Source organism: Mergibacter septicus (assembly GCF_003265225.1).
GTDB lineage: Bacteria > Pseudomonadota > Gammaproteobacteria > Enterobacterales > Pasteurellaceae > Mergibacter > Mergibacter septicus.
In genome coordinates, this window is record NZ_CP022013.1 from 1 (window position 1) to 57,671 (window position 57,671).

The 57,671-nt window shown below is 34.7% G+C and carries 54 protein-coding genes, 10 tRNA genes and 1 pseudogene (1 of these 65 running past the window's edge); 48 read left to right on the top strand and 17 right to left on the bottom strand.

From position 1 onward, the window contains the following. From dnaA to recF, 3 genes are read left to right on the top strand one after another with little or no spacing between them, the layout of a single operon-like run. A complete protein-coding gene (gene dnaA, locus CEP47_RS00005) occupies positions 1-1,359 on the top strand; it encodes a chromosomal replication initiator protein DnaA (RefSeq protein ID WP_261919989.1) in 1,359 nt (452 codons plus the stop codon). A gap of 26 nt (positions 1,360-1,385) precedes the next feature. Next, positions 1,386-2,486, top strand: coding sequence for a DNA polymerase III subunit beta (gene dnaN, locus CEP47_RS00010; RefSeq protein ID WP_261919988.1), 1,101 nt, complete (start codon positions 1,386-1,388; stop codon positions 2,484-2,486). A gap of 17 nt (positions 2,487-2,503) precedes the next feature. Continuing rightward, positions 2,504-3,583 carry a DNA replication/repair protein RecF gene (gene recF / locus CEP47_RS00015; RefSeq protein ID WP_261919987.1) on the top strand — a complete coding sequence of 360 codons (1,080 nt, stop codon included), beginning with the start codon at positions 2,504-2,506 and terminating at the stop codon, positions 3,581-3,583. 142 nt (positions 3,584-3,725) lie between these two features. Here recF and ychF read toward each other — a convergent pair whose 3' ends face one another. The 7 genes from ychF to CEP47_RS00050 form a co-directional block, all read right to left on the bottom strand. Beyond that, a complete protein-coding gene (gene ychF, locus CEP47_RS00020; RefSeq protein ID WP_261919986.1) occupies positions 3,726-4,817 on the bottom strand; it encodes a redox-regulated ATPase YchF in 1,092 nt (363 codons plus the stop codon). A 15-nt stretch (positions 4,818-4,832) separates the two neighbouring features. After that, positions 4,833-5,417, bottom strand: a complete 585-nt coding sequence (pth, locus tag CEP47_RS00025; protein ID WP_261919985.1) for an aminoacyl-tRNA hydrolase — start codon at positions 5,415-5,417, stop codon at positions 4,833-4,835. 223 nt (positions 5,418-5,640) lie between these two features. Continuing rightward, positions 5,641-6,825 (bottom strand): elongation factor Tu, encoded by a 1,185-nt coding sequence (gene tuf / locus CEP47_RS00030; RefSeq protein WP_261919790.1) that lies wholly within the window; start codon positions 6,823-6,825, stop codon positions 5,641-5,643. Positions 6,826-6,937: 112 nt separating this feature from the next. Further along, positions 6,938-7,013: transfer RNA gene (locus tag CEP47_RS00035), tRNA-Thr, on the bottom strand. A 3-nt stretch (positions 7,014-7,016) separates the two neighbouring features. After that, positions 7,017-7,091 (bottom strand) — tRNA-Gly (locus tag CEP47_RS00040). A 31-nt stretch (positions 7,092-7,122) separates the two neighbouring features. Beyond that, positions 7,123-7,207: transfer RNA gene (locus CEP47_RS00045), tRNA-Tyr, on the bottom strand. Between the two features lie 20 nt (positions 7,208-7,227). Then, positions 7,228-7,303, bottom strand: a tRNA-Thr gene (locus CEP47_RS00050). Between the two features lie 255 nt (positions 7,304-7,558). Between CEP47_RS00050 and coaA the strand changes: the two genes are divergently transcribed. The 5 genes from coaA (at position 7,559) to proS (ending at position 15,141) form a co-directional block, all read left to right on the top strand. Then, positions 7,559-8,500 carry a type I pantothenate kinase gene (coaA, locus tag CEP47_RS00055; RefSeq protein WP_261921030.1) on the top strand — a complete coding sequence of 314 codons (942 nt, stop codon included), beginning with the start codon at positions 7,559-7,561 and terminating at the stop codon, positions 8,498-8,500. 232 nt (positions 8,501-8,732) lie between these two features. After that, complete coding sequence (gene pyrG / locus CEP47_RS00060; RefSeq protein WP_261919984.1) at positions 8,733-10,370, top strand: glutamine hydrolyzing CTP synthase; 1,638 nt, start codon at positions 8,733-8,735, stop codon at positions 10,368-10,370. Between the two features lie 320 nt (positions 10,371-10,690). Beyond that, the gene (gene glpT / locus CEP47_RS00065) at positions 10,691-12,142 is read left to right on the top strand and encodes a glycerol-3-phosphate transporter (protein WP_265482653.1); all 1,452 of its coding nucleotides are present in this window, start codon (positions 10,691-10,693) and stop codon (positions 12,140-12,142) included. A 71-nt stretch (positions 12,143-12,213) separates the two neighbouring features. Continuing rightward, entirely contained in the window at positions 12,214-13,305 is a 1,092-nt protein-coding gene (glpQ, locus tag CEP47_RS00070; protein ID WP_261919983.1) for a glycerophosphodiester phosphodiesterase, read from the top strand. Positions 13,306-13,419: 114 nt separating this feature from the next. Beyond that, on the top strand, positions 13,420-15,141 hold the full coding sequence (gene proS / locus CEP47_RS00075) for a proline--tRNA ligase (RefSeq protein ID WP_261919982.1): 1,722 nt from the start codon (positions 13,420-13,422) through the stop codon (positions 15,139-15,141). Between the two features lie 84 nt (positions 15,142-15,225). Here the strand turns inward: proS and CEP47_RS00080 are convergent, their stop codons facing one another. Then, the gene (locus CEP47_RS00080; RefSeq protein ID WP_261919981.1) at positions 15,226-16,266 is read right to left on the bottom strand and encodes a glycosyltransferase family 9 protein; all 1,041 of its coding nucleotides are present in this window, start codon (positions 16,264-16,266) and stop codon (positions 15,226-15,228) included. A gap of 77 nt (positions 16,267-16,343) precedes the next feature. On the opposite strand from CEP47_RS00080, the gene CEP47_RS00085 reads away from it, so the two are divergent. Then, entirely contained in the window at positions 16,344-17,051 is a 708-nt protein-coding gene (locus CEP47_RS00085) for a 3-deoxy-D-manno-octulosonic acid kinase (RefSeq protein ID WP_261919980.1), read from the top strand. 2 nt (positions 17,052-17,053) lie between these two features. Here the strand turns inward: CEP47_RS00085 and coaD are convergent, their stop codons facing one another. The 4 genes from coaD to efp all read right to left on the bottom strand — a co-directional run bounded on the left by coaD (position 17,054) and on the right by efp (position 21,095). After that, on the bottom strand, positions 17,054-17,548 hold the full coding sequence (gene coaD / locus CEP47_RS00090; RefSeq protein ID WP_261919979.1) for a pantetheine-phosphate adenylyltransferase: 495 nt from the start codon (positions 17,546-17,548) through the stop codon (positions 17,054-17,056). Further along, positions 17,545-18,870: a lipid IV(A) 3-deoxy-D-manno-octulosonic acid transferase gene (waaA, locus tag CEP47_RS00095; RefSeq protein ID WP_261919978.1), complete on the bottom strand. Its 1,326-nt coding sequence runs from the start codon at positions 18,868-18,870 to the stop codon at positions 17,545-17,547. The genes coaD and waaA overlap by 4 nt, the downstream gene beginning before the upstream one ends. Before the next feature lie 7 nt (positions 18,871-18,877). Then, on the bottom strand, positions 18,878-20,449 hold the full coding sequence (locus CEP47_RS00100; RefSeq protein ID WP_261919977.1) for a glycosyltransferase family 2 protein: 1,572 nt from the start codon (positions 20,447-20,449) through the stop codon (positions 18,878-18,880). A gap of 79 nt (positions 20,450-20,528) precedes the next feature. After that, on the bottom strand, positions 20,529-21,095 hold the full coding sequence (efp, locus tag CEP47_RS00105; protein WP_261919976.1) for an elongation factor P: 567 nt from the start codon (positions 21,093-21,095) through the stop codon (positions 20,529-20,531). A gap of 69 nt (positions 21,096-21,164) precedes the next feature. On the opposite strand from efp, the gene epmB reads away from it, so the two are divergent. Continuing rightward, a complete protein-coding gene (gene epmB, locus CEP47_RS00110) occupies positions 21,165-22,175 on the top strand; it encodes an EF-P beta-lysylation protein EpmB (protein ID WP_373463114.1) in 1,011 nt (336 codons plus the stop codon). Between the two features lie 32 nt (positions 22,176-22,207). Here epmB and CEP47_RS00115 read toward each other — a convergent pair whose 3' ends face one another. Together CEP47_RS00115 and CEP47_RS00120 are read right to left on the bottom strand one after the other, a co-directional pair. Next, positions 22,208-23,236, bottom strand: coding sequence for a glycosyltransferase family 2 protein (locus CEP47_RS00115; RefSeq protein WP_261919975.1), 1,029 nt, complete (start codon positions 23,234-23,236; stop codon positions 22,208-22,210). 74 nt (positions 23,237-23,310) lie between these two features. Next, positions 23,311-23,451: a hypothetical protein gene (locus tag CEP47_RS00120; RefSeq protein ID WP_261919974.1), complete on the bottom strand. Its 141-nt coding sequence runs from the start codon at positions 23,449-23,451 to the stop codon at positions 23,311-23,313. A gap of 325 nt (positions 23,452-23,776) precedes the next feature. Between CEP47_RS00120 and CEP47_RS00125 the strand changes: the two genes are divergently transcribed. The 24 genes from CEP47_RS00125 (at position 23,777) to CEP47_RS00240 (ending at position 41,851) form a co-directional block, all read left to right on the top strand. After that, positions 23,777-23,852: transfer RNA gene (locus tag CEP47_RS00125), tRNA-Gly, on the top strand. 1 nt (position 23,853) lies between these two features. Continuing rightward, positions 23,854-23,940, top strand: a tRNA-Leu gene (locus CEP47_RS00130). A gap of 20 nt (positions 23,941-23,960) precedes the next feature. Continuing rightward, positions 23,961-24,036: transfer RNA gene (locus CEP47_RS00135), tRNA-Gly, on the top strand. A 1-nt stretch (position 24,037) separates the two neighbouring features. Then, positions 24,038-24,125 (top strand) — tRNA-Leu (locus tag CEP47_RS00140). 9 nt (positions 24,126-24,134) lie between these two features. Continuing rightward, positions 24,135-24,210: transfer RNA gene (locus tag CEP47_RS00145), tRNA-Gly, on the top strand. Between the two features lie 23 nt (positions 24,211-24,233). Further along, positions 24,234-24,307 (top strand) — tRNA-Cys (locus CEP47_RS00150). Between the two features lie 58 nt (positions 24,308-24,365). Then, positions 24,366-25,199 (top strand): ParA family protein, encoded by an 834-nt coding sequence (locus tag CEP47_RS00155; protein WP_261919973.1) that lies wholly within the window; start codon positions 24,366-24,368, stop codon positions 25,197-25,199. A 17-nt stretch (positions 25,200-25,216) separates the two neighbouring features. Next, positions 25,217-26,593 (top strand): replicative DNA helicase, encoded by a 1,377-nt coding sequence (dnaB, locus tag CEP47_RS00160; RefSeq protein WP_261919972.1) that lies wholly within the window; start codon positions 25,217-25,219, stop codon positions 26,591-26,593. Further along, positions 26,590-28,248, top strand: a complete 1,659-nt coding sequence (locus CEP47_RS00165; protein WP_261919971.1) for a ParB family protein — start codon at positions 26,590-26,592, stop codon at positions 28,246-28,248. Before dnaB ends, CEP47_RS00165 begins: the two co-directional genes overlap by 4 nt. Positions 28,249-28,266: 18 nt before the next feature. Next, positions 28,267-28,827, top strand: coding sequence for a DUF2857 domain-containing protein (locus tag CEP47_RS00170; protein ID WP_265482654.1), 561 nt, complete (start codon positions 28,267-28,269; stop codon positions 28,825-28,827). Continuing rightward, a complete protein-coding gene (locus tag CEP47_RS00175; RefSeq protein ID WP_261919969.1) occupies positions 28,820-29,929 on the top strand; it encodes an STY4528 family pathogenicity island replication protein in 1,110 nt (369 codons plus the stop codon). The genes CEP47_RS00170 and CEP47_RS00175 overlap by 8 nt, the downstream gene beginning before the upstream one ends. Before the next feature lie 101 nt (positions 29,930-30,030). Continuing rightward, on the top strand, positions 30,031-30,732 hold the full coding sequence (locus CEP47_RS00180; protein WP_261919968.1) for a PFL_4669 family integrating conjugative element protein: 702 nt from the start codon (positions 30,031-30,033) through the stop codon (positions 30,730-30,732). Positions 30,733-30,738: 6 nt separating this feature from the next. Next, a complete protein-coding gene (locus CEP47_RS00185) occupies positions 30,739-31,233 on the top strand; it encodes a DUF3158 family protein (RefSeq protein ID WP_261919967.1) in 495 nt (164 codons plus the stop codon). Between the two features lie 356 nt (positions 31,234-31,589). Further along, positions 31,590-31,994 carry a single-stranded DNA-binding protein gene (gene ssb, locus CEP47_RS00190; RefSeq protein ID WP_261919966.1) on the top strand — a complete coding sequence of 135 codons (405 nt, stop codon included), beginning with the start codon at positions 31,590-31,592 and terminating at the stop codon, positions 31,992-31,994. Between the two features lie 135 nt (positions 31,995-32,129). Beyond that, positions 32,130-34,190: a DNA topoisomerase III gene (locus CEP47_RS00195; RefSeq protein ID WP_261919965.1), complete on the top strand. Its 2,061-nt coding sequence runs from the start codon at positions 32,130-32,132 to the stop codon at positions 34,188-34,190. A 753-nt stretch (positions 34,191-34,943) separates the two neighbouring features. After that, on the top strand, positions 34,944-35,438 hold the full coding sequence (locus tag CEP47_RS00200) for an STY4534 family ICE replication protein (protein ID WP_261919964.1): 495 nt from the start codon (positions 34,944-34,946) through the stop codon (positions 35,436-35,438). Between the two features lie 144 nt (positions 35,439-35,582). Beyond that, positions 35,583-35,957, top strand: coding sequence for a hypothetical protein (locus tag CEP47_RS00205; RefSeq protein WP_261919963.1), 375 nt, complete (start codon positions 35,583-35,585; stop codon positions 35,955-35,957). A gap of 121 nt (positions 35,958-36,078) precedes the next feature. Beyond that, positions 36,079-36,459, top strand: coding sequence for a hypothetical protein (locus CEP47_RS00210; protein WP_261919962.1), 381 nt, complete (start codon positions 36,079-36,081; stop codon positions 36,457-36,459). 148 nt (positions 36,460-36,607) lie between these two features. Then, the gene (pilL2, locus tag CEP47_RS00215; RefSeq protein ID WP_261919961.1) at positions 36,608-37,138 is read left to right on the top strand and encodes a PFGI-1 class ICE element type IV pilus protein PilL2; all 531 of its coding nucleotides are present in this window, start codon (positions 36,608-36,610) and stop codon (positions 37,136-37,138) included. 9 nt (positions 37,139-37,147) lie between these two features. Next, a complete protein-coding gene (locus CEP47_RS00220) occupies positions 37,148-37,819 on the top strand; it encodes a TIGR03759 family integrating conjugative element protein (RefSeq protein WP_265482655.1) in 672 nt (223 codons plus the stop codon). Further along, a complete protein-coding gene (locus CEP47_RS00225; protein ID WP_261919958.1) occupies positions 37,801-38,445 on the top strand; it encodes a lysozyme family protein in 645 nt (214 codons plus the stop codon). Before CEP47_RS00220 ends, CEP47_RS00225 begins: the two co-directional genes overlap by 19 nt. A gap of 10 nt (positions 38,446-38,455) precedes the next feature. Continuing rightward, complete coding sequence (locus CEP47_RS00230; protein WP_261921028.1) at positions 38,456-38,968, top strand: integrating conjugative element protein; 513 nt, start codon at positions 38,456-38,458, stop codon at positions 38,966-38,968. Then, positions 38,965-41,151 (top strand): type IV conjugative transfer system coupling protein TraD, encoded by a 2,187-nt coding sequence (gene traD / locus CEP47_RS00235; RefSeq protein WP_261919957.1) that lies wholly within the window; start codon positions 38,965-38,967, stop codon positions 41,149-41,151. Before CEP47_RS00230 ends, traD begins: the two co-directional genes overlap by 4 nt. Then, positions 41,144-41,851 carry a TIGR03747 family integrating conjugative element membrane protein gene (locus CEP47_RS00240; RefSeq protein ID WP_261919956.1) on the top strand — a complete coding sequence of 236 codons (708 nt, stop codon included), beginning with the start codon at positions 41,144-41,146 and terminating at the stop codon, positions 41,849-41,851. Before traD ends, CEP47_RS00240 begins: the two co-directional genes overlap by 8 nt. Before the next feature lie 87 nt (positions 41,852-41,938). On the opposite strand, the gene CEP47_RS00245 is transcribed toward CEP47_RS00240, so the two are convergent. Continuing rightward, a complete protein-coding gene (locus CEP47_RS00245; protein WP_261919955.1) occupies positions 41,939-42,094 on the bottom strand; it encodes a hypothetical protein in 156 nt (51 codons plus the stop codon). 172 nt (positions 42,095-42,266) lie between these two features. On the opposite strand from CEP47_RS00245, the gene CEP47_RS00250 reads away from it, so the two are divergent. The 10 genes from CEP47_RS00250 (at position 42,267) to CEP47_RS00290 (ending at position 51,653) form a co-directional block, all read left to right on the top strand. Next, positions 42,267-42,569 carry an integrative conjugative element protein, RAQPRD family gene (locus tag CEP47_RS00250; RefSeq protein ID WP_261919954.1) on the top strand — a complete coding sequence of 101 codons (303 nt, stop codon included), beginning with the start codon at positions 42,267-42,269 and terminating at the stop codon, positions 42,567-42,569. A gap of 3 nt (positions 42,570-42,572) precedes the next feature. Then, the gene (locus tag CEP47_RS08885) at positions 42,573-42,806 is read left to right on the top strand and encodes a TIGR03758 family integrating conjugative element protein (protein WP_373463115.1); all 234 of its coding nucleotides are present in this window, start codon (positions 42,573-42,575) and stop codon (positions 42,804-42,806) included. A gap of 10 nt (positions 42,807-42,816) precedes the next feature. Continuing rightward, a complete protein-coding gene (locus CEP47_RS00255) occupies positions 42,817-43,182 on the top strand; it encodes a TIGR03745 family integrating conjugative element membrane protein (protein WP_261919953.1) in 366 nt (121 codons plus the stop codon). 18 nt (positions 43,183-43,200) lie between these two features. Beyond that, complete coding sequence (locus CEP47_RS00260; protein WP_261919952.1) at positions 43,201-43,560, top strand: TIGR03750 family conjugal transfer protein; 360 nt, start codon at positions 43,201-43,203, stop codon at positions 43,558-43,560. 8 nt (positions 43,561-43,568) lie between these two features. Further along, on the top strand, positions 43,569-44,216 hold the full coding sequence (locus CEP47_RS00265) for a PFL_4703 family integrating conjugative element protein (RefSeq protein ID WP_261919951.1): 648 nt from the start codon (positions 43,569-43,571) through the stop codon (positions 44,214-44,216). Between the two features lie 10 nt (positions 44,217-44,226). Further along, positions 44,227-45,045, top strand: a complete 819-nt coding sequence (locus CEP47_RS00270; RefSeq protein WP_261919950.1) for a TIGR03749 family integrating conjugative element protein — start codon at positions 44,227-44,229, stop codon at positions 45,043-45,045. Between the two features lie 11 nt (positions 45,046-45,056). Then, positions 45,057-46,505, top strand: coding sequence for a TIGR03752 family integrating conjugative element protein (locus tag CEP47_RS00275; protein WP_261919949.1), 1,449 nt, complete (start codon positions 45,057-45,059; stop codon positions 46,503-46,505). 7 nt (positions 46,506-46,512) lie between these two features. Beyond that, positions 46,513-46,917, top strand: coding sequence for a TIGR03751 family conjugal transfer lipoprotein (locus CEP47_RS00280; protein WP_261919948.1), 405 nt, complete (start codon positions 46,513-46,515; stop codon positions 46,915-46,917). A 13-nt stretch (positions 46,918-46,930) separates the two neighbouring features. Beyond that, complete coding sequence (locus tag CEP47_RS00285; protein ID WP_261919947.1) at positions 46,931-49,711, top strand: conjugative transfer ATPase; 2,781 nt, start codon at positions 46,931-46,933, stop codon at positions 49,709-49,711. Positions 49,712-50,102: 391 nt separating this feature from the next. Beyond that, positions 50,103-51,653 (top strand): conjugal transfer protein TraG N-terminal domain-containing protein, encoded by a 1,551-nt coding sequence (locus CEP47_RS00290; RefSeq protein ID WP_261919946.1) that lies wholly within the window; start codon positions 50,103-50,105, stop codon positions 51,651-51,653. A 129-nt stretch (positions 51,654-51,782) separates the two neighbouring features. Here CEP47_RS00290 and CEP47_RS00295 read toward each other — a convergent pair whose 3' ends face one another. Beyond that, on the bottom strand, positions 51,783-52,088 hold the full coding sequence (locus CEP47_RS00295) for a hypothetical protein (RefSeq protein WP_261919945.1): 306 nt from the start codon (positions 52,086-52,088) through the stop codon (positions 51,783-51,785). A 216-nt stretch (positions 52,089-52,304) separates the two neighbouring features. Between CEP47_RS00295 and CEP47_RS00300 the strand changes: the two genes are divergently transcribed. The 4 genes from CEP47_RS00300 to CEP47_RS00315 all read left to right on the top strand — a co-directional run bounded on the left by CEP47_RS00300 (position 52,305) and on the right by CEP47_RS00315 (position 57,018). Beyond that, positions 52,305-52,451, top strand: a complete 147-nt coding sequence (locus CEP47_RS00300; protein ID WP_261919944.1) for a hypothetical protein — start codon at positions 52,305-52,307, stop codon at positions 52,449-52,451. A gap of 265 nt (positions 52,452-52,716) precedes the next feature. Next, entirely contained in the window at positions 52,717-52,998 is a 282-nt protein-coding gene (locus CEP47_RS00305; RefSeq protein WP_261919943.1) for a hypothetical protein, read from the top strand. A 528-nt stretch (positions 52,999-53,526) separates the two neighbouring features. Then, positions 53,527-56,190, top strand: a complete 2,664-nt coding sequence (locus CEP47_RS00310) for a S1 RNA-binding domain-containing protein (protein WP_261919942.1) — start codon at positions 53,527-53,529, stop codon at positions 56,188-56,190. 189 nt (positions 56,191-56,379) lie between these two features. Then, positions 56,380-57,018, top strand: coding sequence for a YadA C-terminal domain-containing protein (locus tag CEP47_RS00315; RefSeq protein ID WP_261919941.1), 639 nt, complete (start codon positions 56,380-56,382; stop codon positions 57,016-57,018). A 146-nt stretch (positions 57,019-57,164) separates the two neighbouring features. On the opposite strand, the pseudogene CEP47_RS00320 reads toward CEP47_RS00315, so the two are convergent. Continuing rightward, positions 57,165-57,671, bottom strand: a pseudogene (locus CEP47_RS00320) (IS5 family transposase) (it continues 206 nt past the right edge of the window).

Sequence of the window (57,671 nt, forward strand, 5' to 3'; positions counted from 1 at the left end):
ATGGAACAACAGCATAATGTGTCTTTATTATGGCAAGATTGCCTAACATATTTTCAGGATAAAATCTCCGATGAAACCATTCGGATTTATCTGCGTGCGTTACAAGTCTCTTTAGAAAATAATGTGTTAATTCTTTATGCTGCAAATCAATTTACAATTAACCTGCTACAAGGGAATTATTTGTATGAAATTGAAGAAACAGTACGCCATTTTTCAGGTAATAATGAGCTGACAGTGCAATTTAAGCTCGGGTTAAAACCACAAGTTACTCAACCATCGGTTAATTCTACTGTATCTACGGAGCAGCTAGCCGCAACTCAGCCAAAGACAAAATATCATTCTAATTTATTACCACAGTATGTCTTTGAGAATTTTGTAAAGGGTAATTCTAATAAATTAGCTTTAGACATTGCTCAACAAGCAGCAAGTAAGCCCGGGGATAAAAACTCTAATCCATTGGTCATTTATGGTAGCTCAGGCTTAGGAAAAACGCATTTATTACACGCAATTGGTAATGAATTGGTTAGAAATAATCCTCATGCTCGGGTGGTCTATGTTTATGCGGAAGATTTTGTAAATAAATATATTACTTCCCTTCGCTCGGGTAAAATTGAGGAGTTTAAGAGGTTTTATCGTTCAGCTGATGCACTTTTAATTGATGATATTCAATTTTTTGGACGGAGTGAGGGAACGCAGGAAGAATTTTTCCATACCTTTAATCGTTTATTTGAAAATGGGCGTCAAATTGTTTTAGCCTCAGATCGTTACCCTAAAGAAATTGAGAAGCTAGAAGAGCGTTTAAAATCTCGTTTAGGTTGGGGATTAAATATCAGTATTAAATCTCCTAATTTAGAGACTCGGGTAGCGATTTTGATGAAAAAAGCGGAAGAACATAACTTCCATTTACCAGAAGATGTCGCTTTCTTTATTGGTAAACGTCTGAAAACTAATGTGCGAGAATTAGAAGGGGCGTTAAATAATGTGATTGCTTATGGTAATTTGACAGGGAAAGAGGTAACTATTGATTTTGTACGTGATGTCTTAAAAGATATGTTAGCATCACAGGATAAATTAGTGACTATTGAAAATATTCAAAAAACAGTTGCTGAGTATTATAAGATTCGAGTATCGGATTTGAAATCGAAAAGTCGAGCAAGATCTATTACTCGTCCACGTCAAATTGCAATGGCATTAGCAAAAGAATTAACTAACCGTAGTTTGCCTGAAATTGGTAAAGAGTTTGGCGATCGAGATCATACGACTGTGTTACATGCTTGTCGCACCATTGAGAGTTTATGTAAAGAAAATAATCAAATTCAAGAAGATTTTTCTAACTTAATTAGAACGTTATCACCTTAATTAAATTTGAGTAAAAAGGTATTTATATGCAATTTATTGTCGCTAGAGAAAACCTAGTAAAGCCACTACAACAAGTTTGTGGTGTATTAAGTTCTCGTCCAAATATTCCTGTATTAAATAACCTATTAGTTGAAGTAAAAGGTGAAAAGTTAAGCTTAACTGGAACTGATATGGAAGTAGAGCTTTCTACTCAAGTACAACTTGAATCAAGCTCAAGTGATGGTACTTTTACTATTCCAGCGAAAAAGTTTTTAGATATTTGTCGGACATTGCCCGATGATGCTCAAATCAAAGTTGATTATGATGAACAGCGGGTATTAGTAACCTCTGGTCGTAGTAAATTTAATCTAGCAACCTTACCAGCCAAAGATTATCCTATTTTGTTAGATTGGCAATCTCAAGTTGATTTTGTCCTTGAACAAACAACGCTACGCAGTCTGATTGAAGCAACACAATTTTCAATGGCGAATCAAGATGCACGTTATTTTCTCAATGGTATGAAGTTTGAAACTGAAGGTAATTTAGTACGTACTGTTGCAACTGATGGTCATCGTTTAGCTGTTTGTACGCTTGCATTAGAACAAGAGATGTTATCGCATGCGGTTATTGTGCCACGTAAAGGGGTATTGGAGTTACTTCGTTTACTTGATAACAATAGTGAAGCAGCGCATTTACACATAGGAACTAATCATATTCGTGTCCAATTTGGGAGCATTATTTTTACTTCAAAATTGATTGATGGACGTTTTCCTGATTATCGTAGAGTGTTACCTCGGAATGCGGATCGTATTTTAGAAGCTGATTGGGAAACATTAAAACAAGCTTGTGTACGTGCCGCAATTTTGTCAAATGAACGTTTTCGTGGAGTTCGTTTAACCCTCAATTCAAACCAATTAACGATTACAGCCAATAATCCTGAACAAGAAGAAGCTGAAGAGATCATTGATGTTGCCTATACAGGAGAAGCAATGGAAGTTGGCTTTAACGTCAGTTATATTTTAGATGTTTTAAATGCGTTAAAATGTAAGCAAGTGCGTATTCGCTTAACAGATTCGAGTTCTAGTTGTCTGATTGAAGATTGTGATGATGCTAGTGCTGAATATGTTATTATGCCTATGCGTTTATAATCTATTTAGCTGATTAGATGGCACTTTCTCGTTTAACTATCCAACATTTTCGTAATTTAGAAGCCGTAGATTTAGAATTGAATCTAGGCTTTAATTTTTTGGTTGGAAATAATGGCAGTGGTAAGACAAGCATTCTTGAAACGATTTTTTATTTAGGCCATGGGCGTTCATTTAAAAGTAATTTAGTGAATCGAATTATTAGCTATGATCAAACTGCCTTTACACTTTATGGACGTTTACAAGAGGCACAGCATAGTTGGTCGATTGGATTGCAAAAAAACCGTCAAGGAGAAACAACGGTTAAAATTAATGGTGAAGAGGGAAATAAAATCTCAGATCTTGCGCATTTATTACCAATGCAAATTATTAGCCCTGAAGGTTTAACCTTACTAAATGGTGGACCGAGTTACCGTCGAGCTTTTTTAGATTGGGGATTGTTCCATCATCAACCTACTTTTTATTCTGTGTGGGCAAATTTGCGTCGTTTGCTTAAGCAACGGAATGCAGCTCTACAACAAGCCCGTACTTACACAGATCTTATGATTTGGGATCAGGAGTTAGTCAAATTGGCTAACCAAGTGAGTGAATGGCGAGCTAAGTACGCTGAAGCGTTACGCCCTGAAATAGAAAAAACTTGTCAATTATTTCTGCCTGAAATCGAAATTAGTATTAGTTTTCAACAGGGTTGGGAAAAAAATCAAGATTATGCCGAATTATTAGCAATGAATTTTGAACGTGATCGTGCTATTGGCTATACCGTTTCAGGACCGCAAAAAGCAGATTTTAAATTTAAAGCGAATGGCTTACCTGCTGATGATATCCTCTCTCGGGGGCAATTAAAGTTATTAATGTGTGCGTTACGTCTGGCTCAAGGTGAATTTTTGATGGCAGAAAAGCAGCGACATTGTATTTTTTTAATTGATGATTTTGCTTCAGAATTAGATCAGAATAAACGTCAATTACTTGCTGAACGTTTACAACAAAATGGTTCTCAAGTCTTTGTTACCGCAATTACCACTCAACAACTGCAGCAAATGCCTTTAGATAAGGCTAATCTTTACCAGCTTCAACAAGGTAAGGTATTGAGAATTAGTTAGATCCTTTAAGAAGGAGAGTAGTGATTATTTAAAGGTATTTATTTCACTAGCTTGTAAATATTCAGTGGTATTTTGATAGCTTGATATAAAATTAAAAGGTTAAATAATTCAATTATTTAACCTTTTAATATCTGTGGTTGGATTAGACATTAAATCTAAAGTGCATTACATCACCATCTTGAACAATATAATCCTTACCTTCTAACCGCCATTTCCCTGCTTCTTTTGCACCAGCTTCTCCTTTGTATTGAATAAAATCGTCATAACCAACGACTTCGGCACGGATAAAGCCTTTTTCAAAATCAGTATGGATAACGGCTGCTGCTTTTGGTGCGGTTGCACCGACAGGAATAGTCCAAGCTCTGACTTCTTTCACACCAGCTGTGAAATAAGATTGTAGATTAAGTAATTTATAGCCTGCACGGATAACTCGGTTTAAGCCGGGTTCATCTAAGCCAAGTTCTTGTAAGAAATCCGTTTTTTCTTCGTCATCTAACTCAGCAATTTCAGATTCAATCGCAGCACAGACAGGTACAACGACAGCCCCTTCTTTTTCGGCTATTTCACGTACTTTGTCTAAGTAAGGATTATTTTCAAATCCATCTTCATTGACATTAGCGATATACATCGTTGGTTTTAGTGTTAGAAAATTATAGCCTTTAATTGCTTGTAATTCGTCTTTATCCAAATTAATTGAACGAATCATACCTGCATTGGATAATACAGGTAAGCATTTTTCCATAATAGATAGTTCAAATTTAGCCTCTTTATCTCCGCCTTTAGCACGTTTTTGTAAACGTTGGATTGCTTTTTCACAACTATCTAGGTCAGCTAATGCTAATTCAGTATTGATGATTTCAATATCTTCCAAAGGATCGATTTTTCCTGCAACATGAACAATATCATCATTTTCAAAACAGCGAACAACATGCCCAATAGCATCTGTTTCACGAATATTTGCGAGGAATTTATTTCCGAGTCCTTCACCAGTAGAAGCCCCTTTTACCAGACCTGCAATATCAACAAATTCAATGGTTGTTGGTAAAACACGTTGTGGTTTAACAATTTCAGCCAAAGCATCAAGACGTGGATCTGGCATAGGAACAACACCAGTATTTGGTTCAATTGTACAGAAAGGATAGTTTGCTGCTTCAATACCAGCTTTAGTTAATGCATTAAAAAGAGTCGATTTTCCTACATTAGGTAATCCGACTATGCCACATTTAAATCCCATATATTTTTCCTTTAATTAAATTTTAAAACTATTTAAGCGGTTCATTGCTTTGTTTATACCGTCTTTTAATAAGATTTCGATACAGTTTTCTGCTTCTGTTAAAGCTTGATTAATTTTTTGTTTTTCAAGTGGAGAAGGTTTATTTAAGACATAATTAGAGACGAGATTTCGATCTCCCGGATGCCCAATCCCAATACGTAAACGGTAGAAATTTTTATTATTACCAAGTTGGGTAATAATATCTTTTAAACCGTTATGTCCACCGTGCCCACCACTTAGTTTGAGTTTGACACACCCAGGTGGTAAATCTAATTCATCGTGTAGAACTAAGATTTGTTCAGGTTGGATACGATAAAAGGCGGCTAAGGCTCCAACAGCTTTCCCACTTAAATTCATAAAAGTCGTTGGCACTAAAAAGCGAATTTCTTGCCCTAGAATAGAAGTACGAGCTGTTTTACCAAAAAATTTGTTTTCATCTTTGAGGCTAAAGTTAAAACGCAAGGCTAATTGTTCAATGAGCCATTCTCCAGCATTATGACGGGTTTCTTCATATTTTGCACCGGGGTTACCCAAGCCTACAATAAGTTTAATTTCAGACATAAGTATTAGATGAAATAGGTAAAAAATGGCGATTATTTTAGCGAAAAAGCAAGGTTTACTCAATTAAAATCATTGATCGTAGATGCTACTTAAAGTCACAGTCAAATAGAAAACGTTATAGCGTGATAGAATATGTTGTAGTGGTACACAAAGGTTATTTATGATATAGAAAATATAATAAAAAAGGGATCGTCTGATCCCTTCTTTATATCTTATTGCTTCATTATTTGATAATTTTAGCAACAACACCCGCACCAACAGTACGTCCGCCTTCACGGATTGCAAAACGTAAACCTTGATCCATCGCAATTGGGTGGATTAAGCTTACAGTCATTTTGATGTTATCACCTGGCATTACCATCTCAACACCTTCTGGTAATTCAATCGTACCTGTTACGTCAGTTGTACGGAAATAGAATTGTGGACGGTAACCTTTGAAGAATGGGGTGTGACGACCACCTTCTTCTTTTGATAATACGTAAACTTCTGATTCAAAATCTGTGTGTGGTGTGATTGAACCCGGTTTCGCTAATACTTGACCACGTTCGATTTCTTCACGTTTTGTACCACGTAATAATGCACCAATGTTCTCACCTGCACGACCTTCGTCAAGTAATTTACGGAACATTTCTACACCTGTTACAGTAGTTTTTGTAGTTTCTTTGATACCAACGATTTCAACTTCATCACCCGTGCGGATAATACCACGCTCTACACGGCCTGTTACTACAGTACCACGACCTGAGATTGAGAACACGTCTTCAATTGGTAATAAGAATGGTTGGTCAATCGCACGCTCTGGCTCTGGAATGTAAGTGTCTAAGTGGTTTGCTAACTCAAGGATTTTTTCTTCCCACTCTGCTTCGCCTTCTAACGCTTTTAACGCTGAACCACGAACGATTGGGCAATCATCACCTGGGAAGTCATATTGAGAAAGAAGCTCACGTACTTCCATTTCAACTAACTCTAATAACTCTTCATCATCAACCATATCGCATTTATTTAAGAATACGATGATGTATGGTACACCTACTTGGCGACCTAATAAGATGTGCTCACGAGTTTGTGGCATAGGACCATCAGTTGCTGCTACTACTAAGATAGCACCATCCATTTGTGCTGCACCAGTAATCATGTTTTTTACATAGTCAGCGTGTCCTGGACAGTCAACGTGTGCATAGTGGCGAGTTTCGGTATCGTATTCAACGTGTGAAGTGTTGATGGTAATACCACGCGCTTTTTCTTCTGGTGCATTGTCAATTTGGTCAAATGCACGTGCAGCACCACCGTAGTGTTTTGCTAATACAGTAGTGATTGCTGCAGTTAAAGTTGTTTTTCCATGGTCAACGTGGCCGATTGTACCCACGTTAACGTGCGGTTTTGTACGTTCAAATTTTTCTTTAGACATTAGAAGTCCCTCTAAACAAACACGGTTATCGATGGTGCAAAGAATACCACATTAACCAAAGATAAAGAATAGGGTTGAATATAAAGTAGGGAAAAGAATGAATAAAAAGAAGTGGTGCTGATAGGCGGATTTGAACCGCCGACCTCACCCTTACCAAGGGTGCGCTCTACCGACTGAGCTATATCAGCGACTGGAGCGGGCAGCGGGAATCGAACCCGCATCATCAGCTTGGAAGGCTGAGGTAATAGCCATTATACGATGCCCGCGTTATAAACTCATCTGTCCCATCATATAAAATGGTGGAGGGAGAAGGATTCGAACCTTCGAAGGCTGAGCCGGCAGATTTACAGTCTGCTCCCTTTGGCCGCTCGGGAATCCCTCCACATTGACTTATCTTAGGAATGGTGCCGACTACCGGAATCGAACTGGTGACCTACTGATTACAAGTCAGTTGCTCTACCTACTGAGCTAAGTCGGCGTCCTAAGCAAGTGAGGCGTATTATAGGGAAGTTTTTTTTTCTGGCAAGCCTTTTTTTCAGAAAATTCTAAATTTTTTATTGTTAGCTTTTTTATTATACAAAAATAGGTTATTTTTCATTAAATTTACATTTAAATGCGGTTTTCTGTTTATTTTTCTGGCTTTTTACTATCTCTAAATTAGGGTTTATGCTAATTTTAGCCTTGTTTTTACCTTGCCTAAATTTATTTATAGTAAAAAAGAATAATAAAAATGATGACTTTAGCTAATAGAAAGAGTAGTACATTTACTCCTTTTTTAACTTTTGATCGAACTCAATGGTCAGAATTGCGTAAAGCAGTGCCATTAAAACTGACTGAACAAGACTTAAAACCCTTATTGAGTTTTAATGATGAATTATCATTATCTGAAGTTGGGGCTATTTATCTCCCTCTGGTTAGGTTATTGAACTACTATATCAGTGAAAATCTTCGTCGCCAGACTGTATTACATCGTTTTTTAGGTATAGATCAACCAAAAGCACCTTATATTATTAGCATTGCTGGTAGTGTTGCTGTGGGTAAGAGTACAACAGCTAGGATATTGCAGTCTTTGCTTTCTTGCTGGCCAGAAACAAGGAAAGTGGATTTAATTACAACAGATGGCTTTCTTTATCCTTTAGCGGTATTAAAAGAAAAAGGGTTATTAAGTAAGAAAGGTTTTCCAATTTCTTATGATGCGCAAGCATTGATTCAATTTGTTTCAAATGTAAAGTCAGGAAAACGTAATGTTAAAGTCCCGATTTATTCCCATTTAACTTATGATATTGTGCCAGATCAGTTTATTGAAGTTGATCAACCCGATATATTGATTTTAGAAGGATTGAATGTTTTACAACGGAATAATAGCCATAATACTTATGTTTCAGATTTTGTTGACTTCTCTATTTTTGTTGATGCCGATGAAACACTGCTGAGAAGTTGGTATATCAAACGTTTTCTTAAATTTAGAAGTAGTGCCTTTACAGATCCGAATTCCTATTTTCAACATTATTCTAAATTGTCAGAGTCAGAAGCGATCGAAATCGCCTCTCAGCTTTGGGATACTATCAATGGATGTAATTTGCGTGAGAATATTTTACCGACTAGAGAACGTGCTAACCTAATTTTGACTAAAGGTGAAGATCATTTAGTAAAAAATATTAGGCTTCGCAAGTAAAAGTAGTTAGATAAATATAGAAATAGTGAATTTTTTTAATTTATTTATGATTATTCTATTTGATGTTTATCAAAGCGAATTGTGATTATTTTTAGCTTACCTCTGAGCGGAAAGTTTTATTTTAGCTTTATTGAGTTAGGCTTATATTTCAGGTACACTATGCTCCCATCTTGATACATCGTATCGTCATCAAATTTTATCCCCTTTTTTATTGAAGATTTATAGGCTATTTATGTCAACCAATTATATTTTTGTAACAGGTGGTGTCGTTTCATCATTGGGTAAAGGTATTGCTGCTGCATCTATGGCAGCGATTTTAGAAGCACGTGGCTTAAATGTTACTATGATGAAATTAGATCCTTATATTAATGTTGATCCGGGAACGATGAGCCCTACCCAACACGGTGAGGTTTTTGTCACTCAAGATGGTGCGGAAACTGATTTAGATCTAGGACATTATGAGCGTTTTATTCGCACTAAAATGACTAAGCGTAATAACTTTACAACTGGTAAAATTTATTCAGAAGTGTTACGTAAAGAACGACGTGGTGATTATTTAGGTGCAACTATTCAAGTTATTCCCCATATTACTAATGAAATCAAAGCACGAGTGATTGATGGTGCTGCTGGATATGATGTTGCGATTGTTGAAGTAGGAGGAACAGTTGGTGATATTGAATCTTTACCATTTTTAGAGGCATTACGTCAGTTAGCTGTACAAGTTGGACGTGAAAAAACGTTATTTATGCACTTAACATTAGTGCCTTATATTGCAACAGCAGGTGAAGTTAAAACTAAACCAACCCAACACTCTGTAAAAGAATTATTATCGATCGGTATTCAACCTGATGTCTTAATTTGCCGTTCTGATCGGATTATTCCAGCGAATGAAAGAGCAAAAATTGCACTATTTTGTAATGTACCAGAAAGAGCGGTCATTTCATTAAAAGATGTGAATTCAATCTATCAGATCCCAGCCTTGTTAAAATCACAAGGTTTAGATAATTTTATCTGTCAGCGTTTTCATTTAGATTGCCCAGAAGCAGATTTATCAGAGTGGGAGAATGTTTTATATTGTGAAGCAAACCCTACTGGTGAAGTAACCATTGGTATGGTTGGAAAATATACTGAATTACCAGATGCTTATAAGTCTGTGAATGAAGCTCTAAAGCATGGTGGTTTAAAAAATCGTTTAGCGGTAAATATTAAGTATATTGATTCTCAAGATGTTGAGTCTAAAGGGACTGAAATTCTAGCGGGCGTTGATGCTATTTTAGTGCCGGGTGGATTTGGTACACGAGGAATAGAAGGAAAAATTAAAACTGCACAGTATGCTCGTGAGAATAATATTCCATATTTAGGCATCTGTTTAGGAATGCAGATTGCATTGATAGAATATGCACGTCATGTTGCAGGCTTGACGGAAGCGAGTTCTAGCGAATTTGATCCTAATTGTAGTCAACCAGTAGTTGGTTTGATTACCGAATGGCAAGATGCAGATGGTAATGTTGAAACACGCTCAAGTAAGTCCGATTTAGGCGGTACGATGCGATTAGGAGCACAAGAGTGCCATCTTATCGAAGGCAGTTTAGCTCGCCAATTATATCGACAAGAAACGATCGAAGAACGTCATCGCCATCGTTATGAAGTAAATAATAAATTACTTCCACAAATTGAGAAAGCAGGGTTAAAAGTAACGGGTTGGTCAACAGATAATAAATTAGTTGAGATTATTGAAGTCCCAACTCACCCTTGGTTTATTGCGTGTCAATTCCATCCAGAGTTTACTTCTACACCTAGAGATGGACATCCTTTGTTTGAAGGCTTTATTAAAGCTGCCTATGAACACCAAAAATTATTAAATAGATAATTATTGAAACAATAGTAATAAATAAAAACGCTTGTCGAAATTGACTAGCGTTTTTTTATTATGTCTTTATCTATCTTTTTAACTTTGCGTGTATTCGATAAAAAATAGACAGAAAATGCCATTTTTTATTCTATTTCACTAAAAATTTTGAATCATTTGTTAAAAATGAAATAAAATTTCATTTTTGTTTGTGATAACGCTCACAATTCTTTAATTGTGGTGTTTTACTTTTTTTGTTTTATGTTAAGTTATTCCACGAAAACAACCGTCAATTTACGTAATGATAGTAAAGTAAAACAATTATTTATAGGGAGTATTTTATGATTGGTTTTTTAAAACCAGCTCCAGCTAAGCCGGAGTTACCAGCGGATCAGATTGATCCAACATATAGACGTTTACGTTGGCAAGTATTCTTTGGGATTTTCTTTGGTTATGCTGCTTATTATTTTGTTAGAAGTAATTTCGATTTAGCACAAAGAGGCTTAATTGAAGCCGGATTATATAATAAAGCAGAATTAGGGATTATTGGTATTGCTCCAGGTTTAGCTTATGGCTTATCTAAATTTTTAATGGGTGCAGTATCAGACCGCTCTGGTCCGAAAAAATTCTTACCATTGGGCTTAGCGTTATCTGGCTTATGTATGACCTTGATGGGATTAATGCCTTGGGCAACATCAGGCATTTTAATTATGTTTGTAATGTTATTTCTTAATGGTTGGTTTCAAGGTATGGGGTGGCCACCGTGCGGACGTTCAATGGTATATTGGTGGTCAAAGAAAGAGCGTGGAACGATTGTATCTATTTGGAATACCGCTCATAACTTTGGGGGGATTGTACCGCCATTACTCGTTGGTTTAGCAAGTACCATCTATGCAGCAAACCACCCAGAAGTAACAAAAGTTACTTTCGGGCATGTATGGCAAGAAGCATTGTATTATCCGGGTATTGCTGCAATGATTGCATCCATAGTCGTCTTTTTCGTTATGAAAGACTCGCCTCAATCTTGTGGTTTACCACCAATTGAAGTTTACAAGAACGATTATCCTGAAGATTACGATGAAAAAACTAATGAAAAACCATTATCGACTAAAGAGATTTTTGTTACTTATGTGCTAAAAAATCGCTTATTATGGTATATCGCTATTGCAAATATTTTCGTGTACTTAATCCGTTATGGAATCTTGAAATGGTCGCCAGTTTATCTCGGTGAAGTCAAACATTTTAATATTAAAGCAACTGCTTCAGCTTATGGAATTTATGAATTTGCAGCAATTCCGGGTACTTTATTCTGTGGTTGGGTTTCAGATAAAATCTTTAAAGGAAGACGTGGTTTAACTGGTCTGGTCTTTATGGCATTAGTAACTGTTGCAGTGGCTATGTTCTGGTTAAACCCAGCAACACCAGCCTCAGAAATTGCGCATTATGAAACGTTACCTTGGTATCAAAACCCATATCAATTAATGGATTTCATTTATATGACCATCATAGGATTCTTAATTTATGGCCCTGTTATGTTGATTGGCTTACATGCACTTGAATTAGCACCGAAAAATGCAGCGGGTACAGCGGCAGGTTTTACTGGATTATTTGGTTATTTAGGTGGTTCTGTGGCTGCAAGTGCGATTATCGGTTGGGCGGCTGAGAAATATGGCTGGGACGGCGGTTTCTATATTATGATTGGTGGTTCGATCCTTGCATGTGTCTTATTATTAATCACTATGGTTGAAGAAGGTAAGCATAAAGCAAAACTCACTGACCATTACGGTAAATAAGAAATAAAAACATTAAGGCGAACAGAGGTTCGCCTTTTTATTTTCGTTAAATCATAACATAAGGAGTATTTATGTCATTGAGAACAATTTTATTAGTTTTAGCGACAACAACCTCATTAGGAGGGTGTATGTTGAATACATCAGGTGAAATTCAACAAAGAATAGTGATTGCTCATCGAGGAGCTAGTGGCTATTTACCAGAACATACCTTAGAAGCAAAAGCTCTTGCTGTTGGTATGGAGGCTGATTATCTTGAACAAGATTTAGTGATGACGAAAGATAATCGTTTAGTGGTTATTCACGATCATTTTCTTGATGGCTTAACTGATGTAGCACAGAAATTCCCGAAAAGACACCTTAAAGATGGCAGATATTATGTTATGGATTTTACTTTATCTGAAATTCAAAGTTTAAATATGACTGAGAATTTTAAAGTAGAGAATGGTAAGCAGAAACAGGTGTATCCTAATCGTTTTCCAATATGGAAATCGCATTTTAAAATTCATACATTTGAAGATGAATTAGAGTTTATTCAAGGATTAGAAAAATCGACTGGAAAACGTATTGGAATTTATCCAGAGATCAAAGCGCCGTGGCTACATCATCAGGAAGGTAAAGATATTGCATTTGCCACTTTACAAGTATTGAAAAAATATGGCTATACCAGTAAAAATGATCCTGTTTATCTACAAACTTTTGATTTTAATGAATTAAAACGGATTAAAACTGAATTAGAACCTCAGTTAGGTATGGATCTAAAATTAGTACAACTTATTGCTTATACAGATTGGCAAGAAACGAAAGAAAAAAATGCCAAAGGCGAGTGGGTGAATTATGATTATGATTGGTTTTTTACACCAGGTGCAATGAAAGAAGTGGCTAAATATGCTGATGGTGTAGGACCAGCGTGGTATATGTTAATTGATGATAAGGATTCAAAGAAAGGACATTTAAAATACACGCCAATGGTGGCTGATATTGCAAGCCAAAAACTAGCATTACATCCTTACACGGTACGAAAAGATGCTTTACCGAAGTTTGTTAATAATACCAATGAATTATTTGATGCCTTATTTAACCACGCAGGTGCAACAGGTGTTTTTACTGATTTTCCTGATTTAGCCGTAAAATTTTTAAAGGGTAATGGAGAAGGTAAAAAATAGTGGTTATTTAAGAGAGAAGCATACAGTTAGGCTATGATGGACTATTCCTTGATAGCCTTTGAAATGCTAGAATAGCCACATTTTTATTACTATTTTTTATCAAGAGATTTCAAGATGCGTACCAGTAAATATTTATTATCAACCCTTAAAGAAACCCCAAATGATGCTGAGATTACGAGTATTCAATTAATGTTACGAGCAGGTATGGTCAGAAAAGTGGCGGCAGGGCTATATACTTGGTTGCCAACGGGGTTGCGTGTATTACAGAAAGTTGAAAAAGTCGTTCGGGAAGAGATGAATAAAAGTGGTGCAATAGAAGTTTCTATGCCCGTAGTACAACCAGCCGATTTATGGCAGGAATCTCAACGTTGGGAGCAATATGGTCCAGAATTATTAAGAATTAAAGATCGAGGAGATCGTGATTTTGTATTAGGTCCCACTCACGAAGAAGTCATTACTGATTTAGCACGCCGTGAATTAACTTCATATAAACAGTTACCATTAAATTTATATCAAATCCAAACTAAATTCCGTGATGAAGTTCGTCCACGTTTCGGTGTAATGCGAGCAAGAGAGTTTTTGATGAAAGATGCTTATTCTTTCCATCTTACTCAAGAATCATTACAAGAAACTTATGATGTAATGTATCAAACCTATTGTAATATTTTTGATCGACTGGAGTTAGATTATCGCCCAGTACAAGCTGATACAGGGTCTATTGGTGGTAGTGCATCACACGAATTCCAAGTATTAGCTGCAAGTGGAGAAGATGATATTGTATTCTCTACGGAATCAGATTTTGCTGCTAATATTGAATTAGCGGAAGCCGTTGCATTAGGACAACGTACCACTGCAACAGAAACATTACGTTTAGTTGATACGCCAAAGGCGAAAACAATTTCAGATCTTGTTGAACAATTTAATCTACCAATCGAAAAAACTGTCAAAACATTAATTGTTCACGCAGCAAGGAATGAACAACAAACGACACCGCAATTAGTTGCTTTAGTTGTTCGAGGCGATCATGAATTAAATGAAGTTAAAGCGGAAAAATTACCACAGGTTGCTTCACCATTAACTTTTGCCACTGATGAAGAAATTCGTGCTGTTATTGGTGCAGGAACGGGGTCACTAGGACCAATCAATTTACCTATTCCAGTTATTATCGATCGTACAGTAGCCAATATGAGTGATTTTGTAACTGGTGCAAATGTAGATGGTAAGCATTACTTTGGGGTAAATTGGGAAAGAGATCTTGCTATTCCAACGGTTGTTGATTTACGTAATGTCGTTGAAGGCGATCCAAGTCCTTGCGGTAAAGGAACGTTACAGATTAAACGAGGTATTGAAGTTGGGCATATTTTCCAACTTGGTACAAAATATTCTGAAGCGATGAAAGCACAAATCCAAGGAGAAGATGGGCGGTTGCAAACAATGATTATGGGTTGTTATGGTATTGGCGTAAGTCGAGTAGTAGCAGCGGCAATTGAACAGAATCATGATGATCGAGGTATTATCTGGACAAAAGCACTTGCACCATTCCAAGTAGCGATTGTTCCGATGAATATGCACAAATCACCAGCGGTGCAACAATATGCTGAAGAGTTATATCAAAATTTAAACACGCAAGGGATTGAAGTTCTGTTTGATGATCGTAAAGAACGCCCGGGCGTTATGTTTGCTGATATGGAATTAATTGGTATTCCTCATATGATAGTTATCGGTGAGAAAAACCTAAATAATGGGGAAATCGAATATAAAAATCGCCGTACAGGTGAAAAATTAATGATAGCAAAAGATCAGCTACTTGATTTCATTGAAAAAATCATCGCTTAATCCCAAATGGTGTGTAAAATAAGAAAAATACTCGATTTTATCGAGTATTTTTTATTGCATTCCATTTATATTGCTGTCTTGTGCTTAGTCTAATAATTTTCTGACTTTTTTAATGACTTGTTCACTTGAAATCTGTTGCATTAAATTTGAACCTTTGGCTCTGATACCCCAAGCAAGTTGATTTGAAGGCTTAGCGTATTGTTGCTGAATATTTTGTTCATAAACTGAAATAACATTGTCTAGATCGTTATAAGGTCCAGTACGTAAGGGATTATGTATCGCATATAATCCAATAACAGGTGTTTTAGCGGCAGTGGCTAGGTGGGCTGCGGCGGAGTCAGGAGTTAAAACTAAATCAACTTGTTCAATCAACGCATAAAGCTGTAATAAGGTCGTTTTCCCCACACAGTTTGTTATTTTAACTCCACTTTTTTGCATAATTTGTTGGGCTATGTTTATTTCTCGCTCAGTTGGTGCACCAGCTAAAATGACGTGGTGTCCCTGTGTAACTGCATCACGAGCTACTTCAGCATATCCTTCCACCGTCCAGTCTTTACTACTTTTACTTGAGCAAGGGCAAATTAATAGATTTTTTTGATTAGGTTGTCGCCATTGTTGCACATATTGGCGATCTTGTTGGCTTGGATTAAGATGCCATTGTGGTGGTGTAGCGGGAATACCTAAAACAGGCAAGAATGCAAAAAAACCATCTAAAACATGCGGAGTGAGAGGATCTTCAATTTTACGATTAGTAAATAACCATTGTCCTTCTCTTGCTCGTTGTTTACCAAAACCAATTTTATATTGAGCTTTAATCCCAATAGAGAGCATAGAAGCACGAAAAGCAGTTTGCATATTGAGTAAAGCGTCAAAGTTTTGTGATCTTAATTGTTGCCAGATACGCCAAATGCCTTTCCAACCTGATTTTTTATCGTAAATAACAAAATGAATACCAGATACATTCTGCATAAGTTGATATTCTGTTTTACCAATAATCCAAGTAATTTGAGTTTGCGGCCACGCAGTTTTAATTTGTTCAACGACGGCGAGAACATGACAAACATCACCGATAGCGGAAAGACGGAGAATACAGATCGATTGTGGTGGTTGTTGGAAAAGAGGCATAGCTTTCTACCTGTAACATACTGAAATGGTCGTTATTTTAAAGTAAAATAGCGCAATTCTCACGGAGATTAAGCGAGATGATGACAAAAAAGATTGAATATTTATTTCAACCGCCTTTACAAGCAATCAAAGATGAGTGGTTTCAACCTGTTGCTTGGTATCTTAAAAATCGGGTGGTTGCTACTGCTAAGGGGAGAGGCGTTACTTGGTTTTTAGAGAGTCAAGATTTGTTTGGTATAAATGCTGTCTTACGCCATTATTATCGTGGCGGAATGGTCGGAAAATTTGTGAAGGATAGATATTATTTCCAACATTTAGAGATGACCCGAAGTTTTGCTGAGTTTCGTCTTTTACAATATTTATACCAACAAGGTTTACCAGTACCTTATCCTATTGCAGCAAGAGTGATCAAGCAAGGGTGCTTTTATCAAGCAGATATTTTATTGCAACGGATAGAAAATGCACAAGATCTGACCAAAGTTTTACAGCAAGCACCACTGAGAAAAGATGTTTGGTATCAAATTGGACAACTGATTCATCAGTTACACCACCATCAAGTTTGCCATACTGATCTCAATGCGCATAATATTTTATTGCAACAACAAGATAAGATGATAAAGTTATGGTTAATTGATTTTGATAAATGTCGTATCCGTCAAGGCGAGAAGTGGAAAGCTGAAAACTTAGCGAGATTACACCGTTCGTTCCATAAAGAAGCTAAACGAATGCAGATTCACTTTGACAATGCGGATTGGCAACAGTTATTAAAGGGGTATTATGCCTAATATCAATTTTCTCTTTGTTGTAAAGCAGTAGCTACGGGGGCTGGCACTAAGCTACTTACATCACCACGATGTAAGACAATTTCACGAATCATTGTTGATGATAGATAAGCCCATTTAGCAGAAGGCGGAAAGAATAAACTTTCTACGCCTTTACTTAAAAGTCGGTTTAATTGAGCGAGTTGTACTTCATACTCAAAATCAGCAACGGTTCTTACCCCACGAATAATTCCACTGAATTGGCGTTCTTTAAGTAAATCGGCGAGCAAGCCATTAAAGCCCTCGACTTTTACATTGCTGAAATCAGCTACACTTTGTTCAACCAATTTTACTCTTTCGGCTAAACTAAACATCGGTTTTTTAGATGGGTTTTCTGCAACTGCAACTAGTACTTGTGGAAAAAGAGCTGAGGCTCGCTGGATAATATCCAGATGACCATAAGTAATAGGATCAAATGTACCGGGATAAATGACTGTTTTAACAGAAGATTGTAAGGTCATATTGTTGTCTCTTTTACTGGTAAGTAAGTTGCAATTAAGTTTAATGTACGTTGAACTGCACCTCGTTGCTGAGTTAGCAGCGAAAAATTTGCTTGCCCTAAACGTTGTCGTTGTGCCTTGGAAGTAAGAAGTAGAGTAACAGCCGTTATTAATTCTGTCGTTGCTTGTTTTGCTTGAGTAGTATCAGACTTAATGCGGATTACTCCTTCCATTTGATCTAAAGCGGTAAAAATCTCAGGAAAATTAAACGTATGCGAACCGCTAATAATCGGTAATTGCCAGATTGCCGCTTCTAAAGGATTATGCCCTCCACGAGGTACTAAGCTACCACCGATAAAAGCAAAATCTGCCATACCATAAAATAAAGGGACTTCTCCCATCGTATCGACTAATACCACTTGGGTTTTAGTCTGAGGCGGTTGTTGACTTGAACGAGTAACATAGTGAAGTGAAGTAGCCTTAATTAATTGCTCTACTTCAGCAAAGCGTTCAGAATGGCGAGGGATAATAATTAATAATAGATCAGGAAAATTAACCAATATCTGCTGAAAAGCTTTTAGAATTAATTGCTCTTCACCTGAATGAGTACTGGCAACAACCCAACACGGACGAAAGCCTGTTTGATTTGATAGCCACTGTTGTTTTAATCTTTGGCTAGCAGTAATTAACGTAGGATCAAGGTATAGATCGTATTTAAGATTACCACTACAGCTTAACTGTTTTGGTGGATAACCTAGACTTAAAAAACGTTCTGCACTAATTTGATCTTGTGCCGAAATGTGCGTTATTCCTTGCCATAATGACAACATAAATGAACGAATTTTGGCATAACGGGTGGTAGAACGAGCGGATAAACGTGCATTGATCAAAAGGGTTGGAATTTGACGCTGTTGTAATGCGGTAATTAAATTTGCCCATAATTCAGTTTCAATGATTAAAAAAAGTTGCGGTTGTAACTGATCTAAAAAACGTCGTACCGCCCCTAATAAGTCAAAGGGTAAATAGCAATGATTGACTTGATCTCCGAAGATTGTCTTTACTCGATCTGAACCTGTTGGTGTGAAGGTGGTGATAGTTAAAGGTAAGGTTGGGTATTGTTGTCGTAATGCTTTAATTAAAGGTGCCGCCGCCATCACTTCACCAACTGAAGCAGCGTGCAAAATAAGTCCATTTTTAGCGGCAGCAGGGATATTTTGATAAAAGCCATAGCGTTCTGTTAATCGAGAACGATACTTTTGCTCTTTTAAGCTACGATAAGCAAAAAACAGCAAAATTAAAGGTTGGGCTAGATAGAGTAAAAGGGTATAAATACAACGCAACATTATTAATCTATTTGTTCTCTTGTAGTTGTTCAATGCCGTTTTGACAACGAATAATTTTTTGTTCAATGGCGGCTTTTAAGCGTTGATCATTGTCTGGTAAAGCATCACGTTGAGCTTCGTGATGATAGAGATGGTAAGCGATCGCTGCAAAGCGAATATCACGTCGTTTAACTCCAGCATTAAATAGACGGGCAACAAATTCGCTGTCTTCTCGCCCCCAGCCAACAAAATCATTGTTGAAGCCATTGATAGCTAAGGCATCTTGTCGGAAAAATCCCATATTACAACCACGAATACCTTTATAGTAATCAGATTTTTCTTGATGCAATAACATATTTAACCAAGGTAAATGACAAGCCGATAAACGTTTTTCAAACCGTTTTTCAATCCCTTTTTGATACCATTTGATTTGTTGATAGTTAAGTGGATTTTGTAGAATCTCGGCTGTTTTTTCAGCAGGGAGAACGACTCGCCCACCTTGAATAAAGACATTTTTTTTAGCTGCACGTTTATGATCTGCAATAAATTGAGGGTGCATCACCATATCACCATCAATAACAACGATATAATCAGCAGTAGCTTGTGCTAATGCACGATTACGAGATTCAGCTAATTTAAAGCCATCATCTGTTTGCCAACTATGAATGAGAGGAACGGGAAAATTGGCTTGAAATTGTTGAATTACCGCAGCCGTTTCTTGGGTTGAGCCATCATCAGCGATGATTACTTGTTGTGGCAATTCAGTTTGAACGAGAACAGATTGTAAAACAGCACTTAAGGCATCTGGACGATTGTAAGTTGTAATAATCAAAGAAACGGTTAAACGATCGTTTGCTTCGGCAAGTTTTACATATTTATAGTATGATCCCATTGCATTTGCACAAGAAATGACAAATCCATCACGCCCATCAAGGATTCCTTTTTTCAGAAAATAGTGCTTAATAAAAGAAGATAACCCGTGGCTAATAGCACTTAAAATAGAGGTCTTTTTCTGAAATTTATGCTGTTCAGCAAAGAGGGTAGTATATTGCTGCATTTTTTGAATCAGACTTTCTGCACCATCGAATGAATAATGTAAAAAAGCGTTATTTAAACGAATTGTTGTAACATTGTCTGGTAATAGTAATGATTCATGGACTTGTTTAAGGTTGAAACGCACAACAGTTCGGTTATAAAGTCGATGAACATAGTCAGGATACCAGCCACAAGTTTTGATTATCTTACCTCGATAATGATTTAAACGTAATAATGCAAAAACTCTATTGGTCTGAGTTAAATCAAGCTGTTTTAATTCCTCAATTAATGCGGAAGGCAATACTTCATCGCTATCAATATTTAGAATCCAATCGTGTTTTGCATACTCAGCAGCAAGATTTTTTAATGGCCCAAATCCAATAAATGGAGAATGTTTAATTACAACATTGTCAAACTGACGTGCAATCTCAAGGGTATGATCAGTTGAACCATTATCTAAGAGTAAAATTTCATCAAAATCATTTAGGGCATTGAGTACCTGTTCAAGATATTTAGCTGAATTTTTTACTAACATAGTAACACTAATGGGTAATTTAGTATTCATTGATTATCCTTGCGATTGAAGAGAATGACAAATATGAAAAACCCCAGAATCAAAGATTATGGGGTTGTATAAGTGAGTTTTATTTAACTCGGGAAACGTATTCACCAGAACGTGTATCAACTTTGATAACTTCACCGATTTGGACGAATAAAGGAACACGAACTACCGCACCAGTGCTAAGTGTTGCTGGTTTACCACCTGTACCAGCGGTATCACCTTTAAGACCGGGATCGGTATCAACAACTTCTAATTCAACAAAGTTAGGTGGGGTAACACTAATAGGTGTGCCATTCCATAAAGTAACAATACAATCCGCTTGATCTAGTAACCATTTATCACTATCACCAACTGCTTTCGCATCAGCTGCTAATTGTTCAAAGGTTTCATTGTTCATGAAATGCCAGAATTCTTCATCTTTATATAAGAAAGTTAGATTTGTATCCATTACATCAGCAGCTTCAACCGTTGAACCAGATTTGAAGGTAACATCTAATACTTTGCCTGAAATCAGTTTACGAATACGAGTCCGTGTAAAAGCTTGACCTTTTCCCGGTTTAACAAATTCATTTTCAATGATGACACAAGGTTCACCATCTTGCATAAATTTAAGACCTGGTTTGAAATCACTGGTAGAATATGACGCCATAAAAAACCTCAATTATTAAAAAAAGCGTTTTTGATTAAAACGCAAATATTTTGTTATAACAAAGTGCTTATGATAACCCAAAAAACTATAATTAGAGAAGAAAAAAACTGGTTAGATTATTTATCTTCCGCAATTTCAGATCCGAATGAGTTACTCCAACGATTGGAATTGCCTTTAGATAGCTTCAAAAACGACTGTGCAGCACGTCGATTATTTCCGTTGCGTGTACCTTTGCCTTTTCTTGATAAAATGGAAAAAGGTAATCCGAATGATCCTTTATTCTTGCAAGTGATGACCTCGGCAAATGAATTTTTGCAAGTAGAAGGCTTTAGTCGAGATCCGTTAGAAGAACAAGATAGTGTGAATAAAGTCCCTACCATCTTACATAAATACCATAATCGGTTGCTCTTGATGGTCAAAGGAGGTTGTGCAGTTAATTGTCGTTACTGTTTTCGCCGTTATTTTCCTTATTCAGATAATCAAGGCTCTAAAATTAACTGGCAAAAAGGATTGGACTATATCGCACAACATTCAGAAATAGAGGAGGTTATCTTCTCAGGTGGTGATCCTTTAATGGCAAAAGATCGGGAATTAGATTGGCTTATTGACAATTTAGCACAAATACCACATCTACAACGTTTACGGATTCATAGTCGCTTACCTGTGGTTATTCCTCAACGAATTACCAGCGAACTTTGTCAGATACTTGCAACTTCTCGCTTACAAGCGGTGTTAGTAACGCATATCAATCATGCAAATGAAATAGATGATCTACTCACAACATATTTACAACGTTTAAAGCAAGTCGGTGTTGTATTACTCAATCAATCTGTTCTTTTAAAAGGGATTAATGATAATGCCCAGACTTTAAAAACCTTAAATGAAAAGCTTTTCTGCGCGGGTATATTTCCTTATTATTTACATTTACTTGATAAAGTAGAAGGTGCTAGCCATTTCTGGTTAAACGATCAGGAAGCTTTAGCTATTTACCACCGCCTTCAGGAAATCAGCAGTGGTTATCTTGTCCCCAAATTAGCAAGAGAAATAGCAGGTAAAGGGAGTAAAACGTTAGTCGTGTAGTAATGCTAAAATATTAAAAGCCTTTATAATATTTATTTTGATGTTATAGCACTTATATATTTTTTAGTTTTTAAATAAAGGTGGATTGCCTGCCATAAAGATATAAAGGCTAATTTATTATTAAATGTTTTTAATAATAGACAGATTATTCTAAGCTCTTTGCTAGATTCTTTTAATGAATTTAATATATCAGAGTAACTTAAGTTTTTTAATATGTTTTGGTAGTTTCTAAAGAAAGCTAAATAAATTTCATTATTAAAATTATATTTTTCGTTAAAAATAGTATAGGTTAAATGATGTAATTTAGCAGGAATTATATTAATATTTGGGGACTTATCTTTAAAAAAATCTTCTAGATTATTGATAACAAGTTGTAAACTTGCGAGTTTTTTATAATTATTTGAACGAGTAATGCTATTTTGATTGTAAGTATAACAATAAAACGACTGGTTTGTTTTTAATATTGTATGACTATAATACATTAATTTCGGCATGACAACTAAATCTTCACCTAAACAAATTTCTTTTATATGAGTGATATTATTATTTATATATAAACTTCTTTTAATGAGTTTTCCCCATACAGATGGAGCAGAATTCCCTTGAAATAAATCATTAATTACATCTATATTATTTAATTTTTTATTCTCAGGATATTTCCCATTTTTACGGTATATCATTTTTTGATTATAATCTTGTTGATAATAATCACTAATAACTATATCAGCATTATTATCACGAGCTAGTTTATACATATGTGATATATAGTTGTTATTTACAATATAGTCATCACTATCTATATGAAGAAGATATTCTCCTTTCGCCATTTCTATACCACTGTTTCTAGCAGCAGATAGTCCTTCATTTTTAGTTTTATTGATGAGAATAATTCTATTCTCTTTCATCATATAGTTTTTTATTATTTCTAGCGAGTTATCAGGAGAATTATCATTAACTATAATTAGTTCTATATCATTAAAATTTTGATTGATAATACTGTCTAGGCATTTAGATAAATATTTTTCAGTATTATATACAGGAATAATAACACTTATCTTCATTGTTTATCCTTATTGGTTATTGAGTTTTTTTAGTATAGAACTTATAAAGTATTCTTTTTATAACTTAATTATTTTTATTTGTTTTGTAGAAAATGTAAGCGATGCCGAGACTGAATATAGAGTTTGCGTAATCTGAGTTTTCTTAATCGCCACATTTTATGGTGATGTCGGAAACTTTGTAATTTTTTAGCTAATTTTTTTTGTTTATATGCCATAGTCTATCCCTCTTATTTCTCTTTATGTTTATGCTGTATAACACTTTTTTATATCTGGATCAATCTAGCTTTAGTATTTTTATAGTTTGTATAATACATTTAATCTTAGTGTGTTTTGTGATTAGTGTGATTGATAAAAGAGCGAAAATATGATGATAAAAAATGCTAAGTTAGTATAAAAAAAACTCAATTATTTAATAAAAGCCTTTGGTTAGCTTTTTTTTAACCATTCAAACAAAAAAGATCAAATATTCCGTTGACATTGAAAGAGAAATAAGTAGAATGCACCTCACTGATTAGGCATATAATAAAAGTGCTTAATGGTGCGGGAATAGCTCAGTTGGTAGAGCACGACCTTGCCAAGGTCGGGGTCGCGAGTTCGAGCCTCGTTTCCCGCTCCAAGCCCGGGTGGTGGAATCGGTAGACACAAGGGATTTAAAATCCCTCGGCTTTCGAGCTGTGCGAGTTCAAGTCTCGCCCCGGGCACCATTTATTAGTTAATCAGTTCTGCGGGAATAGCTCAGTTGGTAGAGCACGACCTTGCCAAGGTCGGGGTCGCGAGTTCGAGCCTCGTTTCCCGCTCCAAGCCCGGGTGGTGGAATCGGTAGACACAAGGGACTTAAAATCCCTCGGCTTTCAAGGCTGTGCGAGTTCAAGTCTCGCCCCGGGCACCATTTCCTTTTGCGGGAATAGCTCAGTTGGTAGAGCACGACCTTGCCAAGGTCGGGGTCGCGAGTTCGAGCCTCGTTTCCCGCTCCATCTGATATGTCTTATATGTCACCGGCGTGTTAGCAAAGCGGTTATGCACTGGATTGCAAATCCATGTAGCTCGGTTCGACTCCGGGACACGCCTCCATCTTCTCTGATTATTGTTTTCGAAAATTCTCTTATCACTATTTAAAAAAGAGTTTGTTATGAAAACAGTAAAAAAACCATTTATTACAACAATCTTATCAACTAAAGGCGGCGTTACTAAAACTACTAATGCAGCTAATATCTCAGCATTTTGTGCAGATCATAAAATTAAAACGTTAATGATCGATACTGATGTGCAACCATCGTTGAGTTCATATTATGAATTAGATTATTCTGCCCCAGGTGGAATTTATGAATTTATTATTAATCAAAATCTAAATACAGATGAAATTATTTCTAAAACAACTATCCAAAATTTAGATTTGATTAAATCAAATGATCCTACCGGCAAAATCAGTTTATTGTTACGTAATTCACCCGATGGGGTTATTCGTTTTAATCATTTGCTCCAACAAATTAATGATTATGATTTGATCATTATTGATACTAAAGGCAGTCGTGATATTACGTTGGAAATGAGTGTGTTGGCGAGTCATCTAATCCTTTCTCCATTGTTACCAGAATTGTTATCTACACGAGAGTTTTTGCGTGGAACACTCAGTTTATATAACGATCTACGTACATACACAAATTTTGGTTTTCAGTTGCCACCAATAAAAGCGGTTGCGAATCGGGTTGATAACACAAACGATGCGAAAGATGTTATAACTCAATTACATCAGATTTTTAAAGATGAGAATTTTAATAATACAGACAATTATTCAGTAGAATTTTTAGAACTGAATATTCCTGCACGGGTTGCATATAGAGAAGCAAATACATTGTGTATGCCTATACATCGATACCGTGAGAGTGAATTCTACACAATGAAATTATTATGCTCTCAATTATTTCCACAATTTAGTAAGTTATTTGAACCTCAATCAGTGTAATGTAGAGGAGGTTTTTGATGAAAAACTCTAACTCTACAATACTCTATTCGGCAGAGCTTGAATCAGCTGTTATTGGAGCATTATTAATTGATAATGATACATGGGATGACGTATCAGAATTACTCAATAGTGATCTATTTTATGTTCAATACAATAAAATTGCGTTTGAGGAGCTTGAAAAGCTGCTAAACAGAGGTCAATCAGTAGATATTTTAATATTAGCTGATGCAATTAAAAAACGTGTATCAGAGAGTAGCGGAATATTAGCGTATTTAGCAGAGAATATACATAATACTCCAACAGCATCAAATATTGTGGCGTATGCAAATGAATTGAATAGCTATTATAAATTACGACAGTTGTCAAAACTAGGTCATGATTTAACTCAAAATGCAACATTCAAACACAAAAAACAAATTGATAATATTATTGCTGAGACAGAAAAACGTCTATTTGATATTGCATGTGCAGAAAATAAAAATTCTGTCATTAATATTACAGAAACGTTGGAAACAGTTCTAAACAAAATTGAAACAGCTAATTCATCCACAATCAACGGTATACCTACGGGAATTCAACAAATTGATGAAATGACTACGGGATTTCAACATGGTGATTTTGTCGTAATTGCCGGTAGACCGGGAATGGGAAAAACAGCATTTACATTATCAGTTATCAAATCCGTCTTAGAATCTAAACGATCTCCTATTCAGTTTTACAGCCTAGAAATGCCTGGTGAACAAATTTTAACGCGTTTTATTTCTATGATAGGTCGAGTACCTATGCAATTCATACGTAATCCAGCATTAATGGATGATTTAGATTTTGAAGGAATATCTAATGCGATCAGAGTTCTAAAAGAATGGGAGAACGAAAATAGATTATTAATTGACGATTCATCATATCTAACACCTCAAATTTTACGTACTCGAGTACGTAAAAATACTCGAATGTATGGAAAACCAGCTGCAATTTTCATTGATTATTTACAATTAATGCGTTATCCATCGGCTCAAAATCGTTACGATGAAGTTAGCAGAATTTCTAATGAACTCAAATCTTTAGCTAAGGAAATTGGGTGTCCAGTTATTGCATTAGCTCAATTAAATCGTTGCGTAGAAGGTCGAGCGATCAAAAAACCAACAACTGCAGATTTGCGTGATAGTGGAGCTATTGAGCAAGATGCTGATGTCGTAATTCTATTACATCGAGATGAATATTATACAGAAGGCGATAGCCAAATGAGGGGGCTAGCTGAAATCATTATCGGTAAACAGAGAAATGGACCAACTGGAACCGTTATTTCTAAATTTTTCGGACAATATTCACTATTTGAAACGTATTCTCAGCCATCAAACAGCAGTAACACTGATATTATAGGAGATATTTTATGAGTAACATTTCACGAGAAGCTAGAAAAAAATCTCTGCTAAAAGGCATGAGTATAGGAATTATTGAAAATAATTCGCCTGACTATTTAACACAACAAATAGTATCAGATAAACCGGAATTAAAAACTGTCACATTATTAGAATTACGTTCGTTTGATAATAATCCACGCAAAACTAAAAATCCTAAATTTAATGAAATTAAAGAGTCAATTAGAGCAAGAGGATTAGATTTCCCACCTAATATCACGAAACGTCCAAATGACGATTTTTATATTATTGCTGATGGTGGAAATACACGGTTACAAGCATTAAAAGAATTATATGAAGAAACTCAAGATCCGAAATTTTTTTCAATTAGTTGTTTGTTTAAACCGTGGAGAGCAAATAACAATCAAATAGATGGTGAATTATCGTGCCTAATTGGACATTTAGCTGAAAATGATTTAAGAGGCGATCTAACATTTATTGAACGAGCACTAGCAATTCAACAAGTGAAATCGTTCTATGAGAAACGAGATAATAATTCTCTATCTCAGAATGAGTTAGCTAAAAAATTAACACAAGACGGTTATAGCATTTCTCGTTCACTAATTACTAAGATGGAGCAGTGTATTAATCTGTTATATCCTGCTATTCCTGAAAATTTAATGGCAGGAATGGGAAAGCCTCAAATTGAAAAATTATTAACATTATACAATTATGCTGAAATTTATTGGAATAAAAAAACAACATTTAATGAATTTAAACCAATTTGGTTAGAAATCCTCAGTGTTTTTAATCGAGATGAATCTGTTTTAGATTTACATTTATTACAAGATGAACTGATCGGAAAAATGATTAGTGAACTAGATAATAGCATTACATATCAAGAAATTCACTATGAGATTAATATAGATACAAATCATAAGCAGCGACTAAAAATAGAAAGTGAAATGGATAACGCAGTTGTGCCAGTTCCAGAAACTGAACCAACGTTATTACAAATTGGAACAAAGAATAAACCTAAAAAATCTGAAAAAACAATATCTGAAAAAACAACAGAACATCTAATTACTGATGAAACTAATAGTAGCGAAATTAATTTTATTGAACCAGTTGTGTCAGTTGATACACCATCTAATTCCAATTCAATTGATGAGGAAATACCAGAAACTGAATCAGAATTAGAATCACTAGATATTTCTCCTGCCCCAGTATTATCTCAATTTGGTATGTCTCCAGGTCTAACATTCAGTGAACAGCGTAAACAACGAGCTGAACAAAACGGTATTAGTTTTGCGAACACAGGATGTCAACCAGTTGAAGATATCTGGCAAATTTTCCCAGCATTTGATGATGTAAATAAACTAAAAATTGAGGCGTTTGGATTAGCTACAGATATTGCTCAACAAGTTGGTCTGAAATCGTTGATTCAACGCACTGCTAAATCAACAGATTTTAGTTTTACTGTTGATTTAATACCTAGTGATCTAACAGAAAATCAATTAACAGTATCTATTTATGAGTTATTGTCAATGTTAGCGACAGATGATCATAGTGAGCAATTAAATTGGAATGTTAATGAGGGAATTTTATTAACCCAAATTAATGATTTAATGCTAGTGAAAATATTTCGTTTAATTCGTGTTGTAAGACGATTAAGAGAACTAAAGTCATAAACCAGAGAGGAACTTATGATGACAATCGCAACGTTTAATCTTGCTGTTTTATCTCATGTTATGTATGAACTAAAAAATGGTAATTTACGATATTGTGAACAATTTGGTTTTACATCAACTGAATTACATGAGCTAGATAAATTAACGACTGATGAACTACATCATCTGAGTCAAACAAAAACTCCATTTATTAAAATCGGGATTAATCATGATCTATTTAATAAGATGATCTCATGTGCAAAAAATCATGCTGAAACACAGAAAATCATGGACAACGCGTTAATTCTCGGTGGTAGCATTGAGCTATTAGAAAATTTTTTTGGAGAACAGAGTGCAAAAATTAGCGAACGTAGACGATTACTGGGACAGAGTAAATCAGCAGGACGTCGTTCAACGCTAGATACTAATGAGAGTTCTAAAATTTGGTACAAGTGGAAAGCCGTTCGTGATTCAAAATTAAATTTAGATTCACTAGATGCGTTAAATATATTAATGCAAATAGCCGAATCAACTAAAGTTGATCTGACAACGGTATGGAAATTAGTGATGAGCTGGGAAAGAGAACAACAAGATGAATAATATTAAAAAATTAGAGGAAAACACTTTATTTTTTGTTGGCAATCAACATGAAACAGTTCCTCTACGATTATTACAAGATCATCATTTAACTGCTCGAGCAAAATTTGCATATCAAATTATCAAAATTCATGCTCGAGCATTTAATAGTACAGTATTTCCGAGTTACGATGAATTACAAAACCTATTATCTGATACAGCGTATAAACAGGAAAAATGCTCACGAAAAATTGTTAGTCAAACGTTATTATTACTGAGATTAACGCGGTGGCTAACATTATGTGATACATCTAGAGATGAAAAAGGTAGAATACTCGGAAATATTTATTTAATACATGATGAACCATTAAGTGTTTTAGATTGTGTTCATTTTAATGAGCAATATTTAGAGCTATTAGAAAGTTGCACAAAACATAGTGATAAAATAGTGCGAGATGTTGCAATTTCTATTACGCATGAAATCAAATCATCTCAACAATCATATTTAGTTTCACATATTGATTTAATATTAGAGCGTTATCAACATTATCAAACGAAAAATTTAACAGATCAAAAATTATCAAGTATTTTTAGCGTTAGAAAACTAAGCAAAAATCAGCAAAATTTACCTAGTTCCATTAGGGAACTAAGTGAAAATCAGCAAAATTTACCTAGTTCCATTAGGGAACTAAGCAAAAATCAGCAAAATTTACTTAGTTCCCAAGATGAAGTACTTAGTACTAGTACTATTAAATATAATAAGTACAGTACTAGTACTATTAATATTCCCAACGAATTTAATTTTTCACAATTAGAGAAAAAACGAATTTTTGATTTAATTCAGAATCTGCAATTATCATCAAAAATTGCTCAATCAGTGTTAGTAGAAGCTTGTATGCGAGTTCGAGCTGGTGGAGTTCAAAAACCATTAAATTATGTATGTCATTTGTTGCGAACGGCAAAAAAAGGAGATTTTAAAGAATTTCTAATAAATAAAAATCCAAATAAAAATCAAAGAGTTGAATCTATATCAAATATATCGACTCGTTCGGTACGTTCAAATGATGAATTACAGCTAATATCAAAAAAAGCCACGATTTTGAAAAATCAATTGCGAAGTATGTAGTGGAATAAATTATATGAAATTAATAAATAATTTTGTATTGAGTTAAAACGTATAATATTTATTATTGTTATCAAATTTAATTCATAATCAAGGAGATAACAATGAACTCAAATCAAAATCAACAACAAATAGGAGTATTATCTACTGATATTTCTATAACACTACATACTCAACACGGATTAAAAATTTGGACGGGTAGAAATAGAACTGAAAATGGTAAAAAACGTATTGTTACTATCAGTACACCTAGTATATTAAATATTCTGGGTCATATACATACTCATTCAGCAAATGACGATCCTTACGCAGATGATTATTTAATAAAAATAGAGGAGAAAATTTTAAAAAATAGACAGTTAATTAAAGAATTTACTAACTCATTAGTAGATCAATATGTAGATATATTACCGCCCGATATAAAATTAGATCGTAGTTTTAGTGTCCAACCCGTTGAAATTTCATTAAAAATCAAATCTCAAATTGGTTATCAATTAGTTTATATGATATCTGAATACGATAATTTTGCTCGTTCAATAATGACTGCTACTCATATAGCAATTATTTCGAGAAATGATGCTAATTCACGTTTAGAATCTGCTACACATTTAATTAGATCATTATATGGGTTTATTCAACGGTACAAAAATGCTGGCATTACTCGTGATGAATTAATTAATGGCACAGCACGAGCATTAGCAGTAATTGAACGTTTCGGAAAATTATCAGATGAAATTATTCATGGCACTACTCGTAGTAACTATGCACCAATAAATACTAAATTATTAAAACAAATAGAGGAATAATTTGTTATGAAGAAATCATATCATGCGTTGAATGAACAGGATTATGCGAATTTAATTTTTAACACGCCATTAAATGCAGGATTAAAAAAATTGTTTAATCCTGTATCAACCCAAGTTGATTATGAAATTCTGGAGCAGTTTTTTTTAGAATCTAGGCAATCATTAATTGAAATGGGGCAGTCAATTATACAAAAAGCTCGTTCATATCCAGTTGCACATGTTCCGTTGATTTTTATTTTAGATCATACATCTAGTTCAGGTGGCAGATTTTTGCGTTGGCGTAATCTGAAAAATAATAAAAGTGGTGAGCCTGCGTATAAATATATTTTACAGGATGAAACTGTTCCAGCTGAAATTAAACAGGCTCTTGTCGCATTAGAAAACGATAGAATTGCATTTAATATGCAGATGTCTGTTTTAAATTCAATAGTGCGACAGTTGAGAGAATGTAAAGAGAAAAATAAATCTATTTTAGAATTGAGTGGGGAATATTCTAATTAGAAAAAATAACCAACGGTGCCGCCTGGCACCAAAGATTAAAAAATAACCAACGGTGCCACCTGGCACCAAAGATTAAAAAACGAGCAATGGTTCCACCTGGAACCAAAGGTTAAAAAATGAGCAATGGTTCCACCTGGAACCAAAGGTTAAAAAATAACCAACAGTTCCACCTGTATCGTTGTATCTAAATCTTATTTTGAGTTGTACTTAAGCCCTATTTTTTATTGTAGGTAAAGATTCGATAAAAAGGCCTTTTAAAGGTAAGGGGGCGTTGCCCCCTTAACCCCCACACGAGAATGAAATTATAGGTTTTATATACAAAGTAAATCATTTGATATACATATTAAGGAGCTTCTATGGCAGGTATAAACAAAGCAATTATTGTCGGAAATCTAGGTAATGAACCCGAACTACGATCATTTCCGAATGGTGATTCAGTCGCAGTAATTAATGTGGCAACTAGTGATCGTTGGCAGGATAAACAAACAGGTGAATGGCGAGAAGTAACAGAATGGCACCGTATTGTATTCTATCGTCGATTAGCTGAAATTGTCGGTGAATATTTGCATAAAGGATCAAAAGTTTATGTCGAAGGAAAGTTTAAAACCCGAAAGTGGAAAGATGAAAATGGACAAGAACGACAAACGAAAGAGATCCAGGGAGAAATTTTACAGATGTTAGATACAAAACCACAAAATTCAAAAACACAAAATTTATCAAATAACATTCAACAATATAACGATGATGACATGTTAATCTAAATTAAGAATCTATATGTATATGAAACACCTTTTTAGAAAGGTGTTTTTTTGATTTTTTCAGTAATTAATTAGTTGTTGTTAATCCTATTTATTGTACTAAATTACATATATAGAAATAATGAGAGAGGAATGACAATGAAATTATTTTTATGTGAAAAACCTAGTCAAGGGCGAGATATTGGTAAATTTTTAGGTGCAAATCAACGCTCAGATGGATACTTATTCAGTACAGATAAAAAAATTATCGTTACATGGGGAATTGGACATTTATTAGAACAGGCGGAGCCACAAGATTATGATGAAGAATATAGACGGTGGTCATTAGATACATTACCCATTATTCCAGATCGTTGGAAAATGAAAGTTAAAAAAACTACAAGCAAACAATATAAAGTTGTGATGGCATTAATTAAAAAAGCAGACCACATTGTGATTGCAACTGATCCTGACAGAGAGGGTGAAGTTATTGCGAGAGAATTGTTAGATGCTGCTAGATATAACGGAACTATTCAACGATTGTGGTTATCTGCACTCGATGACGGCAGTATTAGAAAGGCTTTGTCAAATTTACGAGCGGATAGCGAAACAAAATCTCTCTATGATGCTGGATTAGCTAGAGCACGGGCTGATTGGTTAGTCGGTATGAATCTAACACGTTTATTTTCATTATTAGCTCAAAAAAATGGTTACAAAGGAGTGATGAGCGTCGGACGAGTTCAAAGTCCTACACTCGGTATTGTTGTACAACGAGATCGAGAAATTGAGAATTTTATCTCTAAGCCATTTTATGTTTTACCTGTTGTTTGTCGTACTAATAAAAATCAATCGTTTGTTGCGTACTGGAAAGCACATGATGAAATTTGCGATGAGGAACATCGCTGTATTGATTTAAATGCAGCAAATACTGCAGCATCAGAGTTATTAAATCAATCAATCAAAATTACTGATGTTGAAACTAAACGAGTGAAAGAAAATCCTCCGCTAGTATTTGATTTAGGTACATTACAACAAACATGTTCACGTCAGTTTGGAATGGGAGCTCAACAAGTGTTGAATATCGCTCAATCATTATATGAAACCCATAAAGCTACAACGTATCCGAGGACGGATTGTGGTTATTTACCAGAATCAATGATTGACGAAATTCCTGCTGTTTTACAATCAATTGTAAATACAAATCCTGCAATGAGAAATATTGTTCAACAACTCGATCTATCGATACGTTCTCGTGTTTGGAATGATAAAAAAATTACAGCTCACCATGGCATAATTCCGACAACACAGAAAACTGATTTATCTAAAATGAATGATGATGAAATTAAAGTTTATAATTTAATTTGTCGTTATTATATGGCTCAATTTTTACCATTATATGAAGAAGATAAAACAACGGTAATATTACAAAAACAACAACACAATTTAGTTGCAAAAGGTAAAGTTGTGGTTAGAACGGGATGGAAATTGCTATTTGCTAAACATAATACAGATGATTTAAATAATAGTAGTAATATTGATGATGAACAATCTTTACCTTCACTTTCTCAGAATGATGTTTGTACTATTGTCTCAATTGATGTTAAACAATTAAAAACAACTCCACCTAAACCGTTCACTGAGGGAACATTGATTAGTGCAATGAAAAATGCTGCTAGATTTGTGCAAAATCCACAATTAAAACAAAAATTAAGAGAAACTGAAGGGCTAGGTACCGAAGCGACTCGTGCAGATGTGATTGAAACATTATTAAAACGAAATTACCTCAAACGAGAAAAGCGTAGTATTGTCTCAACACCCGAAGGGAGAATATTAATCGATGCGTTGCCTGAAATCATTAGAGATCCTGGCATGACTGCATTGTGGGAACAGGCGTTGAATGATATAGCGGCAGGGAATATGACACTGTTAGATTTTATGTCAAAACAACGACAATTTATTTCTCGAATTGTTAGTGTATCAGCTCAATCTACAATAGCGATGAGTAATATTCCTGTTGCTCCTACAAAAATATGCCCTAAATGCGGTTCTCAAATGAGAAAACGAAATAGTAAAAATGGAGAATTTTGGGGATGTTCTAATTATCCTAATTGTGATGCTATTGAGAATATTAAGAAAAAGAGAAATTACGCTAAAAAAGAAAATGAAAATGAAATTAAAATATTAGGTGAAAAACGAAAAATTAATAGAATTCCAATATAAACCAATTGTAGACAAGTTTTTCTATATAGCATAAAATTACGATGCTTGATCGTTTGTAGTTTGTCGGTTATCAAACTACGCCCTTTAACAGCTAGCTAGTTAAATAACAAACTCTCTAGCTAGCTGTTACTCAAAATACCTTTTGTTGTATTCTGAAATGAGAATACTATTTATCAATGAAATATTTCTATTTATCAATATAGTAGAATTTTAATTTAGTTTTTTGTGAAAATTAAACTAAAATTCTACTATATTTAGTCAAAACCGATCGGCGGTGAAAAACGAAGCCCTTTGTGCAGGATTGTGCCAGATTACCGTTTAATGGTTGCATAGTAAACGGGGAAAGTGTGAAAATATAAATTAATATCACGAGGATTATTTTATATTTATCTATTTTCTATTAACCAAATTTGTCTATAAACCACCAGTATTTTATATTGGTGGTTTTTTTGTAGGTATAATTTATAAGATAATTAATAAAACATTTAATATAAAATAAACTTTTTTTATTTTTTTATCTGATTTAATGTAATCATTAAGTTAAGTCGCTATCGTTGATAGCATCTTGCTCTAGGTCTGGAATGAGCTATCCAAATGACCAAATCCCAAATAACTCAAACGCTCTGAAATGAGTTTCTATTTATATAGTGAGTGTTTATTTTTCTTTACTCTAATCTAATTTAACCCGTGCGGGAAACATTTTTCCCGAGTTGGTTAGAGATGTTTCTCCGCTTTTTTCAGGAGAAACAAATTATGACTGCTCAAACTCAACAAAAAACATATTTTAATTTACATACTACTGGTATTGGTTATTTATCTAACATTCGTGAAGTTAAACCTAAAAAAGGTGCGGCTTTTTGGGCGTGTGATATTTCAGCATTATCTGGTTCTAGTGATGATGTTCAATACACTAAATTTAGTTGTAATGTGATTGGCAAAGACGCTAGTTCATTAGTTCGCAGATGTATCGATGCTTCAGAAAGAGGATCTAAGATATTGATTAGCTTTACATTAAGCGATTTGTGGTATGACACATTCACCTATTCTAAAGGTGAAAAAGCTGGACAAGTTGGTGTAATGCTAAAAGCTCGTTTAATCAATATCAAAATGATTAAGATTGATGGAAAAGTTGTTTATAAATCTCAATCTACTCAAGAGGTAAATACTCAATCTACTCAAACAGTAGATACTCAAACAGTAGTAACTAAGAATGAATCTGAAGAACCAAAATATTCTGATTCTTTCTAAATTTTTTACTCCATGCTCCTTTGCATAATTCAATAAGACTTAACGATTTTTGTTAAGTCTTATTTACTATTTTAACCCGTGCGGGAAACATTTTTCCCGAGTTGGGTAGAGATGTTTCTCCGCTTTTTTCAGGAGAAACAAATTATGACTACTAAAACTTGGTTAGATGAATTAGGCAACAATTGGTTTAATACATTTACTGATGATGAATTAGTGATTGCATATAATAATTATGTAATTTCCAACTCCGACCCTAATAACCTCAACTCTGATTTGTCTTTGATTTATAAAGGATATGGAGAGGTTAGTTATATTTTCGGTATAGAAATCGCAGATACATGCTTTAAAAATAGTAATGTACGTTTTTCTGATTTTGTAATGAAAAATGGCAACACAATTGAAAAAGTTGATGTGCGAGAATTTATACAACACTCAATAGGCGTTGATGAGTTGAAAAACTATATTAATCATTCACCACTTCTCGTTGAATTAGAAGAATTAGTGTCATTACCGTTTTAATTAATTCTTTTAATTCATTCATCCAACAAAGACTTGATCTCGTATTAAGTCTTTGTTTCTTGTCACCATAATTAAGAAATTTCTTAATTATTATTCAAATTATCTATAAGGAGATTATTCTATGGGTCTAGATATGTATGCATTCAGTACATCAAAAAAAATTGATGTAGAAACTGATTTTAAGTTAGCTGACGATGATGAGCGTGAGTTGATCCATCAATGGCGAAAACACCCGAATTTACATGGTTGGTTTAAGAAACTCTACTTTAAAAAAGGAGGAAAAGATAGCGAATTTAATATAAATAATGTCATCATTAATAATGATGATTTAGATAAATTAGAAGATGCTATTTTAAATAATAAACTACCACACACTGAAGGATTCTTTTTTGGACGATCGTCTTTAGATGATGATGAACGCCAGGACGATCTTGATTTTATTAAGACCGCAAGAGAAGAAATTAAGGCGGGCAGATCAGTTTATTACACCTCTTGGTGGTAAATAAACATAAATTAAAAGAAAGGAGAGTAATATTATTATTCTCCTTTTTTTCATTTTTTTGGGAAATGAATTTCTACTATATTTTTCATAAAGTTTTTATCAAGATATCAAAATATTTATTTAAATTTAATAAAAAAGGTCCTTATTTATGAAAAATAAAAAACTAATTTTTTTAATTTCTACATTAGCATTTAGTTTAACTGCCTGTACAACAACATCAGTAAATACGTCTACAAAAACAACAAATAAAATAAATACTGTCAAATCGACAATTAAACCTGCAAATCATTTTATTGAACCCGATCTCTATAAATTAAATAAAAATGAATTACCCGAAGTTGTACGTTTTGATCGCTATACACTAGTATCTACCGCCCCCTTAAATTCACAAAAATATTTGCTAGATCAATTAGTACACTTGAATCTGAATATTAAACGTAATTATAGTGTTGAAACTGGATTAAAAATGCTATTAAAAAATTCTGGATTTAGTTTGTGTCAAGCAACCGTGCCAGATGTACGAACCCTTTATTCTCATCCATTACCGAAAATTCACTATAAATTTGGACCTATGCGATTACGTAATGCGGTCCAAATGTTAGCTGGGAATGCGTATCAAGCTAGTGTTAATGATGTATCAAGAGAAATTTGTTTTCATCGTCGTTTAACCACGAAGTAAGAGGTAATTATGAAGTATTATAAATTTTTCTCGTTTTTGTGTTTAGTTGTGGTTTCTAAAATAGCAATGAGTGCTGGAAATATTGAACAGTATTCTACTGTCAATATAACAAATGCTCAAAATGCGGATGATAGCCAGGCGATTGAATGGGGGTTATCAAAAGAAGAATGGCAACGCTATGAGAAATTGCGTAATGGTGAGCGTAAATTTTGGTCGCCAAATCTAGACCCATTAACAATACTTGGTATTGAAGCTAAAAATGATATCGAGCGTAAAAAATATGCTCAATTATTAGCTAAAAAAGAGTTTGAGCGAGTTGAAAAGGAACTTGCCTTTCAGCGTGCTTACGATGAGGCGTTTAAAGAGTTATACGGCAATATTCTAATTATTAAATCTGATAAAGAAAGAATCACTTTCTTTACTCGTACAAAAAATTGTCAAATTTGTGACTCAAAACTTCAGCAATTACTGTTAATGAATAAACCTGTAGATATTTATTTTATTAATAGTTCTGATAATGAAATTAGAGAATGGGCAACTCAGCGTGGTATTGATATCAATAAAGTGCGTACGAAAGAAATTACATTAAATCATGATAACGGTAATTGGATCAAATATGGTAATGGCAAAATTCCTATAGCATTTAAAAGCGGTGATGGTCTATGGGAGCAAATTTATTAATTTGGATAAATAGAATTTTAAGTGGAATTTTTATTTTTATTGCTAATTGTACTTTCGCAACAGAAATACCTACTGAGTTTCATAAAATCGCTCAAGAATACAATATTCCCGTCGAAGTTCTATATGCTGTCAGTTTAACCGAAAGTCCTAAAAAAATAGCTGGAAAAATTATACCACATCCATGGACGTTAAATGTTGAAGGACACAGTTATTACTATAAAAACCGAGAATCTGCTTGTAATGCATTATCTCAATTCGTGAAAAACATACCATTAAAACGAATCGATATTGGTATTGCACAAGTCAATATTGGCTGGAATGCACAGTATCACTTTAAACACTATTGTGATGGTTTTGATGTTGTTGATAATTTGCGATTAGCTAGTTCAATTTTGAAATATTGTTACAACGTCCACAATGATTGGCTAAAAGCAGCAGGTTGCTATCATCGCCCGAAAGGTGGTAGTCCTGCTATTCGTTATCAATCCGTGATTGCTCGTCATTTATCACATCTAAACTCAGACTATTTAGTGACTAATCAAGATTATCTCAACACTGTTCAATGGATTAATCCTGACAAAATAAACTGGATTGAACCCCAAATCGTGAAGTGGGTTTATCCTTAAGGAGTATATGATGAAAAAATTAATTGTTGGTTTATATGCAAGTGCATTTTTATTCAATTCGGCTTTTGCTGATTTAAACGTGATTGCCGATTTTGGTGGAGAGAGTGCATTACGATTTTATGAGCCGCTACAACTGCAAAATTCTCCTGAAGAAATTAAAGTAGTAAATCCAAATGCACTGCCAGCAGAATTTCATGAGAGTGATTTACTACCGATTGTTTCTCATTCCCTGAAACCAGGAAAGGTTATTCCTAGACAATTTAATTTACCTGGTATGCAACCAATTTTCTTAGTCGGTGTTGATGAGCTATCGAAAAAATGGTTAGCTCAACGTAAATCGTTATTGATTAAAATAAATGCCGTTGGATTAGTCGTTAATGTTGATGATTATGCAAAATTACAGTACATCAGACAAATTGTGCCTGAAATTTTATTACAACCCGTTAGTGCAGACGATTTAGCTCAACGCTTAAATTTATCTCACTATCCCGTTCTTATTACAGATAAAGGTCTATCGCAATGAGTGATAAACACGTCATTGAAACGGTTTTACGTCCAGCCGTTGAGTTAAATACTGCAGTTGTTGCATTTTTATCCGGTGCATTATGTTTATATGCACCGTGGGCGGTAGCACTATCTATTGATATTGGTATTGGAATGACAGTGGCATTTTGGATTTTAGCGTATATCAGATTTAAACAGGGGTGGCGGATTATTCGTTATCGTCGAAATATTCGACGCCTACCGTATTACGCTCTAACTAGTAAGCAGGTGCCAGTTAGCCAGAAATTTTTATTTTTAGGACGGGGATTCGCGTGGGAGCAAAAACATACGCAACGGTTGTATACATGTACTCGTCCGGAAGTCGCTGATTATGTTAATCCATCTAAACTATATAAAATGGCACGTTATTTTGAAAAAAAATTTGAATATTCATTTCCTGCATTAACAAAACTTTTATCAAAAGATAGTATTTTAAATCCCGTTCGTCCATTGCCTCCAGTCGGGGGAAGCCCTTTAATACATGGAATTGAATTAGAGGAAGAAGATGTTTTATTGCCACTAGGAGAACGTGTTGGGCATACAATTGTATTGGGTACAACACGTGTTGGTAAGACTCGATTAGCAGAGCTTTTAGTTACACAAGATATTCATCGTGGAAAATGTGATGAGCGAGAAGTCGTTGTTTTTTTTGATCCTAAGGGCGATGCTGATATGTTAAAGCGAATGTACGCTGAAGCGAAACAGGCGGGGCGAGAAAATGAATTTTATGTTTTTCATCTAGGATGGCCCGAAGTGTCGGCTCGTTACAATGCTGTTGGACGATTTGGACGAGTTTCTGAAGTTGCTAGTCGTATTTCAGGGCAACTCAGTAGTGAGGGTAATAGTGCTGCATTTAAAGAGTTTGCGTGGCGATTTGTTAATATTATTGCTCGAGCTCAAGTTGAACTCGGGCGTCGCCCTGATTATCCATCCATAGCTCGTTATGTGCAGAATATAGATGAGCTATTTATTGATTATACAAGACAATTTCTAACTAAATACGATCCGAGAGCGTGGGATAGTGTGGCCGTTGCAGCTGGAAAAATTAATGATAAAAATACGCCTAGAAATATGATTGGACGTGATGTGCGTGTTGTTGCATTAGAGCAGTATCTCACTCAGGCGAAAATTTACGATCATGTTCTTGATGGATTACGTAGTGCAGTGCGTTATGATAAAACCTATTTTGATAAAATTGTTGCATCGTTATTGCCATTATTAGAAAAACTAACAACGGGAAAAATTGCTGAGTTATTAGCACCAGATTATACTGATATTAATGATGAACGACCAATATTTGATTGGCAGGAAATTATTAGAAAAAGAGGTATTGTTTATATCGGGCTCGATGCACTGTCAGATACAACAGTTGCCAGTGCTGTGGGTAATTCAATGTTTGCTGATCTAGTCTCAATTGCAGGACATATCTATAAATATGGGATTGATGACGGTTTGCCCGAGCAATTACAAAGCAGTAATAAGAAAGTAGCTATTAATTTACATTGTGATGAATTTAATGAATTAATGGGGGATGAATTTATTCCATTAATTAATAAAGGCGGTGGAGCAGGAGTTCAGGTAACCGCATATACTCAAACACTTTCTGATATTGAGGCAAAATCTGGCAGTAAAGCGAAAGCTGGGCAAGTCATTGGTAATTTTAATAATCTGATTATGTTACGAGTACGAGAACCAGCTACTGCAGAACTATTGACTAATCAGTTACATGAAGTTGATATTTTGAAAAATACTACGATTTCTGGAGTAACAGATAATAGTGATCCAACTAGCAAACAAGATTTTACATCTAATACGCAAGATCGTATTAGTTCAGAAAAAGTGCCGATGATTACTCCTGCTAATGTTATGAAACTGCCTAAGGGGCAAGCGTTTGTACTTCTGGAAGGGGGAAATTTGTGGAAAATTAGAATGCCGTTACCAGTATCAGATAAAAACGATGTTATGCCTGAGTCTATTTTACAATTGAGTGAGTATATGCAAGAACAGTATCAAACGAGCGAAACCTGGTCTAAAACAGCAATAGATTATTGTCCTAGTGATGATGCTATTGCTGCATTTGAGAAATTAGTCAGTACACCAATAATAGAACCTTTAAATCAAGTTGTAAAACAAGATTCAAATGGGGAAAATTGTGGTGGATAATTTTTCACAATCACAGCAACGTGATCGCAGACAGGGATTATTATCTAAAATCTGGAATGGGGTTTGGAAAATTATTTCAGTATTAATCATTTCATTGATTTTTAGCATTATTCTTGAATGGATTGGTATTACATGGTTCTGGAGTAGTGAAGGGTGGTTACATAGTAAAACGATGATGTTGTCTGAAATGCAATGGTTCTCAAATAATTTTACGCAAAGCGTACTACATACCTCTCCTGTGCGTTTGGTTCAAAAAATTGTTGAACTTGCTCATCAATATTTATTTATTAAAAGCGGTTTGTTGGAATGGTTGAATACTAGACATCAACCTAATACATTCAGTTATACTATCTATTTTTATGCACGCTCGTATATTGAGAGTGTTGTTTATGTTACAACAACGTTTGTAATTCGTTTATTGATAATATTTTTTACATTGCCGTTGTTCGCATTATCAGCGATTGTCGGATTAACTGACGGTTTAGTTAGACGAGATTTACGACGGTTTGGTTTCGGATATGAATCAAGTTTTGTCTATCATCACGCTAAACGTACGATTATTCCAATTTTAATCGGAACGTGGCTGATTTATTTATCTATTCCATTTTCAATTTATCCAAACATAATTTTAATTCCAGCGGCGTTTTTTATGGGATTAGCTATCTCAATTATGGCGGGAAGTTTCAAGAAATATTTGTAACCAGAAAAAGAAAGGGAAATGGTAAAACCATTTCCCTTGTTGTTAAATTATTCCATTATTACGAATACAATTTTTATATAACGCCTATTATTGGCGAAGTATTAATGGTAATACCGTTAAGATAATACTAACAATTGATACCGCACCAATTGCAAATGCAACATATAATTTATTAATTACTTGGTGTAATTCTAAGCGAACTTGAGCAATATCCAATTCTAACTTAGTACTAACTTCTCGCAAGTCATCTTTTGTGATGATAAATAAGTCCTACCCAGTATTACACAATTTAAAATTAAAAATCAATAGTTTTTTGTTTTTTTTGGATAATGAAAAAACTATATATTTTTAGCAAATTTTCTTCAAACTAATAGCTCCTGATAAAACTATTTGTAAATTTTCTGGAGAATAATTTATGAAAAAATTTCTATTATTAAGTGGATGTTTGTTGCTTTATTCACCTCATCTTTATGCCTCGGAATCAGCAGAATTAGCTCAAGCGATCGCTCAATTGACTGCTGCTGAACAGTCGCTTATTCGAGCAAAAGAACAAAATACTGATATCTCTACTCGATTTTACTTTGATTATGTAAAAGCGATGCACGAAATTCAGACAGTGCGACATGGGATTTATCGTTATTTAAATAATGAACGAGCTCAACCTCGAGATCCAAATAAATTAGGCACAGTATCTGGGTTATATGAAAAACGGAGATAGAGAATGAATAGTATTTCTGTATCTACATTTGAAACGATTACTGGTAGTTCTATTGCAACAACAAATTCCCTCGTTATTGGTGTGTTTATTGCACTATTACTGTTATGTGGAGGATGGATCTGTATCAGTGCATACAACGGCTGGTCCATGGGAAATGTTAGGGATAGTACTCTGATGTCGGTAATTATTCGCTTTGCTATTTTATACTCAATTGCAACGTATTTCACGCTATCTTAAGGATTTTTATATGAAGTATTTATCATTACTTAAAAACATTACGTTAAAAACAGTTCGTTTTGTTTCAATTTCTATATTCGCATTTTTTTCAATTCATGTTTATGCTGCATTGCCAACGTTAGAAGACCCATCACGTGGACAGGGTAAGGGAGTCATAGATACAATCAAAAATTACGGTTACGACGGTATAACATTAATGGGACTACTTATTTGTGCAGTTGCATTTATCGTTGTGGCAGGAAACTCAATTGGTACATACCGTGATATCGGAGAAGGTAAGAAAAAATGGGGCGATTTAGCATTAAATGTACTTGTTGGTGTGGTTTTATTAGTAGTCATAATCTGGCTAATTACGAAAGCCAGTGAAATTCTGTAATAGAAATGGGATTTTACTATGACTAATAACACTATTCCATTTATTCCTGAACGACTCAATCGTCAGCCCGTTGTGTTTAGGGGAATGACTATTTCTGAACTATTAATTGTATTTGGTATAGGGGCGATAGTTGGTCTGGTAATGGGAATTTTGTTGATATTGTTATTAGGTGATTGGGCAATAATTCCTACCTGCATTGCGATATTTGCATTTTTATTTCTATTCTGGGGTGGTTCAATTATTTCTCGAGTAAAAAGAGGGAAGTCTGATACATGGCTTCCCCGATTTTTAGAATTTAAATTTTATCAATATCGATTCTTCTCTGTTATCAACGCCTCCACTTACTATTCAATTCGACGTGAACGTCAAATTAAATAAGGGTTTTTATGAGTAAATTTAAAAATATTCTACACGATAAACAATCGCATATTAATACATTACGTGGGATGTTAGTTGTTTTAACTTTAGTGATTGTTGTTATCGGCGTAGGGTGGTCAACAGCTCCATCTAGGCTCACAATTTATACACCACCCGATTTAAGGGCTGGCAGTCAACGCCCGTGGTGGGAAATTCCTCCTTCTACTGTTTACGGTTTTGCATTCTATATATTCCAACAACTTAATAGATGGCCCACAAACGGTCAGGTCGATTATGCCCGAAATATTAAATCTCTCACGCCGTATCTAACCCCACGTTGCAAAACATTTTTAGAAAAAGATTATCGGGATAGAGATTTATATGGGGAATTGAGAAACCGTATTCGAGGTGTCTATGAAATTCCGGGACGAGGTTTTAGTCACGAGCGAGTGACAGTTTTATCAAAAAATGATTGGAATGTAACACTAGATTTAACTACAGATGAATATTACGGCGATGAAGCTGTTAAACGCACACTAGTTCGTTATCCGATTCACGTTATTCGAAATGATGTCGATCCAGAACGCAACCCTTGGGGATTAGCGTTGGATTGTTACTATGCTACTCCTCAACGGTTAGAGCGTGCAGTAGCAGTAGATACAACAGAGAAAAAATAAGAGGCTGACAATGAAATTATTAATGCGAATTTTTCTAGTAAGTATCGGTGTATTATCTAGTTTTGCGTACGCCGATATTATTATGCAATGGCAACGAACCCCGCTTCAGATTGATTTAAATTTAGAGCAAGAACGGATTGTATTCGTTGATCGTAATATTAAAGTAGGTTATCCACCTACATTAGATAATAAGCTGCGAATTCAAAATGCGGGTGGTGTGTTGTATTTAAAAGCACTTAAACCATTTGAAAAAACTCGATTACAATTGCAAGATCTTAGTAATGGTGAAATTATTCTGTTAGATATTAGTTCAGAAGAAAATAGTCAAGAAAATAATGCGTTAGAACCAGTGAAATTAGTTTATTCAGATGGTTCGAAAGAAAAAGAGCAATCTGACGAGCAGATTGCTAGATCGGATACAACATTGCCGATACCTGCTGCATTAACGCGTTATGCTGCTCAATCGTTATATGCTCCTCTGCGTACTGTTGAACCATTAGTTGGAGTGCAATCAGTTACACCAAAATTACCCTCTAATTTAAAAACACTTTTACCGCGTTATCCATTTGTTAGTGCTACTCTGCTTACAGGTTGGAAACTAGGCAATTATGTAGTTACAGCAGTGAAATTACAAAATCATTCAGCACAACGTATAGAACTCGATCCTAGAGATTTAAATGGGCATTTTTATGCAGCGACATTTCAACATCATTTTTTAGGTGTAAAAAATTCTCCCTCTGATACAACAACTGTTTATTTGATTACTGAGGGAGATGTAGGTAATGCAATAATTCCTAATCCGATTATTAAGCGACCTATAAAAAAATAAAGGAGATCGAGATGAAATTAAGATCAAATATGATTTTGAAAGTAATTGTCCCGACAGTCGTCGTTATTTCGGTTGTTTTTATTGTAATGTTAGTTCGATCGGATAATAAAAAGTCTCAAACTCAAACAGTTACACACACAGTTTATGATTTAACGCCTGATGAATTAAGAACGCTTGGAATTGAGGGCGATACGCCGCAGGACACGATTAGAACGTTAGTCGGTACGATTAAAAAAACTAGACAGGATATTGCAGATATCCGAGCAAAAAATGATGAGTTGAGGCAAAAAAATGAATTATTGATATCAAAAAATAATGATGTAGATAGCAGAGTTGCTCAAGCTCTTGAACTAGAGAAAAGAAAGTTGCAACAAGATTTCAAAGAGCAAACTACCATGCTATTGAATGAAGTTGAAACACGATTAGCTAATTTGTCAAACAATTTGTTAGTTCAATCTCAAACAATAGATAATACGCAAACGCAATCTAATTCAGATCTACCAATTGGTTTAGGTTCTGATACAGATACAAATACAAATGAGGCTGGATTACGTTGGATAATACCCGCAGATATGCGTACGTTAGATCGAAATGGCAATCTAATTTTAGACGAAAACAATAATAGTGGGAATGGCGGATTGAGCTTTGCTAATGTGTTTAATGCATTAGATAATTCTGTTGTTGGAAAAGCACATCAAGAACTGACGGGGGTTAAAAATAATCGTCAAGAGACACCTCCTACCCCTATTTATACTATTCCAGAAAATTCAACATTAATTGGTTCAGTTGCATTAACTGCATTGTTGGGACGTGTACCGTTTGATGGTGTAGTTAATGATCCGTACCCCTTTAAAGTGATAGTTGGACGTGAAAATTTAACTGCAAATGGAATAACTCTACCTAATGTTGAGGGAGCAATATTTTCGGGAACGGCTAGTGGTGACTGGACTCTCTCGTGCGTGAGAGGAAAAGTTACCAGTATGACACTAGTTTTTAGTGATGGACGAATTAGTACGTTACCTGATAAAAGCAAAAATGGTGGCAGTGATGAGGGAATCGGCTGGATTTCAAATCCACAGGGGATCCCGTGTATTCCTGGTGATAGAAAAACTAATGCAGGTGAGTTTTTAGTAACTAATTTTCTATTAAGCGGAACGAGTTCCGCTGCTCAGGCATTTGCTCAGGGGCAGACAACAAATGCAATCAGTGAAAATGGTAATGTGATTAGTGCTGTAACGGGCAGTCAAGGAAAGTTCTTATTAGGACAGGCTCTAGGTGGCGGATTAAAAGAAAGTACAGAATGGTTTAGAAAACGTTATGGGCAAACGTTTGATGCGATTTATGTACCGCCTGGCAGTCCTGTTGTCGTCAATATTACGCAATCGTTAGATATTAATTATGACCAAAATGGACGCAAAGTTAATTATAACAGTGCGACTCAACGTTCTAAATTAGATTAGGAGTAAAATGAAAACGAAATTATGTTTACTGTTGTTCACAATTTTATTAAACGCGTGTTCAACGTCACAACAAAATTTATTACCAACGGGTGATAGCACAATGCTAGAACTCTGGAATGAAAAAACAGGGCAAGGTACGTTGAATCAAGGGAGAATCCAACTACATACACAATCACAATTGCCTCGTACTAATGTCCCTGATGAACAAGAACAACATAGTTATACTCGAGACGTAAAAAATGAAACAAAAAATCTCTTTCCACGCTTACCGAATCCTGATTTAGTGATGTATATCTATCCGCACTTATCTGATACAGGGGAGCCGTTGCCCGTACCGGGTTATTCAACAGTGATCCCTTTTTATAGCCGTGTGCAGTACGCACAACCAGGTGAACGTACGACAGATTATTAAACGGAGTAAATCAATGTTTTCATTTTTTAAACGTAATCAAGATGTTGAAACGACTGAAACAGTACAAAGTCAATATGGTCACGCATCTAAATCGCCTGTTTCACTGGCTGAACATAAAAAAATGTATGCACAATGTCCATCGTTTGTTTCTCATTTACCGTATGTCGAATTTTTAGACACAGAAAAAGCGATTTTGTTAGATGATGGTTATTCGGTTGGTGCTGTATTTGATGTTAAACCGCTCGGAACTGAAGGGCGGAGTTTAGAGTATTTAGAGTCAGTGCGTAGCCAGATTAAAGACGCATTACAGGATTCGTTTGATGAATTGGATACTAATCCATGGGTGGTGCAGTTTTTTTGTCAAGATGACGATGTAGCGACAGAATATCGCAGAACATTAGAGAATTATATTCAACCAAATGCTAAAGGATCTCAGTTTACTGAGGCGTGGCTGAATCTGATGGGAAAACATTTGCGTGATATTGCATCTCCCAATGGACTGTTTATTGATAAAAAAATTACAAACACCCCGTGGCGTGGACAATTGAGACGCACACGGATGGTGATATATCGTTATGCTAATCGTAAAACAGATACAGAATCACCGTTAGAAATGTTGAATAATATTTGTGAACGGGTCGTGAATTCATTAAATGCAGCAGGGATCAGTTTAACGAGATTAGCAGGGTATGATGTCCATCAGTGGTTATTGAAGTGGTTTAATCCTGCACCTAAATTTTGTAATTCACCAAATGAGTTTTATGAGCATTTAGCATATCGTGATCCATCTACATTTAATAATGACGAATTAATGATATGGGACGATTTTGCGGAAACAATGTTGATTAATTCACCGCTTACAAAAGGTGATTATTGGTATTTTGATGATAAACCGCATGAAGTTGTTGTCGTTGACGGTATGAGAAAACCGCCAGCCGTTGGAATTCTAACAGGTGAAATTAAACGTGGTGATAATACTAATACCTTGTTTGATTTACTGCCTGCAGGCACGATTATGTCAATGACCATGGTTGTGTATCCGCAAGATTTACTGGAGCAACATTTATTAAATATTGCAAGCAAAGCGAAAGGCGATAATGTTGAATCTCGTTATGCTAAACAAGATTGTGACACTGTGCAAGAGTATTTACGAGATAAACATAAACTATATCGTTCATCACTGTGTTTTTATATTAATGGCGATGATGAAAAAGATTTGAAGTCCCGCTCGCGTAAATTACGCTCTATTTTATTATCAAATGGGTTAGTACCTATCAACGAAGGAAATGAAGTTGCTCCTCTAAATAGTTATTTGCGTTGGTTGCCTATGTGCTTTCGCCCCGATGATGACAGAAAGCACCTTTACACTAAATTTAATTTTGTTCAGCATATTGCTAACTTATTGCCTGTTTTTGGTCGTTCGACAGGAACAGGTCATCCAGGTATTTCATTTTTTAATCGAGGCGGAGCACCGCTTGATTATGATCCGTTGAGTAAAAAGGACCGGACTAAAAACGCCCATTTATTGATGCTAGGTCCAACAGGGGCTGGAAAATCAGCGACATTAAACGGGAAAATCGCTCAATTAGTTGCGGTTCATCGTCCACGTCTGTTTATTATTGAGGCTGGGAATTCGTTTGGTCTAATGGCTGATTATGCTGAATCATTGGGTGTTAGTGTAAATAAAGTTACGTTAAAACCTGGTAGTGGTGTGACGTTGCCACTTTTTGCTGATAGTCATAAATTGATTGAAGAAATTAATATTACTCAACGTTTAGATGAACGTGCAATTGAAATAGAAGAAGAACGTGAAGCCGTATTACAAGATGACGAATCTGATGATCAGCGTGACATTCTGGGTGAAATGGAATTAACCGCAACATTAATGATTACAGGCGGTGAGGTCAAGGAATATGAAAAACTAAATCGTACAGATAAGGCGATGATTCGTCGTGCGATAATGTTAGCGGCTGAAAAAACGTATTCTGAAAAACGACAGTGTTTAACTGCAGATGTACGAGATGCATTGTATGAATTATCCCGAGATGACAGTTTGCCTGATAAACGTCGTGAGCGAGCGTATGATATGGGGGAGTCGCTCGGAATGTTTTGTCAAGCAGGATCATTTGAAAATGAATTATTTAATCAAGAGGGGCAAGCGTGGCCAGATGCAGATATTACATTAGTTGATTTGGCCACGTTTGCACGAGAGGGGTATGAATCTCAATTAGCTATCGCGTATATTTCATTAATTAATCATATCAATAGTTTAGGTGAAAAATATCAGTATGCAGGGCGTCCGCTCGTGAATATTACTGATGAGGCTCACAATATCACTCGAAATCCATTGTTAGCGAAATACCTGACTAAGGGATCCAAAATGTGGCGTAAATTGGGAATTTGGCTCTGGCTAGCAACACAGAATATGGGCGATTTTCCAAATGAATCTGCAAAAATTATTGGTATGTTGGAATGGTGGGAGTTGCTTTGTGGTGTTGATGATAATGAGTTAAAAGAGATTTGTCGTTTCAAACCACTCACTGAAGAACAGAAAAGCCTAATACGTTCTGCTCAGAAAGAGGATAGAAAATATACCGAGGGAGTAGTACTGTCAAATAATATTGAGGCGTTATTTAGAGTTGTTCCACCGAGTTTGTTTTTAGCTCTGGCAATGACAGAACCTGAAGAAAAAGCAGAACGCATGCGATTGATGAAAGAGCACAATGTCAGTGAGTTAGAGGCTGCCTATTTAGTCGCTAAATCGCTAGATAAAGCTCGAGGCATAGATAGTTAATGATTTTCTTAGAATAAGAGTTATCCATAGAAGTTGTAGATAACTGAGTGGAAATTAAAAATGTTATTAAATAATAGATTGATTCAACAAATTTTTTATTCGGTATTAACAATAGTCTGCATCATCATCTTTGTGTTCATTTTATCTAGTGTTGCAATCCATTATTTTCCTGAAACAGGCTCACTAAATCTGTTTTTTGAGAAAACATACTATTACTGGTTAATCTGGCGAATAGGATTATATGTTTTTTGTGGGCTAATGCTTTATAAACTGCGTCAGAAAAAATATAACGAGCAATGGAACAGGTTTTTTGTGCAATATTTCTTGTTAATTGGGTTTGCTGAAATAGTTAATTTGGGTAAATATTTTTTATAACATCTAAGGTTGAAAAATGACAACATTATATGTTAATGATTATTTTGAGTATTTTTTTACACTATTAGGCTGGGTAATTAATAATAATATCTGGAATCTAATGGTGGATTCGGGAGCGTTTGCTATACCGCTAGTTCTGATTGTTGTCAGGGAGTGGTTGAAAGTCAGAGAGGAGGGTGATGATGAGGGAAATAAAGGCGTTCTTTTAATGCCTCGATTAGAGCATCATCTATATTCTGCATTTTTAGTAATTCTAATAGCGTGTATTCCTAGCATAAATATTGCAGTAAATACAATACCCTATGATGTTGATTACTCTCTAAAATGCGGTTATAAAGTGATTCCGACTGAGCAGACAAAAGGATTTCAAGATTTACAAAGTTCGATTGGTAACCAATCTCCTGTTTTACCTCCGTTATGGGCATTTACTGCAACCTACAGTAAAGCAATAACGCAATCGGCGGTAACGTCAATTCCGTGCAAACCTGATTTGCGACAACTGAGTTTTGATATTAAACATACTAAAATTAAAGATCCTATTTTGCGTGATGAATATCATCAGTTTTATCAACAATGTTATGTGCCAGCTAAAACAAAATTACGTAATAGTCGAGAGAGTTTGAGTCCTGAATTAGTCAAGGATACGGATTGGGCGGGTTCTCATTATTTCTTAAAGACGAATGGATTTTATAATTATTATCACGCCAAACAACCAAATAAACGGTGGATATATGATTATGAGCGAGATAAGGGATTACCTAATACCGGTGCTGGAGGGTATCCAACCTGTGAAGAATGGTGGAGTGATGCCAGTTCAGGATTAAAAGAGCGTTTATTGGATCAGTTTGAACACTATACTAAACGTAGTGCAGGGCAAATTTTAGGTGCTAGTTATAATGATTGGACGGATCAACTAGTACGCAGTATGTTGTCAAATCCAGAAAGTATAACCGTGTCGTCAAATCAAGCAGGACAAGCGTCTCAGGGATACGGGGGCGAGCTTGGTGGAGGCGAAGGCTGGTTGAGTACGACTTGGACAGCATTGAAACGAGTTGTATCGTCAGCGGGGGTTGCAGTGGTCAGTGGTACAGCAGCGTTTGGATTTGATGCGTTACGACAGGCGTTGCCTATGGTACAGGCAATTTTAATCATGGCGTTTACAATTTGTATTCCCTTTGTTTTGTTATTTAGTGGTTATAAATTACAAACACTAGTAACGCTCATTGCCATTCAATTTAGCATATATTTTCTAACGTTTTGGTGGGAATTGGCTCGCTGGATTGATAGCAATTTAACGACGGCATTGTATAGCAGTGATACGCACAGTAGATTGTCAACCAATATTGAGGGTATTGTTAATATTGAGAATGATTTTATCAGTAATTTGATAATGGGGATGTCGTTTATTTTTCTCCCAATCTTCTGGGTGGGAGCAATGACTTGGGCAGGGCATAGAGTTGGAAATGCTATTACTAATACATTAAATAAAAGTACAGATAAGACACAAAAAGGTGGTGATGAAGGTGGAGAGATGGTCAAAACTGCTGCCAAGAAAGGCGTTAAATAAAGCAAAATAATTAAGAAAGCCAAGTATAACTTGGCTTTTTACTTTTATATTTTTGTCCAACCAGATCCTTCATTTTCTGAACTACAATAGTGGAGATTACCTTCACTATCCGTATAGAAACCACTTCCATCATCTTTGATGATTTCCATAAGCCGTTGGATTTTTATATAATTCATAAAAAGCTGCTGTACCAATAGCAGATAGTGCTAAAATCCATAACAAAGCAAAAATAGAATAGAGACCAATTGCAAGTGCTGGAAGTAAATATAGCAATTTCAAAAACTTAGGGTGTTTCCAATCAATAAAACGTTTTATCAACCGCCCTATGCGATAGCCTAAACGATACAGATGGTTTGGCTTTTTAGCATGCTGACCGTCTTTTGCTTTTCTTGCATTTGACTTCAGCGTATTGGATTTTAGCGTTTTCGTTTGCATAGCCCTACCCTTTGAAAAACTTAATATAGGTTAAGCATACACCAGTTTATTTTTTTGTACAAATTTTATTTAAGATAACTCAACAAGATACATTTGCGGGTAGAAATTGATATTTATCTTTTGATAGAAATGCAATTTTGGAGAGTAAATATCAGAAGAAAATGGTAAAATCATCATTAACAATCCAACATTAGAGTTATTAGAAGCATTTACATAATGAGCTTAGATTTTTTTGAGATAGATAAAATTAGATTAGAGGTTAATAAGAAGCTACAAAATAAAGAGAAGTTTGCTCATCAACAAGGTAGTGTGTATTTTGGTAACAAAGATATGACTTCTGTTAAATGTGTTTTAGCTGCATAAACATTATCTAAAACGTATTTTTGGTTTAAGCCCTCCGTTTCAGATATTAGAATGCTAAGATAAGAATTGAAGAACTTAATGATTTATCTCCTGCATTGCAATTTGTAATTACAAGGATTATAAAAAAATTAAAAGCCAAGTATAACTTGGCTTTTAAAATAGTGGGAACGTGAAATTTTTAGGTTATGAACAACCTAATGATTTTTCTACTGGTGATAAATAAGACTAAACAGGTTTAACAGGCATCGCAAACTGTCTTTATGATGTGTCTGATTATAGCAATATTGAAGGTATAGATAGATTAGAAACAGTATGGGAACACGCCACACGCTTACGCACAGTAATGGATGCTAAAGTTCATTGGTACACTCCTAAGCGTGGTTTAAATGAAAGTGATAACTTTACACTTATCTCACTTCAAAATATTGGTGATTACCTAGATAAACAATATCCACCCGCGGTGTTTTTGATGATGATTTTTGTACCGCAAAAAGGAAAATGGCGTAACTTTATCGTATTAAGTTTCCCAGAAAGATTAGGTAGCTAAACAGGCTTTAGTAGTATTGTCTATGAAACTGAATCCAATTTGGATAATGAAGCATTAACTCAAAAACTAGTCAAGATATTGGTTGATATAGTTCAGCTAGGAGCTATTGAATCAGAATACGTTGATGCTTACAATGGGCGAATGACCATATTTATACATCGTAAGGGGAAAAATAATAACTGGGTTTGGAATGGGATAAAAAAATTACTCTAATTTTTAGAAAATCATAATGAATAGAATTATTACAGTAATAATTGATATAATAATGTAGCATAGAATACTTTTGTATTAAAAGCAGGAAATTTCGGTAAATTTTATTCTTGTATGTCAAGAACTATTTGTTGTTCCTCACCTAGAATTTGTGAAAAGCGTGGTTCGCATTCAATTGGTACAATGAATATGAGTAATTTATCAAAACTAATTCCTAATCTGTGAGAAATATGGTCGTTCTAAGAAATCTTATACAAACTTATTTAAAGTTTAGCTTTTAAATATTAAATTTAACAATTAATCCTAAAGTGTAAAAATATGAACAATAAACCATTAGATATTGATGTTCAACATATCGAAAACGAAAGTGATGTTGAACAAAAATTTATTATGCCAATGCTACTTAAAGAGCATCCATATGGTCTATCAATACCAGCAAAGAATATAAAAACTAAACAATCAATACCATCATCACGAATAGGTAAAGGTAGTGATAAAAAATACTATGTTCCAGATTACATTGTGACTTCAAAAGCATATCCAGTTCTTGTTATAGAAGCTAAATCACCAAAAGAAGAATTAAATGAAGGATGGAGAGAAGCTAGGTTGTATGCTCATGAATTAAATTCAAAATATGGTGAAATAAACCCCGTAAAATATGTAATGGCTACAAATGGTAAGATTATATGGTATGGAACTCCTGATAACTCAAATCCTAAAGGGATCATAGAGGTAAATGATTATTTATATAATTCAGACTTTCATGAAATGATAAAATTTATTTCTTTCAGTCAAATAGAAAACTATACGCAAACATTAATAAACAAGTTAAAACCTAAAATCTTTACTCAAGCTAGAAAGGTTGTTGGGGGAAGCTCAATTCAAAATGAAGAAATCCCTAAGAATCAATTCGGATTATCTATATCAGATTCTTTCGGAAAAATATTTAATCCAGAAAGTATAGATGATAGACGTTATATTGTAGAAAAAGGCTATATATCTTCTAAATTAAATAAAAGAAGTATGGAAGATATAGATAAAGTAGTTAAAGCAGCTAAATTACCATCAACTCAAGATGGGATTGAATTAATTAATTTATCTGAACCAAATGAATTTAAAGAGCAGATAGGAAAAAACATCAATAAAAATCTATTCCCAAATAAAGTTATGCTTATTATAGGTGGAGTTGGTTCTGGAAAAACAACTTTTATTGATCACTTACAGTTTGTTTCTATACCCAAAAATAAAACAATAAATGATAATTTAGTTTGGTTAAGATTAAACTTAAATAATGCCCCTTTATCTAAAGATTTAGTTTATAATTGGATTATTAAGCAATTTATTGAGTCAATTAAATCTAATCACCCCAAAATAGACTTTGACGAGCTGGCAACCAAAATGAAAATATTTAGCGTGGAGGTTAATAAGTTCAAAAAAGGTGAGGGAGAATTATTAAAAGGAGACGAAAAGACTTATAACAAAGAACTTTATAAGATAATAAGAGAATGTTCTTCTGATGAAAATAAATTATTTACTGCATACTATAGATACTTTGTAACAGAAAAACAAAAATCATTAATAATTGTATTTGATAATTGCGATAAAAGATTAAAAGATGAACAATTATTTATGTTTGATGTATCTCAATGGGTCAAAGATACATTCAAAGCTCTAGTGCTATTGCCATTGAGAGATGAAACATATGATAATCATAAAAATACCCCACCACTAGATACTGTAATAAAAGATAATATATTTAGAATTTATTCTCCGAGTTTTAAAGAGATTCTAATATCTAGAATTCAGTTATCAATAGGAAAAATCAAACACACAGGAAAAATATATAGCTACAATATTTCTAATGGTATGCATATAAACTACCCAGCCGAAGATCAAGCTCGTTATTTAGTATGTATTCTACGATCTATTATGAATGAAGAGAATAATATAAGACGATTAATTACAGGATTATCTGGGAGTAATATAAGAAAAGCACTGGAAATCTTCATGGATTTTTGTTGTAGTGGTCATTTATCTGAAGATATTATTTTATCAATGAAAACAAATCCAAATTATAAACTTCCTTATTATATTGCATCTAGAGTGCTATTAAGATTAAATCGTCGTTTTTATGATAGCGAGAAATCTTATATAAAAAATGTATTTGACGCAAAAGATCCTGAAAATCCTTTTTATTTTTCAAGACTAATAATTTTGAGATTTTTACATAATGCAATGAAAGCATCTGAAACTCCTTCAATTAATAAAATGAAAGGATATATCTCTATAAATAACACTTTAGATTTTTTAAATAATTTTGGATTATCTAAGAATATTGCTTTATCTGAGATTGAATATCTAATAAAAAGCAACTGCATATTAACAGAAGATTTTAGAGAGAGTGATATAGATGAAAATATGTTAATAAAGCTAGCTCCAGCAGGTTTTGTTCACTTATATTTATTAAGTGATATAAGTTACCTTGCGGCCGTTGCTGAAGATTTACATTTTACAGATGAAAGGGTGGTAAATAATATTAAGTCGAATATCAGATGTTATAATGATCAACTTTCCTTCGCTAACACACTAACCAACAGTAAATTATTAATGGATTTCTTATCAGAAGAACGAAAAAGAAAATTAGATTATTTAGCTACATTCGAAAAAGATTCAGAATACGACAGATACTCTGAACTAAAAGATTGTGAAGATCGAATATCAAATTTATTAAACAGCTCATCTAAAGAACCATGGAAAAGCTTCTTATCCAAAACCCCAATAGGAAAAACAATAATGGGAAAAGTGGTTAAGAAGCTTGAATATGGTTACTTAATTTACTTAGATGAATGGGGTGTAAATGGGCTTTTACATAATTCAAATATCCATACTGATTCAAATAAATTAGACATAAACGCAAAAATCAATGTTCACATAGATGACTGCGACCCTATGAGAGAAAGAATTTCTTTAACCATAATATAAAAGGAGTTTAATTTTAAAATAGTAAACCGAAAAAAACAATATGGTTTTATAAATAGGCATGGAAGATAAAATTGGGGCTCAGATCAGTTTGCCCCAATTGATTTAAACATTACTGTCTTTAATTCCATTCTCTATTTCATTATCAATACGGAAAGCTTCACGCCACTCACGCAGATAACGTTTCTCAAATTGCCTGAACACCAAGCCTTCACAGCAGGAAATGCTCAAGATTTAGCAACAAATGCTACACAAACAGCGCAAACAGCGAAAACAACGGCTGAACAAGCTCAAGTATCTGCTGAAACTGCAAAAGCAACCGCAGAAAGAGTGGAAAAAGCAGTCGTGAAAATTGATGAAGTGGTTCAAGAACAGCTTATTCCAGTAACCGAAAAAGTGAAAAGCAATTCCGCTAAAATTGCAGAACAACAATCTGTAGTGGATGCTCAAAATCAAAGAATTGCAGAAAACACTCGTATCGTTCAGGCTTCGTCACAACGTGTAATGGATAATACTCGACGCATTAACGACAATGCGAGAGCCATTGAAAATAATGGCCGTCGTATTGATAGTTTAGAGCAACAATCTAAACAAGATCGTCGTCAAGCTAGAGCAGGAACGGCAGCAGCTATGGCTATGACACAAATTGCACCCGTTCAAGGTAAACGCTTAACCATTGGCGCAGGAGCAGGTTCATATCGAGGTGACTCTGCGGTATCAGTGGGTATTAAATATGCTCCGACTAACAATGTAGTGTTAAGTCTTTCTGGTTCGGCAGATAGTCGTGGAGGTTTTGGGGCTGCGACTGGGGTTAGTGTAGGACTAGATTAAATAAACATGAATACAAAAGGCGATGCTAAAATAGCGTTGCCTTTTCCCATATTATCCTCATTTTGGGGCATATTAAATTTACTGGTTTTAACCGGTACTTTAATATCTTATTATACTAGGGGCTATTGATCTTTAAAGTTCAAATCTTAACCAAAGATCAATCTCCCCCAGCGAATACAGCAAGTTATTGCCAGAGATGCCACATAATTTCTTACTAACTTATCGTATCGAGTGCAATGGAACGGTATTGTTTTAAAAAGGCAAACGCATTTTCAACTAAATGGCGATAATGTATAACAGAAAGCGCTTTTGTTTCAGTTAAAATAAGCTCTCATAAGGCTTCATTATCATAACCTCGGTCTGCAATAATAATCTCACAGTCAGGTAGCAATACCAAAAATTCAGATGTAGCTTTACTATCATGAACTTCTCTGCCAATCAGAATAAAATCTATAGGATTTCCACAATTATCTACTGCTAAATGAATTTTTGTGCGATTGCCTGTCGCACTTTTACCTATCACTTACCGATTTTGACCACTTGCACCTGTCGCATATTGGTAGGATTTGACGATACTTCCATCAATAAAAATCCATTAATAATCAATATATTGCCTAAAAATTTTAATACTTCTTGCCAAACATTCTTTCTTA

Excerpts from the sequence above, each read along its gene's own strand:
- dnaA (WP_261919989.1), top strand. The coding sequence starts at position 1 with ATGGAACAACAGCATAATGTGTCTTTATTATGGCAAGATTGCCTAACA.
- dnaN (WP_261919988.1), top strand. The coding sequence starts at position 1,386 with ATGCAATTTATTGTCGCTAGAGAAAACCTAGTAAAGCCACTACAACAA.
- recF (WP_261919987.1), top strand. The coding sequence starts at position 2,504 with ATGGCACTTTCTCGTTTAACTATCCAACATTTTCGTAATTTAGAAGCC.
- ychF (WP_261919986.1), bottom strand. The coding sequence starts at position 4,817 with ATGGGATTTAAATGTGGCATAGTCGGATTACCTAATGTAGGAAAATCG.
- pth (WP_261919985.1), bottom strand. The coding sequence starts at position 5,417 with ATGTCTGAAATTAAACTTATTGTAGGCTTGGGTAACCCCGGTGCAAAA.
- tuf (WP_261919790.1), bottom strand. The coding sequence starts at position 6,825 with ATGTCTAAAGAAAAATTTGAACGTACAAAACCGCACGTTAACGTGGGT.
- coaA (WP_261921030.1), top strand. The coding sequence starts at position 7,559 with ATGACTTTAGCTAATAGAAAGAGTAGTACATTTACTCCTTTTTTAACT.
- pyrG (WP_261919984.1), top strand. The coding sequence starts at position 8,733 with ATGTCAACCAATTATATTTTTGTAACAGGTGGTGTCGTTTCATCATTG.
- glpT (WP_265482653.1), top strand. The coding sequence starts at position 10,691 with ATGATTGGTTTTTTAAAACCAGCTCCAGCTAAGCCGGAGTTACCAGCG.
- glpQ (WP_261919983.1), top strand. The coding sequence starts at position 12,214 with ATGTCATTGAGAACAATTTTATTAGTTTTAGCGACAACAACCTCATTA.
- proS (WP_261919982.1), top strand. The coding sequence starts at position 13,420 with ATGCGTACCAGTAAATATTTATTATCAACCCTTAAAGAAACCCCAAAT.
- CEP47_RS00080 (WP_261919981.1), bottom strand. The coding sequence starts at position 16,266 with ATGCCTCTTTTCCAACAACCACCACAATCGATCTGTATTCTCCGTCTT.
- CEP47_RS00085 (WP_261919980.1), top strand. The coding sequence starts at position 16,344 with ATGATGACAAAAAAGATTGAATATTTATTTCAACCGCCTTTACAAGCA.
- coaD (WP_261919979.1), bottom strand. The coding sequence starts at position 17,548 with ATGACCTTACAATCTTCTGTTAAAACAGTCATTTATCCCGGTACATTT.
- waaA (WP_261919978.1), bottom strand. The coding sequence starts at position 18,870 with ATGTTGCGTTGTATTTATACCCTTTTACTCTATCTAGCCCAACCTTTA.
- CEP47_RS00100 (WP_261919977.1), bottom strand. The coding sequence starts at position 20,449 with ATGAATACTAAATTACCCATTAGTGTTACTATGTTAGTAAAAAATTCA.
- efp (WP_261919976.1), bottom strand. The coding sequence starts at position 21,095 with ATGGCGTCATATTCTACCAGTGATTTCAAACCAGGTCTTAAATTTATG.
- epmB (WP_373463114.1), top strand. The coding sequence starts at position 21,165 with ATGATAACCCAAAAAACTATAATTAGAGAAGAAAAAAACTGGTTAGAT.
- CEP47_RS00115 (WP_261919975.1), bottom strand. The coding sequence starts at position 23,236 with ATGAAGATAAGTGTTATTATTCCTGTATATAATACTGAAAAATATTTA.
- CEP47_RS00120 (WP_261919974.1), bottom strand. The coding sequence starts at position 23,451 with ATGGCATATAAACAAAAAAAATTAGCTAAAAAATTACAAAGTTTCCGA.
- CEP47_RS00155 (WP_261919973.1), top strand. The coding sequence starts at position 24,366 with ATGAAAACAGTAAAAAAACCATTTATTACAACAATCTTATCAACTAAA.
- dnaB (WP_261919972.1), top strand. The coding sequence starts at position 25,217 with ATGAAAAACTCTAACTCTACAATACTCTATTCGGCAGAGCTTGAATCA.
- CEP47_RS00165 (WP_261919971.1), top strand. The coding sequence starts at position 26,590 with ATGAGTAACATTTCACGAGAAGCTAGAAAAAAATCTCTGCTAAAAGGC.
- CEP47_RS00170 (WP_265482654.1), top strand. The coding sequence starts at position 28,267 with ATGACAATCGCAACGTTTAATCTTGCTGTTTTATCTCATGTTATGTAT.
- CEP47_RS00175 (WP_261919969.1), top strand. The coding sequence starts at position 28,820 with ATGAATAATATTAAAAAATTAGAGGAAAACACTTTATTTTTTGTTGGC.
- CEP47_RS00180 (WP_261919968.1), top strand. The coding sequence starts at position 30,031 with ATGAACTCAAATCAAAATCAACAACAAATAGGAGTATTATCTACTGAT.
- CEP47_RS00185 (WP_261919967.1), top strand. The coding sequence starts at position 30,739 with ATGAAGAAATCATATCATGCGTTGAATGAACAGGATTATGCGAATTTA.
- ssb (WP_261919966.1), top strand. The coding sequence starts at position 31,590 with ATGGCAGGTATAAACAAAGCAATTATTGTCGGAAATCTAGGTAATGAA.
- CEP47_RS00195 (WP_261919965.1), top strand. The coding sequence starts at position 32,130 with ATGAAATTATTTTTATGTGAAAAACCTAGTCAAGGGCGAGATATTGGT.
- CEP47_RS00200 (WP_261919964.1), top strand. The coding sequence starts at position 34,944 with ATGACTGCTCAAACTCAACAAAAAACATATTTTAATTTACATACTACT.
- CEP47_RS00205 (WP_261919963.1), top strand. The coding sequence starts at position 35,583 with ATGACTACTAAAACTTGGTTAGATGAATTAGGCAACAATTGGTTTAAT.
- CEP47_RS00210 (WP_261919962.1), top strand. The coding sequence starts at position 36,079 with ATGGGTCTAGATATGTATGCATTCAGTACATCAAAAAAAATTGATGTA.
- pilL2 (WP_261919961.1), top strand. The coding sequence starts at position 36,608 with ATGAAAAATAAAAAACTAATTTTTTTAATTTCTACATTAGCATTTAGT.
- CEP47_RS00220 (WP_265482655.1), top strand. The coding sequence starts at position 37,148 with ATGAAGTATTATAAATTTTTCTCGTTTTTGTGTTTAGTTGTGGTTTCT.
- CEP47_RS00225 (WP_261919958.1), top strand. The coding sequence starts at position 37,801 with ATGGGAGCAAATTTATTAATTTGGATAAATAGAATTTTAAGTGGAATT.
- CEP47_RS00230 (WP_261921028.1), top strand. The coding sequence starts at position 38,456 with ATGAAAAAATTAATTGTTGGTTTATATGCAAGTGCATTTTTATTCAAT.
- traD (WP_261919957.1), top strand. The coding sequence starts at position 38,965 with ATGAGTGATAAACACGTCATTGAAACGGTTTTACGTCCAGCCGTTGAG.
- CEP47_RS00250 (WP_261919954.1), top strand. The coding sequence starts at position 42,267 with ATGAAAAAATTTCTATTATTAAGTGGATGTTTGTTGCTTTATTCACCT.
- CEP47_RS08885 (WP_373463115.1), top strand. The coding sequence starts at position 42,573 with ATGAATAGTATTTCTGTATCTACATTTGAAACGATTACTGGTAGTTCT.
- CEP47_RS00255 (WP_261919953.1), top strand. The coding sequence starts at position 42,817 with ATGAAGTATTTATCATTACTTAAAAACATTACGTTAAAAACAGTTCGT.
- CEP47_RS00260 (WP_261919952.1), top strand. The coding sequence starts at position 43,201 with ATGACTAATAACACTATTCCATTTATTCCTGAACGACTCAATCGTCAG.
- CEP47_RS00265 (WP_261919951.1), top strand. The coding sequence starts at position 43,569 with ATGAGTAAATTTAAAAATATTCTACACGATAAACAATCGCATATTAAT.
- CEP47_RS00270 (WP_261919950.1), top strand. The coding sequence starts at position 44,227 with ATGAAATTATTAATGCGAATTTTTCTAGTAAGTATCGGTGTATTATCT.
- CEP47_RS00275 (WP_261919949.1), top strand. The coding sequence starts at position 45,057 with ATGAAATTAAGATCAAATATGATTTTGAAAGTAATTGTCCCGACAGTC.
- CEP47_RS00280 (WP_261919948.1), top strand. The coding sequence starts at position 46,513 with ATGAAAACGAAATTATGTTTACTGTTGTTCACAATTTTATTAAACGCG.
- CEP47_RS00285 (WP_261919947.1), top strand. The coding sequence starts at position 46,931 with ATGTTTTCATTTTTTAAACGTAATCAAGATGTTGAAACGACTGAAACA.
- CEP47_RS00290 (WP_261919946.1), top strand. The coding sequence starts at position 50,103 with ATGACAACATTATATGTTAATGATTATTTTGAGTATTTTTTTACACTA.
- CEP47_RS00295 (WP_261919945.1), bottom strand. The coding sequence starts at position 52,088 with ATGCAAACGAAAACGCTAAAATCCAATACGCTGAAGTCAAATGCAAGA.
- CEP47_RS00300 (WP_261919944.1), top strand. The coding sequence starts at position 52,305 with ATGAGCTTAGATTTTTTTGAGATAGATAAAATTAGATTAGAGGTTAAT.
- CEP47_RS00310 (WP_261919942.1), top strand. The coding sequence starts at position 53,527 with ATGAACAATAAACCATTAGATATTGATGTTCAACATATCGAAAACGAA.